Annotated in this window: 47 protein-coding genes (2 of these 47 running past the window's edge); 12 read left to right on the top strand and 35 right to left on the bottom strand. The window is 58.4% G+C overall.

The window, feature by feature from the left end:
• The 3 genes from fadA to ACX0MV_RS11115 all read right to left on the bottom strand — a co-directional run.
• Positions 1-923: the 5' portion of an acetyl-CoA C-acyltransferase FadA gene (gene fadA / locus ACX0MV_RS11105; protein ID WP_458982565.1), read on the bottom strand. The gene continues 253 nt to the left of window position 1, outside the view; only the first 923 of its 1,176 coding nucleotides appear in the window; the start codon lies at positions 921-923; its stop codon lies beyond the left edge, outside the window.
• A gap of 30 nt (positions 924-953) precedes the next feature.
• Positions 954-3,101, bottom strand: a complete 2,148-nt coding sequence (gene fadB / locus ACX0MV_RS11110) for a fatty acid oxidation complex subunit alpha FadB (protein ID WP_458982566.1) — start codon at positions 3,099-3,101, stop codon at positions 954-956.
• Positions 3,102-3,691: 590 nt separating this feature from the next.
• Complete coding sequence (locus ACX0MV_RS11115; RefSeq protein ID WP_458982567.1) at positions 3,692-4,129, bottom strand: hypothetical protein; 438 nt, start codon at positions 4,127-4,129, stop codon at positions 3,692-3,694.
• A gap of 86 nt (positions 4,130-4,215) precedes the next feature.
• Here ACX0MV_RS11115 and ACX0MV_RS11120 point away from each other — a divergent pair, with 86 nt between their 5' ends.
• Complete coding sequence (locus ACX0MV_RS11120; protein ID WP_458982568.1) at positions 4,216-4,653, top strand: universal stress protein; 438 nt, start codon at positions 4,216-4,218, stop codon at positions 4,651-4,653.
• Between the two features lie 35 nt (positions 4,654-4,688).
• Here ACX0MV_RS11120 and ACX0MV_RS11125 read toward each other — a convergent pair whose 3' ends face one another.
• A complete protein-coding gene (locus ACX0MV_RS11125) occupies positions 4,689-5,378 on the bottom strand; it encodes a DUF6901 family protein (RefSeq protein ID WP_458982569.1) in 690 nt (229 codons plus the stop codon).
• A 53-nt stretch (positions 5,379-5,431) separates the two neighbouring features.
• Positions 5,432-7,357 (bottom strand): ATP-binding cassette domain-containing protein, encoded by a 1,926-nt coding sequence (locus ACX0MV_RS11130; RefSeq protein ID WP_458982570.1) that lies wholly within the window; start codon positions 7,355-7,357, stop codon positions 5,432-5,434.
• A 291-nt stretch (positions 7,358-7,648) separates the two neighbouring features.
• Between ACX0MV_RS11130 and ACX0MV_RS11135 the strand changes: the two genes are divergently transcribed.
• Complete coding sequence (locus tag ACX0MV_RS11135) at positions 7,649-9,577, top strand: transglycosylase SLT domain-containing protein (RefSeq protein WP_458982571.1); 1,929 nt, start codon at positions 7,649-7,651, stop codon at positions 9,575-9,577.
• Positions 9,578-9,592: 15 nt separating this feature from the next.
• On the opposite strand, the gene ACX0MV_RS11140 is transcribed toward ACX0MV_RS11135, so the two are convergent.
• Positions 9,593-10,399 (bottom strand): MOSC domain-containing protein, encoded by an 807-nt coding sequence (locus ACX0MV_RS11140; protein WP_458982572.1) that lies wholly within the window; start codon positions 10,397-10,399, stop codon positions 9,593-9,595.
• Positions 10,400-10,481: 82 nt separating this feature from the next.
• Between ACX0MV_RS11140 and ACX0MV_RS11145 the strand changes: the two genes are divergently transcribed.
• Positions 10,482-10,880 carry a DUF1499 domain-containing protein gene (locus ACX0MV_RS11145; RefSeq protein WP_458982573.1) on the top strand — a complete coding sequence of 133 codons (399 nt, stop codon included), beginning with the start codon at positions 10,482-10,484 and terminating at the stop codon, positions 10,878-10,880.
• Between the two features lie 42 nt (positions 10,881-10,922).
• Here ACX0MV_RS11145 and ACX0MV_RS11150 read toward each other — a convergent pair whose 3' ends face one another.
• Together ACX0MV_RS11150 and yegS are read right to left on the bottom strand one after the other, a co-directional pair.
• Complete coding sequence (locus ACX0MV_RS11150) at positions 10,923-11,855, bottom strand: chemotaxis protein CheV (protein WP_458982574.1); 933 nt, start codon at positions 11,853-11,855, stop codon at positions 10,923-10,925.
• 111 nt (positions 11,856-11,966) lie between these two features.
• Positions 11,967-12,887, bottom strand: a complete 921-nt coding sequence (gene yegS / locus ACX0MV_RS11155) for a lipid kinase YegS (protein ID WP_458982575.1) — start codon at positions 12,885-12,887, stop codon at positions 11,967-11,969.
• A 239-nt stretch (positions 12,888-13,126) separates the two neighbouring features.
• On the opposite strand from yegS, the gene ACX0MV_RS11160 reads away from it, so the two are divergent.
• Positions 13,127-13,825, top strand: a complete 699-nt coding sequence (locus ACX0MV_RS11160) for a pirin family protein (protein ID WP_458982576.1) — start codon at positions 13,127-13,129, stop codon at positions 13,823-13,825.
• 43 nt (positions 13,826-13,868) lie between these two features.
• Here the strand turns inward: ACX0MV_RS11160 and ACX0MV_RS11165 are convergent, their stop codons facing one another.
• The 3 genes from ACX0MV_RS11165 to ACX0MV_RS11175 all read right to left on the bottom strand — a co-directional run bounded on the left by ACX0MV_RS11165 (position 13,869) and on the right by ACX0MV_RS11175 (position 18,726).
• On the bottom strand, positions 13,869-15,428 hold the full coding sequence (locus tag ACX0MV_RS11165; protein WP_458982577.1) for an FGGY-family carbohydrate kinase: 1,560 nt from the start codon (positions 15,426-15,428) through the stop codon (positions 13,869-13,871).
• Between the two features lie 125 nt (positions 15,429-15,553).
• Complete coding sequence (locus tag ACX0MV_RS11170) at positions 15,554-17,128, bottom strand: glycerol-3-phosphate dehydrogenase/oxidase (protein WP_458982578.1); 1,575 nt, start codon at positions 17,126-17,128, stop codon at positions 15,554-15,556.
• A gap of 2 nt (positions 17,129-17,130) precedes the next feature.
• Complete coding sequence (locus ACX0MV_RS11175; protein ID WP_458982579.1) at positions 17,131-18,726, bottom strand: FAD-binding oxidoreductase; 1,596 nt, start codon at positions 18,724-18,726, stop codon at positions 17,131-17,133.
• A gap of 121 nt (positions 18,727-18,847) precedes the next feature.
• Here ACX0MV_RS11175 and gliR point away from each other — a divergent pair, with 121 nt between their 5' ends.
• Positions 18,848-19,870: an AraC family transcriptional regulator GliR gene (gliR, locus tag ACX0MV_RS11180; RefSeq protein ID WP_458982580.1), complete on the top strand. Its 1,023-nt coding sequence runs from the start codon at positions 18,848-18,850 to the stop codon at positions 19,868-19,870.
• A 172-nt stretch (positions 19,871-20,042) separates the two neighbouring features.
• The gene (locus ACX0MV_RS11185) at positions 20,043-20,252 is read left to right on the top strand and encodes a DUF6316 family protein (RefSeq protein ID WP_458982581.1); all 210 of its coding nucleotides are present in this window, start codon (positions 20,043-20,045) and stop codon (positions 20,250-20,252) included.
• Between the two features lie 82 nt (positions 20,253-20,334).
• On the opposite strand, the gene ACX0MV_RS11190 is transcribed toward ACX0MV_RS11185, so the two are convergent.
• On the bottom strand, positions 20,335-21,519 hold the full coding sequence (locus ACX0MV_RS11190) for a thiolase family protein (RefSeq protein WP_458982582.1): 1,185 nt from the start codon (positions 21,517-21,519) through the stop codon (positions 20,335-20,337).
• Between the two features lie 157 nt (positions 21,520-21,676).
• Positions 21,677-23,164 carry a polyphosphate:AMP phosphotransferase gene (gene pap, locus ACX0MV_RS11195; RefSeq protein ID WP_458982583.1) on the bottom strand — a complete coding sequence of 496 codons (1,488 nt, stop codon included), beginning with the start codon at positions 23,162-23,164 and terminating at the stop codon, positions 21,677-21,679.
• A 132-nt stretch (positions 23,165-23,296) separates the two neighbouring features.
• On the opposite strand from pap, the gene mnmC reads away from it, so the two are divergent.
• On the top strand, positions 23,297-25,282 hold the full coding sequence (gene mnmC / locus ACX0MV_RS11200) for a bifunctional tRNA (5-methylaminomethyl-2-thiouridine)(34)-methyltransferase MnmC2/FAD-dependent 5-carboxymethylaminomethyl-2-thiouridine(34) oxidoreductase MnmC1 (RefSeq protein ID WP_458982584.1): 1,986 nt from the start codon (positions 23,297-23,299) through the stop codon (positions 25,280-25,282).
• A gap of 140 nt (positions 25,283-25,422) precedes the next feature.
• Here the strand turns inward: mnmC and ACX0MV_RS11205 are convergent, their stop codons facing one another.
• Positions 25,423-25,896, bottom strand: coding sequence for a MarR family winged helix-turn-helix transcriptional regulator (locus ACX0MV_RS11205; RefSeq protein ID WP_458982585.1), 474 nt, complete (start codon positions 25,894-25,896; stop codon positions 25,423-25,425).
• Between the two features lie 113 nt (positions 25,897-26,009).
• On the opposite strand from ACX0MV_RS11205, the gene ACX0MV_RS11210 reads away from it, so the two are divergent.
• The 5 genes from ACX0MV_RS11210 to ACX0MV_RS11230 all read left to right on the top strand — a co-directional run bounded on the left by ACX0MV_RS11210 (position 26,010) and on the right by ACX0MV_RS11230 (position 34,131).
• Complete coding sequence (locus ACX0MV_RS11210) at positions 26,010-27,779, top strand: N-acetylglutaminylglutamine amidotransferase (RefSeq protein ID WP_458982586.1); 1,770 nt, start codon at positions 26,010-26,012, stop codon at positions 27,777-27,779.
• Between the two features lie 122 nt (positions 27,780-27,901).
• On the top strand, positions 27,902-29,644 hold the full coding sequence (gene ngg / locus ACX0MV_RS11215) for an N-acetylglutaminylglutamine synthetase (protein WP_458982587.1): 1,743 nt from the start codon (positions 27,902-27,904) through the stop codon (positions 29,642-29,644).
• A gap of 89 nt (positions 29,645-29,733) precedes the next feature.
• On the top strand, positions 29,734-30,927 hold the full coding sequence (locus ACX0MV_RS11220) for an osmoprotectant NAGGN system M42 family peptidase (protein WP_458982588.1): 1,194 nt from the start codon (positions 29,734-29,736) through the stop codon (positions 30,925-30,927).
• A 137-nt stretch (positions 30,928-31,064) separates the two neighbouring features.
• A complete protein-coding gene (locus tag ACX0MV_RS11225) occupies positions 31,065-33,812 on the top strand; it encodes a hybrid sensor histidine kinase/response regulator (RefSeq protein WP_458982589.1) in 2,748 nt (915 codons plus the stop codon).
• Between the two features lie 79 nt (positions 33,813-33,891).
• A complete protein-coding gene (locus ACX0MV_RS11230; RefSeq protein ID WP_458982590.1) occupies positions 33,892-34,131 on the top strand; it encodes a YheU family protein in 240 nt (79 codons plus the stop codon).
• 15 nt (positions 34,132-34,146) lie between these two features.
• Here ACX0MV_RS11230 and ACX0MV_RS11235 read toward each other — a convergent pair whose 3' ends face one another.
• From ACX0MV_RS11235 to ACX0MV_RS11335, 21 genes are all read right to left on the bottom strand, one after another.
• On the bottom strand, positions 34,147-34,575 hold the full coding sequence (locus ACX0MV_RS11235; RefSeq protein WP_458982591.1) for a hypothetical protein: 429 nt from the start codon (positions 34,573-34,575) through the stop codon (positions 34,147-34,149).
• Positions 34,576-34,717: 142 nt separating this feature from the next.
• The gene (locus ACX0MV_RS11240; RefSeq protein ID WP_458982592.1) at positions 34,718-35,887 is read right to left on the bottom strand and encodes an MFS transporter; all 1,170 of its coding nucleotides are present in this window, start codon (positions 35,885-35,887) and stop codon (positions 34,718-34,720) included.
• A gap of 108 nt (positions 35,888-35,995) precedes the next feature.
• Positions 35,996-36,805 carry an SDR family oxidoreductase gene (locus ACX0MV_RS11245; RefSeq protein WP_458982593.1) on the bottom strand — a complete coding sequence of 270 codons (810 nt, stop codon included), beginning with the start codon at positions 36,803-36,805 and terminating at the stop codon, positions 35,996-35,998.
• Between the two features lie 130 nt (positions 36,806-36,935).
• Entirely contained in the window at positions 36,936-37,319 is a 384-nt protein-coding gene (locus ACX0MV_RS11250; protein WP_458982594.1) for a DUF2784 domain-containing protein, read from the bottom strand.
• Between the two features lie 110 nt (positions 37,320-37,429).
• Complete coding sequence (locus ACX0MV_RS11255) at positions 37,430-37,756, bottom strand: ComEA family DNA-binding protein (protein WP_458982595.1); 327 nt, start codon at positions 37,754-37,756, stop codon at positions 37,430-37,432.
• A 170-nt stretch (positions 37,757-37,926) separates the two neighbouring features.
• Complete coding sequence (locus ACX0MV_RS11260) at positions 37,927-39,930, bottom strand: polysaccharide biosynthesis protein (protein WP_458982596.1); 2,004 nt, start codon at positions 39,928-39,930, stop codon at positions 37,927-37,929.
• Between the two features lie 99 nt (positions 39,931-40,029).
• Positions 40,030-41,037, bottom strand: coding sequence for an MraY family glycosyltransferase (locus ACX0MV_RS11265; protein WP_458982597.1), 1,008 nt, complete (start codon positions 41,035-41,037; stop codon positions 40,030-40,032).
• Positions 41,031-42,002: an NAD-dependent epimerase/dehydratase family protein gene (locus ACX0MV_RS11270; protein WP_458982598.1), complete on the bottom strand. Its 972-nt coding sequence runs from the start codon at positions 42,000-42,002 to the stop codon at positions 41,031-41,033. The genes ACX0MV_RS11265 and ACX0MV_RS11270 overlap by 7 nt, the downstream gene beginning before the upstream one ends.
• Positions 42,003-42,164: 162 nt before the next feature.
• Positions 42,165-43,424, bottom strand: coding sequence for an O-antigen ligase family protein (locus ACX0MV_RS11275; protein ID WP_458982599.1), 1,260 nt, complete (start codon positions 43,422-43,424; stop codon positions 42,165-42,167).
• A 61-nt stretch (positions 43,425-43,485) separates the two neighbouring features.
• The gene (locus tag ACX0MV_RS11280; RefSeq protein ID WP_458982600.1) at positions 43,486-44,874 is read right to left on the bottom strand and encodes an undecaprenyl-phosphate glucose phosphotransferase; all 1,389 of its coding nucleotides are present in this window, start codon (positions 44,872-44,874) and stop codon (positions 43,486-43,488) included.
• A gap of 962 nt (positions 44,875-45,836) precedes the next feature.
• On the bottom strand, positions 45,837-46,943 hold the full coding sequence (locus ACX0MV_RS11285; protein WP_458982601.1) for a DUF1972 domain-containing protein: 1,107 nt from the start codon (positions 46,941-46,943) through the stop codon (positions 45,837-45,839).
• Positions 46,944-46,970: 27 nt separating this feature from the next.
• Positions 46,971-48,092, bottom strand: coding sequence for a glycosyltransferase family 4 protein (locus ACX0MV_RS11290; RefSeq protein WP_458982602.1), 1,122 nt, complete (start codon positions 48,090-48,092; stop codon positions 46,971-46,973).
• 9 nt (positions 48,093-48,101) lie between these two features.
• Positions 48,102-48,794 carry an acyltransferase gene (locus tag ACX0MV_RS11295; RefSeq protein ID WP_458982603.1) on the bottom strand — a complete coding sequence of 231 codons (693 nt, stop codon included), beginning with the start codon at positions 48,792-48,794 and terminating at the stop codon, positions 48,102-48,104.
• Between the two features lie 86 nt (positions 48,795-48,880).
• Positions 48,881-50,092: a hypothetical protein gene (locus ACX0MV_RS11300; protein WP_458982604.1), complete on the bottom strand. Its 1,212-nt coding sequence runs from the start codon at positions 50,090-50,092 to the stop codon at positions 48,881-48,883.
• Positions 50,092-51,492 (bottom strand): hypothetical protein, encoded by a 1,401-nt coding sequence (locus ACX0MV_RS11305; protein WP_458982605.1) that lies wholly within the window; start codon positions 51,490-51,492, stop codon positions 50,092-50,094. The genes ACX0MV_RS11300 and ACX0MV_RS11305 overlap by 1 nt, the downstream gene beginning before the upstream one ends.
• 85 nt (positions 51,493-51,577) lie before the next feature.
• On the bottom strand, positions 51,578-52,828 hold the full coding sequence (locus tag ACX0MV_RS11310) for an oligosaccharide flippase family protein (RefSeq protein ID WP_458982606.1): 1,251 nt from the start codon (positions 52,826-52,828) through the stop codon (positions 51,578-51,580).
• Positions 52,825-53,493, bottom strand: coding sequence for a CatB-related O-acetyltransferase (locus tag ACX0MV_RS11315; protein WP_458982607.1), 669 nt, complete (start codon positions 53,491-53,493; stop codon positions 52,825-52,827). Before ACX0MV_RS11315 ends, ACX0MV_RS11310 begins: the two co-directional genes overlap by 4 nt.
• Positions 53,490-54,638 (bottom strand): polysaccharide pyruvyl transferase family protein, encoded by a 1,149-nt coding sequence (locus tag ACX0MV_RS11320; RefSeq protein WP_458982608.1) that lies wholly within the window; start codon positions 54,636-54,638, stop codon positions 53,490-53,492. Before ACX0MV_RS11320 ends, ACX0MV_RS11315 begins: the two co-directional genes overlap by 4 nt.
• The gene (locus tag ACX0MV_RS11325; RefSeq protein ID WP_458982609.1) at positions 54,635-55,693 is read right to left on the bottom strand and encodes an N-acetylneuraminate synthase family protein; all 1,059 of its coding nucleotides are present in this window, start codon (positions 55,691-55,693) and stop codon (positions 54,635-54,637) included. Before ACX0MV_RS11325 ends, ACX0MV_RS11320 begins: the two co-directional genes overlap by 4 nt.
• Positions 55,690-57,324, bottom strand: coding sequence for a cytidylyltransferase domain-containing protein (locus tag ACX0MV_RS11330; protein WP_458982610.1), 1,635 nt, complete (start codon positions 57,322-57,324; stop codon positions 55,690-55,692). Before ACX0MV_RS11330 ends, ACX0MV_RS11325 begins: the two co-directional genes overlap by 4 nt.
• A 39-nt stretch (positions 57,325-57,363) precedes the next feature.
• Positions 57,364-57,671, bottom strand: partial view of a UDP-glucose dehydrogenase family protein gene (locus ACX0MV_RS11335; protein ID WP_458982611.1) — the end only. It continues 1,015 nt past the right edge of the window; only the last 308 of its 1,323 coding nucleotides appear in the window; its start codon lies beyond the right edge, outside the window — the gene reads right to left on this strand; it ends in the stop codon at positions 57,364-57,366.

Consider the following 57,671-nt stretch of genomic DNA (forward strand, 5'->3'; position numbering starts at 1 on the left):
AAATCGATGTCAGAAATGCTCAGACCAGCACGCTTGAGGGCTTTCTGGGTGGACGGTACTGGACCGTAACCCATGATCGCAGGGTCGACACCGGCCACTGCCATGGCGCGAACCACGGCCATCGGCTGAATGCCGAGGTCCTGAGCACGCTGGGCGCTCATGACGATCATGCAGGAAGCGCCGTCGGTGATCTGCGAAGAAGTACCCGCAGTCACGGTACCGCCTTTCGGGTTGAACGCAGGCTTCAGCGCGGCCAGGCTTTCCAGGGTGGTCTCCGGACGAATGGTTTCGTCGTAGTCGAAGACTTTCAGGAAGCCGTTCTCGTCGTAGCCTTGCATCGGGATGATCTCATCCTTGAACTTGCCTTCGACGGTGGCCTTGTGGGCCAGACGGTGCGAACGCTCACCGAACGCGTCCTGCTGCTCACGGCTGATGCCGTGCATCTTGCCAAGCATTTCAGCGGTCAGGCCCATCATGCCCGAGGCCTTTGCGGCGTACAGCGACAGGTGCGGGTTTGGATCGACGCCGTGCATCATGCCAACGTGGCCCATGTGCTCCACGCCGCCGACCACGAAAACATCGCCGTTACCGGTCTGGATTGCCTGCACGGCTGTATGCAGCGCGCTCATGGACGAGCCACACAGACGGCTGACGGTCTGGCCGGCGCTGCTGTGCGGAATCTGGGTCATCAGCGACGCCATGCGCGCGATGTTCCAGCCCTGCTCCAGGGTCTGGTTGACGCAGCCCCAGATCACGTCTTCCACTTCGGCCGGATCGACCTTGGCGTTGCGCTCCAGCAGCTTACTGATCAGGTGTGCCGACATGGTCTCGGCACGGGTATTGCGATGCATGCCGCCCTTGGAACGACCCATCGGGGTACGACCGAAGTCGACGATGACTGCATCTCTAGGATTCAGGCTCATAAATTCACTCTCGCTCTAGTCTGTCCGCGATTAACCGAAAAACTTCTGGCCGTTTGCGGCCATTTCGCGAAGCTTGGCAGTCGGGGTGTACAGCGCGCCCAGATCGGCGTACTTGTCGGCCAGGGCTACGAATTCCGCGACACCGATGCTATCGATGTAACGCAGCGCACCACCACGGAACGGCGGGAAGCCAATGCCGTAGATCAAGCCCATATCGGCTTCGGCAGCGGTTTCGACGATGCCGTCTTCCAGGCAACGCACGGTTTCCAGACACAGCGGAATCATCATGAAGTTGATGATGTCCTCGTCGGTCACTTCGCGCTGCTCGGTCACGATGGACTTGAGCAGTTCGTAAGCCTGAGGATCGATGACCTTCTTCGGCTTGCCGCGCTTGTCGGTTTCGTAAACGTAGAAACCCTTGCCGTTCTTCTGGCCCAGGCGATTGGCTTCGTACATCACATCGACCGCAGTACGGCCTTCGACCGCCATACGGTCCGGGAAGCCTTCAGCCATCACGTCACGGCCATGGTGACCGGTGTCGATACCGACCACGTCGGACAGGTAAGCCGGGCCCATCGGCCAGCCGAACTTCTCCATGACCTTGTCAATGCGCACGAAGTCGACGCCGAAGCCCAGCAGCTTGGAGAAGCCGCCGAAGTACGGGAACAGCACGCGGTTGACCAGGAAGCCTGGGCAGTCGTTGACCACGACCGGGGTCTTGCCCATCTTCTTGGCGTAGGCAACGGTGGTGGCCACGGCTACTTCGCTGGACTTCTCGCCACGAATCACTTCGACCAGCGGCATCATGTGCACCGGGTTGAAGAAGTGCATGCCGACGAAATTTTCTGGCCGCTTGAGGGCTTTGGCCAACAGGCTGATGGAAATGGTCGAGGTGTTGGACGCGAGAATCGCATCGTCCTTGACCTGCGCTTCCACTTCGGACAGCACGGCTTGCTTGACCTTGGGGTTCTCGACCACGGCCTCAACGACAATGTCGACGTTGGCGAAATCGCCGTAGGACATGGTTGGGCGAATGGCGTTAAGCGCTTCGGCCATCTTCGCCGCACTCAGACGACCTTTGGCAACGCGGTTACCCAGCAACTTCGAGGCTTCATTGAGCCCCATCTGGATACCTTCTTCGCGGATATCCTTCATCAGGATCGGCGTGCCTTTGACGGCCGACTGGTAAGCAATACCGCCGCCCATGATGCCGGCGCCGAGTACGGCTGCCAGTTTCACGTCTTTGGCGATTTCGTCGTAAGCCTTGGATTTCTTCTTCAGCTCCTGATCATTCAGGAACAGACCGATCAGGCTCTCGGCAACCGACGTCTTGGCCAGCTTGACGAAGCCGTTGGCCTCGACTTCCAGTGCCTTGTCGCGGCCCAGGTTAGCTGCTTTCTGGATGGTCTTGATCGCTTCAACCGGCGCCGGGTAGTTAGGGCCCGCTTGACCGGCAACGAAACCTTTGGCGGTTTCGAAGCACATCATCTGCTCGATGGCGTTGAGCTTGAGCTTCTCCAGCTTAGGCTGGCGCTTGGCCTTGTAGTCCAGCTCGCCGGAGATGGCGCGCTTGATCAGGTCCAGCGCAGCGGCCTGAAGCTTGTCGGCGCTGACCACTGCATCGACCGCACCCATTTTCAGAGCATCGTCGGCACGGTTTTCTTTACCCGCAGCAATCCACTCGACGGCGTTATCAACACCGATAACGCGTGGCAGACGAACAGTACCGCCGAAGCCCGGGTAGATGCCCAGTTTGACTTCTGGCAGGCCGACCTTGGCGCTGTCGGCCATGACGCGGTAATCCGCAGCCAGACACATTTCAAAGCCACCGCCGAGGGCGATGCCGTTGATCGCGACGACAGTCGGAACAGCGAGGTCTTCAAAGTCGCTGAAGATCTTGTTGGCTTCGAGGTTGCCAGCCACCAGTTGCTCGTCTGGCAACTTGAAGTTGTCGACGAACTCGGTGATATCGGCGCCGACGATAAATACGTCTTTGCCACTGGTGACAATCACGCCTTTGATCGAACCATCGGCCTTGATTGCGTCAACCGACTGACGCAGTTCGTTCAGGGTAAGACGGTTGAATTTGTTGACGGATTCACCCTTGAGGTCGAATTTCAATTCGACGATGCCGCTCTCAAGAGCCTTAACCGTGATGGCTTTACCTTCGTAAATCATCAACTGATCTCCACGGTATGGAAGCTGAACAGTACACATCGGAGCCAACCAGCACGCTACTCCGCGACACAGCGGTCGAGAATAGCCCTAATCAGCCTGGCACACCCACCGACGCGATAATCGGGTTTCAGAACGCTGCTTTTTCAGGCAAACGCTCAATTCATACGCCCGTTTGATTTGGGTGCGCACACCTTCTCGGAAAAGCTCGGGAATGTCAATTGGCCCGATTGAGCGATAAGGCCCGGCCAGTTGTGAAAGGCAAAGGAATGCGTCAAGCGGGGCAATTTGTGGCAAACGGATACCACGGTGCGGCGCCCTGTCGGCAAGTTTGAGCGGCACACCAAGCACAATCGGGATGAAAACGATTATCCGGCGCGGCTGCAACCGTTCTGCGGTTTAACAAGAATGTAAAAATTTAACGATGATTCGTCGCCAAATCGGCGTACTCTTCACGCAGATTATTTTCTCCAGGCGTAAAACGAGGCCATTGCCGTCCCTTTCACGTCATGATTTAAGAGAAAAACACGCGATTTCCGGCCTGCCTGGCCAACGTTCAGCCCAGTGCAATCACTGGGCTTTTCTTTTTCCGCTCAAGCCTGCTCCTGCAAGAAGTCGGCGATGCGCTGCAAGGCGTCGTCCTGACCGTTCTCCCCCCAGTACAGGGCGACCATCTGGGTGTTGACCTCGACCTTGAACACGTCAGCCGGTAACGCCGCCAGGGCTTTGGCCAGCGCCTCGTCCGCGCAAGGCTCACGCCACTGGTTTAGCCAGCGGCCCGGCTCGGCTTGCCAATAAACCCAGCAATCCTGGCTGCCGCGCCGTCTGACGCGGTGATACTGCGGACAGCTGGCCGGCGGTTGCCGGGACAGCCAGTGCGGCCAATCCTGGCTGGAGAGCTGCATGCCCAGGCCCATGCGCCGCGCCCGCAAGCGTACATCCATCTGTCCGCGCTGGCGCCGCGACGGGATCAACCAGGACAACGGACTCAGCACAAATGCCAAAAGTAACAAGACGATCCAGGGGCTCATAACTTAATCTCGTAGGCAGAAGCCTGCCGTAACCGTGCAAGGCGGCCATAATCACTTACATCGGTCACCCTTAGAAGGAGTCACCCATGCCCTATCAACACATATTGGTCGCCGTGGACCTTACCGAGGAATGCGACCCGGTCATGCACCGTGCGCAGAAGCTGGCGCAAAGCAGCCAGGCCAAGCTTTCGGTTGTGCATATAGTCGAGCCCATGGCGATGGCCTTTGGCGGTGATGTCCCCATGGACCTTTCCATGTTGCAGCAGCAGCAATTCGATCAGGCCCGCGAGCGGCTGGACAGCTTCTCCGGGAAGTACCCAGGTGTCGCCGCGGAACACCGTCACCTCGCCTACGGCCAGCCGCGCCAGGAGATTCATCGGCTGGCCGAAGAGCAGGCATGCGATCTGATCGTGGTCGGCAGCCATGGCCGCCATGGACTTGCGCTGTTGCTGGGCTCAACCGCAAACGACGTGCTCCATGGTGCTCCATGTGACGTGCTGGCGGTTCGCTTGAAAAAGATCTGAATTAAGACGCTGCATGTGCGCATGCAGCGTATCGGTTAGGTATCCGGGCCTTCGCCTGCGCTCATGACCAGCGGGCGAATCTTCTGCAGTTGCGTTTCCAGCGAATAAGTCATGCTCGACGACATCGAGAAGAAGGTCAAAAACGCCTTCAGGTTGGAGTCCCCCTCGCAGGTGTCGTGAATACGCTGCCAGAACGCCTGGTTGACCAGCTGCAACTGCTGAAACATTCGCACCAGCCCTTTCAGGTCCCAGTCGGCATGGCGGCCTTCGCGGTAATTGAAGTATTGCCGCGCCAGGTACAGCGACACCGCGCGCAGGATGAATTCCTGGTTATTGGCGAACGGCAGATGATTGTGCGCCATCGGTTTCAGCGCGCTGAGCACCGGACAAGCGCTGGTCGCCATGATGACCCCGAGAAGCGCCCGCAAGCCCTCTTCCAGACCGACGGTTTTGGTGTACTCACGCTCCGGAGTGCGCACCCATACCAGGGCCTTGGTGAATGCCGGCAGGCCCTGGAAATCTTCGATCACCCGGTGCAAGTCGACCGCCGCAGGGCAGTGGCTGAAGTCGTCCTTGCTCAAGGGACAGTTGCTGCATTTCTGGTATTCCAGCCGCGTCCAGCTGGGCGCAGTCTTGGCGGCCTCTGGCTCATAGACCCGGTTCAGCTCGATTCGATAGCTGAACTCATGCTCGGCATCCAGGCTAATACGGTACTCAATCGGCATGTTTTCTCCGCCAGACTCTAAAGGCCTGTTAGTCGATGGGCGCTGTCGCCGGCTCAGCCTTCAAGCTCGGCCCAGCGCTCTACCAGGTGCTCCAATTCCTGCTGTAGCTGTTGCAAACGGGCCAGCACCTCGGCTGTTTTGTCCGCCGCTTGCTGGTAGAAAGCGGGGTCGCCCATTTCGCCCTGCAATGCACTGATCTGGGTCTCCAGTGCGTCTATCTGGCCTGGAATGGCCTCCAGCTCGCGCTGCAGCTTATAGCTGAGTTTCTTTTTCGCCACCGCCGCTACTGGCGTCGCGACTGGCGCGGCCGGGGTTGCGGTCGGCGCTACCACAGCTGAGGCTAGCTCGGCTTTGCCGGCTTTGCTTTCGCCAACCCCGAGCAAGCGCGGCGAACCGCCCTGGCGCAGCCAATCCTGATAGCCGCCCACGTACTCGCGCACCAAGCCTTCACCTTCGAACACCAGGGTGCTAGTCACCACGTTGTCGAGGAATGCCCGGTCGTGGCTGACCATCAGTACCGTGCCGGGGAAGGTCAGCAGCACTTCTTCCAGCAGCTCCAGGGTTTCAACGTCGAGGTCGTTGGTCGGTTCGTCGAGCACCAGCAGGTTGGCGGGCTTGCTGAACAGCTTGGCCAACAACAAACGCGCCCGCTCACCGCCAGACAACGCCTTGACCGGGGTTCGCGCACGCTGTGGGCTGAACAGGAAATCACCGAGGTAGCTCAGGACGTGGCGGTTCTGCCCGTCGATCTCGATGAAGTCGCGCCCTTCGGCAACGTTGTCGATCACGGTTTTTTCCAGGTCGAGCTGATGGCGCAGCTGGTCGAAGTACGCTACGTCGATGCGCGTGCCCTCTTCCACCTTGCCACTGGTCGGCTGCAGGCCACCCAGCATCAGTTTCAGCAAGGTGGTCTTGCCGGTCCCGTTGGCGCCAAGCAGGCCGATACGGTCACCGCGCTGCAGCACCATGGAAAAGTCCTTAATCAGGAACGGGCCGTCCGGATGGGCGAAGCTGACGTTCTCCAGCACCATCACCTGCTTGCCCGATTTCTCCGCCGTTTCCAGCTGGATATTGGCCTTGCCGGTGCGCTCGCGCCGCTCGCTGCGCTCGACGCGCAGGGCCTTCAGCGCACGCACCCGACCTTCGTTACGGGTCCGGCGGGCCTTGATGCCCTGGCGAATCCAGACTTCTTCCTGGGCCAGTTTCTTGTCAAACAGCGCGTTGGCGGTTTCCTCAGCGGCCAGCGCGGCCTCTTTATGCACCAGGAAGCTGGCGTAATCGCCGTTCCAGTCGATCAGGCCGCCGCGATCAAGCTCGAGAATCCGCGTGGCCAGGTTCTGCAGAAAGGACCGGTCGTGAGTAATGAACAGCACGGCGCCCTGAAAATCCTTCAAGGCCTCTTCCAGCCAGGCGATAGCGCCAATATCCAGGTGGTTGGTCGGCTCATCGAGCAGTAGCAGATCCGGCTCGCTGACCAGCGCCTGCGCCAGCAGCACCCGCCGGCGCCAACCGCCGGAGAGCTCAGCAAGCGTCTTGTCGGCGGGCAACTGCAAGCGGCTGAGCGTGCTGTCGACCAGTTGCTGCAAGCGCCAGCCGTCACGGGCCTCGAGGTCCTGCTGGACGTGCATCAGTTTGTCCAGATCGGCGTCGGTCACGATGTTCTGGCTGAGGTGGTGATAGGCGGCGAGGAGCTCGCCGACGCCGTCGAGACCTTGCGCTACCACATCGAAGACGGTCCGCTCGTCAGCCAGCGGAAGCTCTTGCGGCAATTCGCCGATTTTCAGGCCAGGCGCGCGCCAGACGGAGCCGTCATCGGGCTTCTGGTCACCCTTGACCAGCTTCATCATGCTCGACTTGCCAGTGCCGTTGCGCCCGATGATGCACACCCGCTCCCCGCGCGCGATCTGCCAGGACACCTTGTCCAGCAGTGGCATGGCTCCGTAGGCCAGGGAAACATCGGTGAACTTGAGCAGGGTCATGGCGGGCCTCGACGGTTACGGCAGGTGACGAACGAACTGCAATGCCGGCTGCCCACAAGGGCGCCAGAGGCGTTCCAGCTGTCTTCATCACCAAAGCTGGTTTGCGCGGCAGCGAGCCGTCGCAAAAACTGGGCGCGCATTCTAACCGAGATGAGGTGCCTCTTCGCGGCGATTTTTAATGGACCGCCGGTCGGTCACGGCGGGTTTCATCGCGCCCCGACAAAAGGCTAAGCTAGGGCCTCCAGCGTCGGCGTCGACGGCGCTCACCTCAGGTTCTAATCCGGAAGTGTCATGCGCGTTCGTTCGTACAGCTTGTTTCCCTGCCTTCTGTTTTGCGTTGCAACCCTGTCGCCTGTTCAAGCTGCCAGCCTGACTCAGCAACGTCTCTATTACGATCAAGCCAAGGCCGCGCTGGCCAAGGGCGACAGTGGCCCCTACCAGCGTTACGCCGAGGCCCTGCGTGACTATCCGCTTGAGCCCTACCTCGCCTATGAAGAGCTGACCGCCCGTTTGAAATGGGCGAGCAATGACGAGATCGAGAAATTTCTTGCCGAGCACGGCGACCTGCCCCAGGCGAGCTGGATGAAGTTGCGCTGGCTGCGCTGGCTGGCCGAACGCGGCGAATGGCAGACCTTCGTCAAGCACTACGATCCAAGCCTCAACTTCACCGAACTGGATTGCCTCTATGGTCAGTATCAACTGAACAATGGCCTTGAGGCTGAGGGCTTCGTCACCGCTGAAAAGCTCTGGCTGGTGGGCAAATCCCAGCCCAACGCCTGTGATCGCCTGTTCGATAACTGGGCGGCACGCGGCCAGCTCACCGAAGAACGGCGCTGGCAGCGCAGCAAGCTGGCCGTCGAGGCCCGTAATTACGGTCTGGCGAGCTATCTGCTGAAAGGCATGCCAACCCTGGCCAACCACGCCAAGCTGATGATCGAGGTGGCGCAGAAGCCGGAGCTGCTCAGCCAGAGCGCCCGCTTCAGCCCTGCCGATCAGGCCATGGCGGACGTCGTCGGTCTCGGGCTACGTCGCCTGGCCCGCAAGGACCCGGAAAAAGCCCTGAGCCTGCTGGACAGCTACGCCCAGCGGATGAAATTTTCCAGCGACGAGAAAGTCGCGATCGCCCGTGAAATCGGGCTGACCCTGGCCAAGCGCTTCGACCCGCGCGCGCTCAAGGTCATGGCGCATTACGACCCGCAGTTGCGCGACAGTACCGTCAGCGAATGGCGCGCACGTCTGCTGTTGCGCGGCGGTCAGTGGAACGACGTCCACCAGTTGACCCAGCAGATGCCCAAGGAACTGGCAGAAACCAATCGCTGGCGTTACTGGAAAGCCCGTAGCCTGCAACTGGCACAACCCAACAGCGCCGAGCCGCAGGTGCTGTATCAGAGCCTGGCGAAGGAGCGCGACTTCTATGGCTTCATGGCCGCCGATCAGGTCAAGGCACCCTATCAGTTGAACAACCAGCCGCTCGCCCTCTCTGCGGCCACTGTGAAAAAGGTGCGTAATGCCCCGGGCATCAGACGCGCCCTGGAATTTCATGCCCGCGGCCAGATCGCCGACGGTCGCCGCGAGTGGTACCACGTCAGCCGCCTGTTCAGCCGCGACGAAATGGTTGCCCAGGCGCGCCTGGCCTATGAGATGGAATGGTATTTCCCGGCGATTCGCACCATCAGCCAGGCCAAATACTGGGACGATCTGGACGTGCGTTTCCCCATGGCGCATCGCGATCCGCTATCCCGCGAGGCGAAAAAGCGCGGGCTGCATTCCAGTTGGGTATTCGCCATCACCCGCCAGGAAAGCGCGTTTATGGCAGATGCCAAGTCGCCGGTCGGCGCAATGGGCTTGATGCAGCTGATGCCCGCCACCGCCAAGGAAACCGCCAAGCGCTTCGACATACCGCTGTCCTCGCCGCAACTGGCGTACCGGCCGGAGGTAAATATCCAGCTCGGCGCGGCCTATCTGAGCCAGATCTACGGCCAATTCAATGGCAATCGAGTGCTTGCCTCGGCCGCTTACAATGCCGGGCCGGGCCGGGTGCGCCAGTGGTTACGCGGCGCCGACCATCTGGCCTACGACGTCTGGATCGAAAACATTCCGTTCGACGAGACGCGCCAGTACGTGCAGAACGTGCTGTCGTACTCGGTGATTTACGGGCAGAAACTCAATTCACCGCAGCCGCTGATTGGCTGGCACGAACGCTACTTCGACGATCAATAAACCGCGTCGAGGCTGCTATTCCAGCACCTCGACCGGCATCCCCAGCGCCAGCTCACCCTCGCCGCTGGCAATCAGGTTCTGTCCGAAATAGACCTGCCCCTCACGCTCGCGGTAACCGCGCAGCGTGGCCAGGGGCTCGCGGTCTGCACTGCGCTCGCCGGTTTGCGGGTCCAGCGTGGTGATGATGCAGCGGGAGCAGCCCTTGACCACGCGGAACTCCACCGCGCCGATGCGGATTCGCTTCCAGTCGTCCTCTGCATAAGGCGTAGCACCAGCGACCACCAGATTCGGGCGAAACCGCAGCATCTCCAACGGCCGGCCTACCCGGCTGGATAAATCCTCAAGCGACGCCTGACCGATCAGCAGCAAGGGAAAACCATCGCTGAAGGCAACCTGGTCGCCAACCTGGGCATAGCCGGTATCCACCTGGCGGGCACGCTCAGTGGGCTGATACACCAGGCGGCACGGGCGGCCTAACAGATCACTCAACCAGTTGGCTGCGTCATCGCCGGCATCGGGTACGCGTAAGCTGTCGCTCCAGATGATGACGCCGCGCAGCGCCGCATCCGCGGCAGGCACCTCAATCGTCAGCGCCGGCATGCCGGGTGCGCTCAGCAGTACCTGGTCGGGCGTCTGCCACTGCAGCGTGATCTGGGTCATCGGCGCAAGCAGGCGTTGAGTCAGGAAGCGTCCGCTCTGGGCATCGACTACCATCCAGCGGCGATCCCCGCTCAAGCCCAGCTGATCCAGTCGAGCCGTGGGCATGGGCTCGGCGCGTCCCGACTTCAGCGGATACCGGTACAACCCAGAGAGACTTAACATGAGTCAGCTTTTCCTTCAGCAAAACGCCCTTATACGAGCATGCCGCCAGGCTCACAAGCCTGTCGTCGGTCTGGCGCTGCTTATGAGCCTGACGGCCTGCAGCGGCAGCCCGGATGAAAACCTGGGCGTGCACGACGGCCAGCTCGCGCCCTGCCCGTCGTCACCCAACTGCGTGAACAGCCAGGCGAGCGGCGAACAGGCCATCGAGCCGTTGCCGCTGACAGGCAGCCGCGCGGAGACGCAGGCACAACTGGTCAAGCTGCTGAGCAGCGAAACCGGTGTGAAGATAGTCGAGCAGGACGACCATTACCTGCGGGCAGAATTCACCAGCGCGCTGCTGCGTTTCGTCGATGACGTGGAGTTCTTGATCGGCGAGCGGCATGTCGATGTGCGGTCGGCGTCGCGCCTGGGCTATTCGGACATGGGCGTCAACCGCGAGCGCATCGAGCGTTTGCGTGAGCGCCTCAAGCAGCAACCCTGAAATGCAAACGCCCGCCAGATCAGGCGGGCTTTTAGCGGGTGGTCAGGGCGCCTGATCGAGCAACAGGCGCTCGTGCACCACATCCACCAGTTTGTCCGGCTGGAATTTGGAGAGGAAGTCGTTGCAACCGACCTTCTTCACCATCGCCTCGTTGAAACTGCCGGATAGCGAGGTGTGCAGCACCACATACAGATCCTTTAGCCGAGGGTCATTGCGAATCTCGGTGGTCAGGCGGTAACCGTCCATTTCCGGCATCTCCGCATCGGTGATGACCATCAGCAGCTTTTCGTGCACGTCGATCCCGGCATCCGCCCAGCCCTTGAGCAGGTTCAGCGCCCGCAGGCCGTCGCTGGCGGCGTGGCAGCGAATATCCAGTTGCGCCATGGTGCCCTTGAGCTGGCTCATGGCGACGTTGGAATCATCCACCAGCAGCACTTCGCGCCCCTTGGCAAATTCGAGCAGCGGATCGGCGAGCTTTTCCGGCGACACCTTGGTACTCATCGGGGTGATTTCCGCCAACACCTTTTCCACGTCGATCACCTCGACGATCTGATCCTCGACCTTGGTGATCGCCGTCAGGTAATGCTGCCGCCCCGCACCGCCCGGAGGCGGCAGAATGGATTCCCAGTTGAGGTTGAGGATGCGCTCTACCCCGCCGACCAGGAACGCCTGTACCGAGCGGTTGTACTCGGTGACGATGATGGTGCTGCGTTCATCCGGCACGATGGGCCGCATGCCGATCGCCTGGGACAGATCGATCACCGGCAGCGTCTGCCCACGCAGGTTGACCACACCACAGACGAAGCGATGACGCTGCGGCATCAGGGTCAGCTTGGGCATCTGCAGGACTTCCTGCACCTTGAATACGTTGATCGCGAACAGCTGGCGCCCAGCCAGGCGGAACATGAGAATTTCCAGGCGGTTCTCACCCACCAATTGGGTACGCTGATTTACTGAGTCGAGAATACCGGCCATCACACGCTCCTGTTCACCTGTCGAAGTAGCCTAGCTCAAGTGGCTACACCTTGGTGTATCGGCCGACTGCCGCCCGGCTGAAGCCAGGCGACGCGGTTTACCGCGATACGTTCAAAGCGCGATGGCGTTTTCCAGCGAGTCGCTGAGCAATGGCGAGCCCGGCGGCAAGTGTACCCGCAGGGCAGCCGGCCTGGCGGAGAAGCGCAAGCGATGGCTTTCGAAGGGTTCGCCATCAAGGTTGAAGTCTAGCCCGTCCGCCGCGTCCACCTCGACCCAGGGCAAGCGCGCGCTCGTGGAGATGCTGTCCAGACCGTTGATGCTGCCGGACAGCATGGTACCCAGGGTACCGACCACATCCTGGGCCGCAGGCACGATGCACACCTCGAGCAAGCCATCGTCGACCACGGCATGGGGGCACAGCTGGTGCCCGCCGCCGGCCTGCCGACCATTGCCGATGCCCATCGCGAGAAACTCACCTTCCCAGAGAAAATCCGGGCCGGTGAAACGACCGAACGCAGAACGCACCTCGGCGAATCGGGTTAGCCCGGTCAGCAGGTAAGCCGCACCGCCGAGCACCCGCTTGAGGTCTTCCGAGGTATTGGCGGTGACGTTGGAGCCGAAGCCGCCGGTGGCCATGTTGAGAAAGATATGGCCATCGACCTCGCCCAGATCGATTGGCTGCGCTGGCTGATCGAGCAGCGCCAGCGCCTCGAGCGGGTTGGGCGAAATGGCTGCAGCGGTGGCAAAATCGTTCGCCGTACCCAGCGGCAGCAACGCCAGGCTGGCATCGGTATCGGCCAGCGCCATTGCCTCGGCGACGTCGCGCAGGGTGCCGTCGCCCCCGCCCGCGATCAGCGTCGGGTAACCGGCCTGCAACGCCTCGGCGACGATGCGCTGGGCGTCTCCGGCCTCCCAGGTCACACGCACGGCAATGTCCCAGCCATCCTCGCGGCGCGCTTCAACGGCGGCGCGCACATCGGCGTTCAATGCCTGTTTGCCGTGCAGAATCAGTAATGCTTTTCGTTGCTGCATGCTCATCCCCTGCTGCCAATGCCGCAAAAGTCACTCAACCGAATTAAGCAGACAACGAACCGGCAAATTTGTCGCCGGGCGAAAAGAGTCTGCTTCCATTGCACATCGATAAACATCTATAAAACAGATTGTTTTAACGCAAAAAATGCCGTTTTTTAATAATCAATCCTGATCGATCATAACGGCCAGCCCATCGTACCTCGGACACTGACCGAGGACGCTATTCGAGGACCCGCAAAATGATCGAAGTACGCCCCTTCGCCGACCTAGGCGGTGCTCACCACGGCTGGCTCAATGCCCGCCACCATTTTTCCTTTGCCAGTTACCACGACCCCAGGCGGATGAACTGGGGGCAGTTACGGGTCTGGAACGATGACGAAATCGCCCCGGCTACCGGTTTTCCTACCCATGGGCACCGCGATATGGAAATCATCACTTATGTGCGTCAGGGCGCAATCACCCATAAGGACAACCTGGGCAACCAGGGCCGGACCGAGGCCGGTGATGTGCAGGTCATGAGCGCCGGCAGCGGTATCGCCCACAGCGAGTACAACCTGGAGGACACCACTACCCAGATCTTCCAGATATGGATCCAGCCGGACCAGCTTGGCTTGCCGCCATCCTGGGGGGCCAAGCCGTTTCCCAAAGGCGAGCGCGCCGGTGCATTCGTCACGCTGGCCAGCGGCTTCGCGCAGGACGTCGATGCGCTGCCAATCCGAGCCAAGGCGCGCATGGCCGCCGCTACCCTGCGCGCCGGGCAAAGCGGCGAGTATCGCCTGGATAAAACCCGCAAGGCCTACTTGGTCGGCGCCAGCGGTTCCTTCGAGGTGAACGGCATACCGGCCAATGCGCGTGATGGCGTGGCGATCAGCGAGGTCGAGGCGATCCGGGTGACGGCCATCGAAGACAGCGAGATCGTGCTGGTGGATGTGGCCTGATACGGCGTGCACCGCTATTCGTTCGCGGATGGCCGTCTATCGGCTACGCAGGGTAGCCGGTAATCTGGCGGATCTTCTGATACAGCGGCTTGAGCTGTTTGTACATGCGCAGGTAAACCTCGCGGTACAGCTGCTCATAGGTGCGCTGGGCAGCGGGGTTGGGCTCGAAGACCCGGCCGACCCGGGTCATGGCGGCGATGGCCGTAGGGAAATCGGGGTGCAGGCCAAGCCCGACGGCACAATCGATGGCTGCGCCAAGGCCCGAGGTTTCATACACGTGCGGACGCTCCGCTGGCAGGCCGAAAATGTCGGCAGTCAGCTGCATTGCTGCATCGCTCTGCGAACCGCCGCCGGATACGCGCAACCGGCTGATGCGCGTACCCGAACGCTTTTCGATCTTCTCCTTGCCCTGGCGCAGGGCGTAGGCCAAGCCTTCAAGAATCGCTCGGTAGATGTGCGCGCGGGTGTGCACATCGCCAAAGCCGATGATCGAGCCCTTGGCCTCCAGGCCCGGCTCGCGAATGCCCGGTGACCAGTAAGGTTGCAGGGTCAGGCCCATGGACCCGGGCGGCACGCTGTCGACCAGTTCGTCGAACAGCGCTTCGGGCTCGACGCCCAGTTCCTTGGCCCGCTGCATCTCGCGCAGGCCGAACTCCTGCTTGAACCAGCTGACCATCCAGAACCCTCGGTAGATCATTACCTCGGTATTGAAATGATCGGGAATTGCCGCCGGGTAAGGCGGAATCAGCGGAATGGTTTCCAGGTAGCGCCGCCGCGTGGTGTTTATGGTTGCGGTAGTGCCGTAGGACAGGCAGGCGGTCTGCGCCTCGACCACACCGGAGCCAAGCACTTCGCAGGCTTTGTCGGCGCCCGCGGCAATCAGCGGCACGCCCTCGGGGATGCCGGTGTGCACGCTGGCAGCTGCGGTGATGGTGCCGAGTTGCTCGCCCGGCTTGTACAGCTCGGGCAACTGATCGCGGCGCACTGGCATCGCCTGCCACTTCCAGTCGCCTGGCGCAGCCCAGCGCAGGCGCTTGTAGTCGAACGGCAGGTAGGCGACGCAGCAGCCCACCGAGTCGACGAAGCGGCCACACAGGCGGTGGCTGAGAAAGCCGGACAGCAGCAGCAGCTTGTCCGTCTTTGCCCAGATGTCCGGTTGGTGCTGCGCCAGCCAGTTGACCTCGGCCTGGGCACGGAAGTGGTCGACGGTTTCTTCCGCGCCCACCAGCTTGAACAGCCAGCCCCACGGACCCTTGATCCGGCCGGCAACCGCAGCCCGGCGCTGGTCCAGCCAGAGAATAGCCGGCCGCAGCGGCGTGCCGGTCGCATCGACATTGATCAGCGTGCCGCGCTGGGTGGTCAGCGACACGCCCTTGATCAGGCTGCGGTCGATATCCACCTGCGCCCATAGCCGCTTGCAGGCTTCGCCCAGGCTGGCCCAGTAATAATCCGGGTCCTGCTCGGCCCAGCCGGGTTGCCTGGAATAATAGGCTTCAAGCTCCACCTTGCCCTTGCCCAGCAGATTGCCCTGAAGGTCGAACAGCAGCGCGCGGACGCTCTGGGTGCCATTGTCGATGGCCAGCAAGTAACTTTTCTCGCTCAAGACATCATCCTCAGAGCTGTGCAATTTCCGTAGGGTGCGCCCTGCGCACCGTCCTTTTGTCTTGATAACCATGTTGTCTTGATAACCATGGCGCACCGTCCGTGTCCCGGTTCACATAGCGCACCCTACGGCAGGCTGTAATAGCGTCGCCACAACGCCAGGTAATCCTGTTGTTCCTGCTGCCAACGGGCATCACCCCAACCCAGCCGGGCCTGGCACAGCATGCGGATACGCGGCAGTTCGGCCTCTGCGCCGTTGGCCAGCAGCAGGCCCAGGCGCGTGCGCCGCAGCAGCAGGTCATCGAGGTGCAGCACCAGCTCATGCCCCGCAGCCCAGCCGAGTTCGGCCCAGAGCGTGCCTGTGCCGGCCACCTGCCCGACGCCCAGTTCTTCGATCAGCGTCAATAATGGCGGCAACGCCCGCCCATAACGACCGATCAAGCGTTTCTGCTGGGCGGGGCTTAGAACGGCCATCGGCTGGCTGGGTAGCGCTGCAAAGGTCGCAGCGCCGTGATCATCCACGGAGCGTCCAACCATGGGCGCGCAGGCGCGCAGCACCTCCAACGCCAGCAAACGAAAGGTGGTCAACTTGCCGCCCGCCAGGGTGACGCAGCCGGGCTCGACCCACAGCGCATGCTCGCGCTTCTCGTCGGAGGGCTTGCGTTCCATCACGCCGTCGCTGACCACCGGGCGTACGCCGGCCCAGGTCGAGAGCACATCGCGTGCGGTAATGCCGGCAGCGGGAAACTGCTGAGCGCAGGCGGCCAGCAGGTAATCCAGTTCGGCAGTGCTGATGCGGGCTTCCTGCGCCAGTGGCTGCGGATGGTCGAGATCGGTAGTACCGACGACGGTCGCGCCTTCCCAGGGGAAAATGAACACCGGGCGCTTATCGGCGCCGTGCATGAAGCTCAAGGCATGGACCACCGGCAACCGCCAGGCCGGCAACAGCAGGTGGCTGCCGCGCAGCGGGCGGATATGCTCCAGGCCGGTTTTCTGCCGCAGCTCGTCAGCCCAGGCGCCCGTGGCCTGTGCCACCGCCCGACTGCGCAGGGTCAGACACTCGCCGGTTTCGCGGTCCTCGGCCACAATGCCGACGACCCGCCCGCCGTCGCGCAACAGCTCCACGACCTTGATGCCGTTCACCGCTTCGCCGCCGTCCGCGCGCGCTTCGTCGAGCACACGCATGACTAGGCGCGCGTCATCGGTGACGGCATCGTAAAAGCGCGTGCCACCCAGCAGGCCGTCATCGTTGAGGCCCGGCGTCAGGTAGCGCAACTTCTGCAACGGGTAATACAAGTGGTTGCGCTTGCCGGCCAGGGCGTCGTACAGCGCGAGCAGACCGCCAAACACCTTGGGTCCGGGAAAGCCGCCCTGGTAATGGGCCATCACGAAGCTCAGCGGATCGACCAGACCAGGTGCTTCCTGCAGCAGACGCTGGCGCTCGCGCACCGAATCGCGGCTCAGGGCGAACTGGCCCTTGGCGATATAGCGCAGCCCGCCATGGACCATTTTCGACGAGCGACTGGAGGTGCCCCAAGCGAAATCGCGCTGCTCCAGCAGCAAGCATTTCCAGCCGCGCCGCGCCGCCTCGCGCAAGATGCCGGCGCCGGTAATGCCGCCGCCGACCACGATCAGGTCCCAATCGCGCGTTGCCAGTTCAGGCAGTGCCTGTTCGCGCCAGGCGGCGTTCCACGCAGTCATCATCAGTCCTGAATCAGCACGCCGGGTGCCAGGCGTTGCTCCGGGTCGAAGTGGACGGACAAGGCTTTCAACGCCGCCACGCCGAGCTCGCCCTTCTCCACTGCCAGGTAGGGCGCGTGGTCGCGACCGACGCCATGTTGATGACTGATGGTTCCGCCATGGCCGACGATGGTCTGGCTGGCGGCGTGCTTGAGCTTCTGCCAGCGCGCCATGGCCGTGGCGTAATCACTGCCGGGGCGGAATACGTAGGTGGTGTAAATACTCGAGCCTTCGTTGTAGACGTGGGACAGGTGAGTAAACACATGCACCTGCTCGCCCTCCTCACTCAGGCCATTGCGCAGGCTGGTCTCGACCTTGTTCAGCAGGCTGTCGACATTGTTCCAGTCGGTGGCGGTTTCCAGGGTATCCACCGCATAACCAGCGGCCCACAAACCGTGGCGCAGGTAGGGAAAACGAAAGCGGTTCTCTGCCCATTTTTTGCCCAGCAAGGTGCCGCTGAACACGCCGCCAAAGCTTTTCAGCAGCTGCTTCGCCTGCTTCAGCGAAGCGGCGTTCTGGGTGCGGCTGCCGGTGACGCCGAAGGTCAGCATGCACTTGCCATCGCGAGCACCGCGCAACGCCAGGTACCTCTCCAGCCAGGCGATCTGCTGCGGATGGCCGGCCAGGGCCAGCTGGGTTGTGGTCTCAATGGCGTTGGACAGCCGCAGCATCGACAGCGGCACCCGCGCCTGGGCCAGGCTACGGATCGCGGCAAGCGCCTGCTGCCAGTCAGGCAGGAATACTGCGTAGAAATTTTCCTGCTCGGGCAGGCGACTGATGCGCACCTTGACCTCGGAAATGATGCCGAAGCGCCCTTCCGAGCCCATGATGATTTCACGCAGGTCGGGACCGGCGGCCGATGCCGGAAAGCTCGGAATATCCAGCGTGCCGGCAAAGGTCTCGACCTTGCCGCCGGCGAACAGCTGCTCGATACGCCCATAGCGCAACGACTGCTGACCGCTGGAACGGCTGGCGACCCAGCCACCCAGCGTCGACAGTTCCCAGGACTGGGGGAAGTGGCCAAGGGTATAGCCCTGTGCGCGCAACTGGCTTTCCACCTGCGGCCCGCTCGCCCCCGGACCGAAGGTGGCGATCAGGCTGTCGTGGTCAATATCGATCAGCTTGCCCATGCGTTCCAGCGACAGCGTCAGTACCGCGCGGCTGCCAGCCTGAGGGTTGATATGCCCGGCCACCGAGGTGCCGCCGCCATAGGCAATCAGCGTTACGTCCTGCTGCCTGGCCCAGGCCAGCAAGGTGCGGATCTGTTCGGCGCTCTCCGGGTAGGCAACGCCATCGGGAAACACGCCGAAATCGCCGGAGCGCATCGCCAGCCAGTCTGGAAGGCTCTGGCCGCGGGCGTGGCGCACGCGGTCCTCGGCGTTCAGACAGATCAGCGGATGGGCCTGCAGCCGCGAGACCGGCACCTTGGCCACCACCTCGGCCAGACTGGCGTCGGCCAGCGTCTGCCCAGGGCCGACCAGCCCGGCAAGAAACGCCTCGCCATGGGCGGGCAATTCCACCACGGTTGCTTCGTCGCCCCAGCCATTCCACCGTCGCATCTGTTTCTCCCGATTTCAGTCGTGCTTATAGGCTGCCTATACTAGCTGGCCGCCCCTGGGCGTCACTGTCGAATCGGGACAGGCGCTGTCGCCAATCAAGCCACTCACGTCAAGAAGCGCTATGCACAACCTCGGCTATACCTCGGTCCCCGCCCTGCTCAAATACCTGCGCCATGCCGAACGCCTGGGCCTGGAGGTCGACCAGGCATTGCGCGCCGCCGGTCTTGACGCGGCCGATCTGGCCGACAACAGCCGGCGCATCCCCGGCGAAACCCACGAACGCCTGCTCGCGCATCTGCTCGAGGTGTCCGCCGATCCGCTGTTCGGCCTGCATTGCGCGCGCTTCGTGCAGCCGGGTTCATGGAGTGTGCTGGGCTACATCACCATGAACTGCGCGACTCTGGGCGAGGCCATGAGCCGCATCGTTCCCTACGAGAAGCTGGTCGGCGACATGGGCGTGAGCCGCATCGACGTGGCGGCCGAGCATGTCAAGCTGAGCTGGAGCTGCCGCCATGAAAGCGCCGACATTCGCCGGCACATGGTGGAAAACGTGCTGGCCTCCTGGCTGCTGTACGCCCGCTGGATCGCCGACATGGACCGCTCGCCGCAGGAAGTTTGGTTCGAGCATGCCCTGCCGGCAGGCGTGGACGTGGAGGAATACACCGAGGTGTTCGGCTGCCCGGTCCGTTTCGAGCAGGCCTGCAATGCCTTGATCGTGCCGCTTGAATACCTCGCCGTGCCGCTGCGGCAGGCCGACGCCAACCTGCTGCGCACCCTGGAAGACCATGCGCTGACGCTGATGGCCGGGCTGGATGGCGACGAATCGCTGCCGCTGCGGGTCAAGAATGCGCTGCGTCTGCTGCTCAAGGACGGACTGCCACGCAAGGAACGGGTGGCGGAGAAATTCAACATGACCGTACGCACCCTGCAGCGTCATCTGCAACAGGCCGGCACCAGCTACCAGCAGATCCTCGACGAATTGCGCCAGGAGCTGGCCGAGCACTGCCTGTTGCGCAGCGAACTGGCGATTCAGGATATCGCCAGCTACCTCGGCTTTACCGAACCGCGCTCCTTTCACCGCAGCTTCAAGGCCTGGACCGGACAAACGCCGGGTGAATACCGTGAAGCCAGACGCAGCACTTGAAGCGTCGGGCGCTGACGCCCGTCGAAACGGCTGACAGCTGAAGCCGAAACAACCAAACTCGCCGAACCAGGCGGATTTCTAACGGCCAGAAACGACCATCGGTCGTTAAGCAATGCGTTTTGGCGATGGCGGATTAGACTCAGATCATTGGCCCGAAGCAGGAGGACTCGCCATGTTCGGAAAACGCACCGTCGATCCCGGCCCTGGCACGTACTACCGCAGCGAGCGCGTCAGTGCAGTCAACGGCCAGTATTTTTTCTCCACCCGCGAAGGGACGCTCGAAGGCCCCTATTTCACCCGCGTCGATGCCGAGCGGGAAATCGCCTTCTACATCCGCCGGATGATTCAGGCCAGCGAGATCATCGAAAGCCGAGCCTTCTAAGCACCGAAAACCAGCCAAGAAAAAACCGCGCCTGATTCGCTCAGGCGCGGTTTGTTATTGGCGCAATTCGCTTGAGACGGACCTAGCGCACCGCCTCGAACAGGCCGGTGGCGCCCATACCGCCGCCCACGCACATGGTGACGATGCCGTAGCGCAGGTTGCGGCGCTGCAGCTCACGCACCAGATGGCCGACCTGGCGCGAACCGGTCATGCCGAACGGATGGCCGATGGAAATCGAGCCGCCGTTGACGTTGTACTTGGCATTGTCGATTTCCAGACGGTCGCGGGCATACAGGCACTGGGACGCGAACGCCTCGTTGAGCTCCCACAGGTCGATATCGGACACTTTCAGGCCCTTGGCCTTCAGCAGCTTGGGCACCGAGAAAACCGGGCCGATCCCCATCTCGTCAGGCTCGCAGCCAGCAGCCACGAAACCGCGGAAGAACGCCAGGGGCTTCAGGCCGAGTTCGATGGCTTTTTCCAGGCTCATGACCAGAGTCATGGATGCACCGTCGGACAGCTGCGAGGCGTTGCCAGCCGTTACCGAGCCATCCTCTGCAAATGCCGGCTTGAGCGCGGCCAGGCTTTCAAGCGTGGTGTCCGGCCGGTTGCAATCGTCCGCCTCGACCACGCCGTCGAGAATTTTCTTTTCGCCGGTGGCCTTGTCCTCGACCTGGTAACGCACCTGCATCGGCACGATCTCATCGTCGAACAGCCCTGCCGCCTGCGCCTGCGCGGTGCGCTGCTGGCTTTGCAGGGCGTAGGCATCCTGGGCTTCACGGCTGACGTTGTAGCGCCGCGCGACTACTTCGGCGGTCTGCCCCATGGGGTAATAGATGCCCGGAACGTCACGCTGCAGCAGCGGGTTGAACAGATTGTCGGTGTTCATGCTCTTGAGCGTCATGGTGATCGACTCGACGCCGCCTGCGACTATGACATCGCTGCAACCGGACGCAACCTGATTGGCGGCGATGGCGATCGCCTGCAAACCGGACGAGCAGAAACGGTTGAGCGTCATGCCCGCGACCTGGGTCCCCAGGCCGGACAACACCGCGACGTTGCGGCCGATGTTCATGCCCTGCGCGCCTTCGTTGGAGCCGGCGCCAACGATGCAGTCGTCAACCAGCGCCGGATCGATACCGCTGCGCGCCAGCAGCGCATTGACGCAATGGGCCGCCATGTCGTCCGGGCGGGTCAGATTGAACTTGCCGCGAAAGGACTTCGCCAGGCCAGTCCGCACGCTGTCAACGATCACCACTTCACGCATGCTGCACCTCATAATTGGGTGTAATAGTTAGTTGGGCGTAATAACTGAGCCGAGAATAAATCCGAACAATCTCTGACCGCGACGACCATTCACCAGTTAAATGCGCGGCCATGTTTACCTCGACTAGTTCGAAAGAATGAGCCTCGCCAGCCAGGCCTCAATCCTTGGCAAAAGCCGCTTCCAAGGCATCGTTGAGGGTGCGCAGCACCTTGACTCGGGCAAAGCGCTTGTCGTTGGCCTCGACCAACGTCCAGGGCGCGATCTCGGTGCTGGTGCGGTCGACCATGTCGCCAACCGCGTCGCGGTACAGCGGCCACTTCTCGCGGTTGCGCCAATCGTCCTCGGTGATCTTGAAGCGCTTGAACGGCACTTCCTTGCGCTCCTCGAAGCGTTTCAGCTGTTCCTCCTGATCGATTGCCAGCCAGAACTTCACCAGCACCACGCCGGCGTGGGTCAGTTGCTGCTCGAAATCGTTGATTTCGCCATAGGCGCGCAGCCAGTCGGCCGTGCTGCAAAACCCTTCGACCCGCTCGACCAGCACGCGCCCGTACCAGGAACGGTCGAACACGGTAAACCTGCCACGCGCCGGAATGTGCCGCCAGAACCGCCAGAGATAAGGTTGCGCGCGCTCCTCCTCGGTGGGCGCCGCAACCGGCACGATGCGGTACTGGCGCGGGTCGAGCGCCGCCGCCACCCGGCGGATGGCGCCACCTTTGCCCGCGGCATCGTTGCCCTCAAACACAGCGACCAGTGCGTGCTTGCGCATGCGCTTGTCACGCATCAGGCCGGAAAGGCGTGCCTGCTCGGTCGACAGCTGTTTGTTGTAGTCGTCCTTCGCCAGCGCCTGGGTCATGTCCAGGCTGTCGAGCAGGCTACGGTTGTCCAGGCTGGAGATCAGCGGCGCGGCATGCGGGTGGGTGCTGGGGGCGGCTCTGCTTTTCAGCGCCGCCTGCAGGCCATCCAGCAGAATCCGTCCGACCGTGAGGCTGCGGTAGTGTTCGTCCAGCCCTTCCACCACATACCAGGGCGCGTAATCGCGACTGGTGCGACGCAGCACCCGCTCGCCGACCCGCACGAACTTGTCGTAGGTTTTCGACTGCTGCCAGTCCAGCGGGCTGATGCGCCAGCTGTGCAAGGGATCGTCCTGCAGGCTTTTCAGGCGGGCCTTCATCTGCTTCTTGGACAGGTGGAACCAGAACTTGAAGATCAACGCGCCTTCGTCATACAGCATCCGTTCGAGGCCCAGCGCGGCATCGATGGCCTGGTCGAGTACGGCATCCTTGAACTCGTTGTGCACCCGGCCCTGGAGCATCTGGCTGTACCAGTTGCCGAAGAAAATCCCGATGTACCCCTTGGCCGGCAATTGTCGCCAATAGCGCCAGGCGGGCGGACGTGCCAGTTCCTCGTCGGTCTGCTGATCGAAGGTGCTGACCTGGATCAACCGCGGGTCCATCCATTCGTTGAGCAGCTTGACAGTTTCGCCCTTGCCCGCGCCCTCGATGCCGTTGAGCAGAATGATCACCGGAAAGCTGCCGAGCTGCTTCAGCTCGTACTGCGCCTCCAGCAGCGCCTCGCGCAGCGCTGGCAGGCTGGCATCGTATATGGCCTTGTCGATGGTGTGGCCAATCTCGGCGGATTCGAACATAAGCGGCTCCCTGAATGATGATTTCAGCCTAGCGGATCAGCTGACTCCCGGTACGGGTGCGATGTTCAATCGCTGCCCGATACGGCAAGCACGATGGGCTAGAATGCGCGCCTGCCTGATCTGGTGCCGCCAATGCCCGCCTCGCCTTCTTCCACATCCAACGCCTCCACCGCAGCGCTCGACTGGGACGCCCAGGGGCAGCCGATTTCACGGCGGTTCGGTGACGTGTACTTCTCCAACGAGGACGGCCTGGAGGAAACCCGTTACGTGTTTCTCGCCAACAACGACCTACCCTCGCGTTTCGCCCAACTCGGCGCTGGCGAGCACCTGGTGATCGGCGAGACCGGCTTTGGCAGCGGGCTGAATTTTCTCTGCGCCTGGCAGCTGTTTGATCAGCAGGCGCCACAGGGTGCACGGCTGCATTTCGTCAGCGTCGAGAAATACCCTCTCAGCCATGCCGACCTGCAGCGTGCGCTGGCACTCTGGCCTGAGCTGGCGCCCTATGCGCAGGCGTTGTTGCAGCAGTATGTCGCCGTGCACCCAGGCTTCCAGCGCCTGCTGTTCGACAATGGCCGCATCGTGCTGACGCTGCTGATCGGAGACGTGCTGGAGTTGCTGCCGCAGCTCGACGCCCGCATCGACGCCTGGTTTCTCGACGGCTTCGCTCCGGCGAAAAACCCCGAGATGTGGACGCCCGAACTATTCGCCGAACTGGCGCGGCTGAGCGGCCCGGGCACCAGCCTCGGGACCTTCACCAGCGCCGGCGAGGTACGTCGCGCGCTCAAGCAAGCGGGCTTCAAGGTCAAGCGGGTACCGGGCCTGGGGAAAAAATGGCACGTGCTCAAGGGCCAGTTTCTCGGCACCGCCAGCTCGCCGGCAAAACCCTGGTTTGCCCGCCCGCTGCAGCCGCCTGGCGAGCGCCACGCGCTGGTGATCGGCGCCGGCCTTGCTGGCTGCGCCACCGCCGCCAGCCTGGCGGCTCGCGGCTGGCGGGTGACCGTGCTGGAACGCCATCACGGGGTTGCCCAGGAGGCCTCCGGCAATCCCCAGGGCGTGCTCTATCTCAAGCTCTCTGCCCACGGCACCGCCCTGTCACGCTTGATTGTCGGTGGCTTTGGTCACACCCGCCGCCTGCTTGAACACTTGCAACGCGGTCAGGACTGGGATGCTTGCGGCGTGCTGCAACTGGCCTTCGATGACAAGGAAGCCCAGCGTCAGGCGCAGCTGGCCGAAGCATTTCCCGATGATTTGCTAGCGCGCGTCGATGAGCAGGCCGCCGAAGCGCTGGCCGGCGTCAGCCTGCCGGCCGGCGGACTGTTCTATCCCCAGGCCGGCTGGGTCCATCCGCCGGCGCTGTGCCAGTGGCTGAGCCAGCACCCCAACATCGAGGTGCGCGTGCATCAGGACGCCTTGCAGTTGCGGCGCGGCGAACACGGCTGGCAGGCCTACAACGGCGAGCTGCTATTGGCCAGCGCGCCCGTGGTGATACTCGCGGGGGCAGCCGATATCAAGCAGTTCCCCCATAGCAGCGAGTTGCCGCTCAAGCGCATCCGCGGGCAGATCACCCGCCTGGCGGCGACCCCGGCTAGCGCTGGTCTACGCACGGTGGTGTGCGCGGAGGGCTATGTCGCACCGGCGCGCTTGGGCGAGCACACGCTTGGGGCCAGTTTCGATTTCAACAGCGACGACCTGACGCCATCTGCGGCCGATCATGCGGACAACCTCGGGCTGCTCAGTGCAATTTCCAGCGATCTGGCCGAGCGGCTTGGCGGCGCGGCACTTGACCCCAGCCAGCTTGCAGGCCGCGCGGCCTTTCGCTGCACCAGCCCGGATTACCTGCCGATCGTTGGCCCGCTGGCCGACCGGCAGGCCTTTCTCGACGCCTACGCGGTGCTCGGCAAGGACGCCCGCCAGGTGCCCTCCACCGACTGCCCCTGGCTTGAAGGGCTGTATATCAACAGCGGCCACGGCTCGCGCGGGCTGATTACCGCGCCCTTGTCCGGTGAACTGATCGCCGCCTGGTTGAACGACGAGCCACTGCCGCTGCCGCGCGAGGTGGCCGACGCCTGCCACCCCAACCGCTTTGCGTTGCGCCAGCTGATTCGCGGCAGCCGCTGACGGCACCGTCTGTAGTCCGGATGAAATCCGCGCTACGAATCGCTTTCGTAGGGTGGACATGCCGAAGGCTTGTCCACCATTGGATGCCCAAATGGCGGACAAGCCTTCGACACATCCGCCTTACCTGCAAGGCTATAAGCTCAATCCATTTCCCCACAAAGCTCCGCCGCACGCAGCAAGGCGGCGGTCAGGCCGTGACGCTCCCAATCGCTGAGGGCAGCGAAGCGCTGACGAAATTCCGGTGGCAGCAAGGTCGGCGCCTGCTTCATCAGGTCGCGCCCGGCATCACTGAGCAGCAGCCACTGACGGCGCCGATCCTGATCGTCACGCTGACGTTGCATCAGCCCCAGCTCCTCGAGCCGGTCGAGCATGCCCGACAGCGTCGCGGCGGTAAGGCTGACTCGCCCGCTCAGGGCGCTGGCCGTGATGCGCGCCTCGCCGGCCAGCACCTGCAGAATCATCAGCTGCATCGGCGTCAGGCCGCCGAAGCGGCTGAGGCGCTTGGCGTGCACCTCGCCCGCTTGCTGCAAGCGCCGCAAAGCCTGGAACAGCGGCATCTCGAAGGCGTTTGTCGAGGCCAAATCAATTTCAGCTGGAACTATTTTATCGCCCATAACGTCAACCAATGACAGAACAAAACTTTGACATGAAAGCATTATTTTGTTTTGGTGTAAAAGGTTCAGCGCAGCTGAGCCCACTTCCCCAACGGCAACACCGGTAAGGACTTATGTGCGGAATAGCTGGAGAACTACGCTTTGATCAACGACCGGCCGACCTGGCCGCAGTCGAACGAATTACTCACCATCTCGCGGCGCGCGGACCCGACGCCCATGGCTTCCACAGCCAGGGACCGGTTGCCCTGGGCCACCGCCGCCTGAAGATCATGGACCTGGCTGAAGCGTCGGGTCAGCCGATGATCGACAGCGATCTGGGCCTGTCGATGGTGTTTAACGGCGCCATCTATAACTATCCGGAGCTGCGTGCGGAATTGCAGGCCTTGGGTTATCGCTTTTTCTCCGAAGGCGACACCGAAGTGCTGCTCAAGGGCTACCACGCGTGGGGCAAGGACATGCTGCCTAAGCTCAACGGCATGTTTGCCTTTGCCGTGTGGGAGCGCGACAGCCAGGAGCTGTTCATCGCCCGCGACCGTCTCGGTATCAAGCCGTTGTACCTGTCGCGCACGCCGGAGCGCCTGCGCTTCGCCTCGAGCCTGCCGGCGCTGTTGAAAGGCGGCGACATCGGCAAGACCCTCGACCCGATCGCCCTCAATCACTACCTGAATTTCCATGCCGTGGTGCCAGCACCGCGCACTATTCTGGCGGGCGTTGAAAAGTTGCCACCGGCGAGCTGGATGCGCATCGACGCCAAGGGTCGTTGCGAACAGCAAACCTGGTGGACACTGCCCTTCGGCCCCCAGGGCGATGAAGCCCACTACAGCTTCGACGACTGGCGCGACCGGGTACTCGACAGCATGCGCGAGGCCGTGGCGATCCGTCAGCGCGCCGCGGTTGACGTCGGCGTGCTGCTCTCAGGCGGCGTCGATTCGAGCATGCTGGTCGGTCTGTTGCGTGAAGCCGGGGTGGAAAACCTGTCGACCTTTTCCATCGGCTTTCAGGATGCGGGCGGGGAACGCGGCGACGAATTCCAGTACTCGGACCTGATCGCCGAGCGTTTCAACACCCAGCACCACCAACTGCGCATCGGCGAACACGAAATTCTCGACCAGTTGCCAGCGGCCTTTCGCGCCATGAGCGAGCCGATGGTCAGCCACGACTGCATCGCCTTCTACCTGCTGTCGCGGGAAGTGGCCAAGCACTGCAAGGTGGTACAGAGCGGCCAGGGCGCCGACGAGCTGTTTGCCGGCTACCACTGGTACCCGCTGGTCGATGGCGCAGAGGACGCCTTTGCCGCGTACCGCCAGGCCTTCTTTGATCGCGACTACGACGAGTACGCCGCCTGCGTGCAGCCGCAGTGGCTGACAGGCGACGCGGCAGGCGACTTTGTGCGCGAGCATTTTGCCCAGCCTGGCGCCAACGCGGCGGTGGACAAGGCATTGCGCCTGGACAGCACGGTGATGCTGGTCGACGACCCGGTCAAACGCGTCGACAACATGACCATGGCCTGGGGCCTGGAAGCCCGCACGCCGTTCCTCGACTACCGCTTGGCCGAACTGTCGGCGCGCATTCCCGGCCAGTTCAAATTGCCCGAAGGCGGCAAGTACGTGCTCAAGGAAGCGGCGCGCAAGGTCATCCCGAGCGAGGTCATCGACCGCAAGAAAGGCTATTTCCCGGTGCCCGGCCTCAAGCACCTGGAAGGCGCGACCCTGGGCTGGGTCCGTGATCTACTGATCGACCCCAGTCAGGACCGTGGCCTGTTCAACCCGCAGATGCTCGAACGTCTGCTGGCCAATCCCCATGGTCAGCTGACGCCTCTACGCGGGTCGAAACTGTGGCAGCTGGCTGCCCTCAATCTGTGGCTGAGCGAGCAGGGCCTGTAATGGATGGACGGTGCCCCTCAACCACGAAAAAAGCTGTAACTCCGATGCGCCCCGAAGGTCATCTAGATAATCCACGACCTGGTTACAGCCGGGCGCCTCGAGCTGCAAAGGGAACTCTTAACATGCGATCCACTGCCTTGAATCAACGCCTGCTCCGCGGTCAGGCGCCCTCTTACGAGCGCTTGCAGGCGCGCCTGGCGGGAGAAGGCGGCGCGGAGCTGGGCGCGCCCCAAGCGGTGCACTGCGGATGGGGGCGTTTGCTGCTTGGGCATACCTTCCCCGACGCGAGCGAGCTGGCGCTGGAACTGCTGGCCGAACAGCCGGGCGAGCGCGACATCGCGCTCTATGTCGCCGCGCCACAGCTGGTCTTGGCTCAGGCACCGCAGCAACTGTTTCTCGATCCATCCGATACCTTGCGCCTGTGGTTCAGCGATTACCGACCGGCGCAGTGCGTGTTTCGCGGCTACCGCATCCGCCGTGCGCAGAACGCCGAGGACTGGCAGGCGATCAATTGCCTATACCAGATGCGCGGCATGCTGCCGATCGACCCGGACAAGCTCACCCCGCTGCAACAGGGCGGCCCGGTCTACTGGCTGGCGGAAGATGAAGACAGCGGCATGGTGATCGGCAGCGTCATGGGCCTGAATCATCGGAAGGCCTTTCAGGACCCGGAGAACGGCAGCAGCCTCTGGTGCCTGGCGGTCGATCCGCGCTGCACGCGGCCGGGGGTTGGCGAGGTGCTGGTGCGCCATCTAGTCGAGCACTTCATGAGCCGCGGCCTGAGCTACCTCGACCTGTCGGTGCTGCACGATAACCGTCAGGCCAAAGGCCTCTACGCCAAACTGGGTTTTCGCGAGCTGCAGGCTTTTATCGTCAAGCGCAAGAACGGCATCAACGAAACCCTGTTTCTTGGGCCTGGCCCGGAAGCAGACCTCAACCCCTACGCCCGGATCATCGTCGATGAAGCGCGCCGCCGCGGCATCGAGGTTCAGGTGGACGACGCCGAAGCTGGGCTGTTTACCCTGAGCCATGGCGGCCGGCGGATTCGCTGCCGCGAATCGCTGTCCGACCTGACCAGCGCCGTCAGCATGACCCTGTGCCAGGACAAGCGCTTGACCAACCGCACCCTGGCCCGCGCTGGCCTGAGTTTGCCTGCGCAGCGCCTGGCCGGCAGTGCCGAGGAAAACGCTGCGTTTCTCGCGGAGCATGGCAGTGTCGTGGTCAAGCCGGTGGACGGCGAACAGGGCCAAGGCGTGTCCGTGGATCTACGCAGCCCGGCGGAAATCCAGGCCGCCATCGAACGCGCACAACCGTTCGACAACCGGGTATTGCTCGAGAGCTTCCACCAGGGCCTGGACCTGCGCATTCTGGTGATCGGCTTCGAGGTGGTCGCAGCGGCGATTCGTCGCCCCGCCGAGGTCGTCGGCGATGGCCGGCATAGCATCGGCGAACTGATCGACGCGCAAAGCCGTCGTCGCCAGGCCGCCACTGGTGGCGAAAGCCGCATCCCAAAAGACGCGGAAACCCTGCGCACGCTGCACGCGGCTGGTGTCGATTACGAAAGCATCCTGCCGGCCGGACAACGCCTGGCGGTGCGCAAGACTGCCAACCTGCACACCGGCGGCTGCCTTGAAGACGTGACCGAAATCCTCCACCCGACGCTGGCCGAAGCGGCTGTAAAAGCAGCCCGTGCGCTGGACATTCCGGTGGTTGGTCTCGACTTGCTGGTGCCGGCTGCGGACCAACCCGACTACGTATTCATCGAAGCCAACGAACGCGCCGGCCTGGCCAATCACGAACCCCAGCCGACCGCCGAGCGCTTTATCGATCTGTTGTTTCCGTTGAGCCAGATGGTCAACAGCTAATCGCTCCCGACGATGGCGAGGCGGCCAGGTTAAGGCACTCAAGCGCCCCTGGCTGGCCATGCCACCCCTAACGGCAAGTAGGAGATTCCATGTCGCAACTTCCTGAACCCGATCTCGCATACCTGCAGAAAGTGCTGCTGGAAATGCTCGCCATCCCCAGCCCCACCGGTTTTACCGACACCATCGTGCGCTATGTCGCCGAACGGCTTGAGGAAATTGGCATCCCCTTCGAGATGACACGTCGCGGCACCATTCGCGCCACCTTGAAGGGCAAGCAAAGCAGCCCGGACCGCGCGGTCTCGGCGCACCTGGATACCATTGGCGCGATCGTCCGCGTAGTGCAGGACAACGGCCGCCTAGGCCTTTCGCCAGTTGGCTGCTGGTCGAGCCGGTTTGCCGAAGGCAGTCGCGTCAGCGTGTTCACCGACACCGGGGTGATACGCGGCAGCGTATTGCCACTGATGGCCTCCGGGCATGCGTTCAATACGGCTGTCGATCAGATGCCGATCAGCTGGGACCATGTCGAGCTGCGCCTTGATGCCTACAGCGCCACCCGCGCCGATTGCGAATCCCTCGGTGTTTCGGTCGGCGATTTCGTCGCCTTCGATCCGCTGCCGGAATTCACCGAGAGCGGCCATATCAGTGCCCGCCATCTGGATGACAAGGCAGGCGTCGCAGCGTTGCTGGCGTCGCTCAAGGCCATCGTGGAAAGCGGTATCGAACCGGAAATCGACTGCCACCCGCTGTTCACCATCACCGAGGAAACCGGCTCGGGCGCCGCGGCTGCCCTGCCCTGGGATGTTAGCGAGTTCGTCGGCATCGATATCGCTCCTGTCGCACCTGGCCAGCAATCCAGCGAACACGCGGTCAGCGTGGCGATGCAGGATTCCGGCGGCCCTTACGACTACCACCTGTCCCGCCAATTGCTACGCCTGGCCGGCGAGCACGACATACCAGTGCGCCGCGACCTGTTTCGCTATTACCACAGCGACGCACAGTCGGCGATTACCGCCGGCCACGACATCCGCATCGCCCTGCTCGCGTTCGGCTGCGACGCGACTCACGGTTATGAGCGCACGCACATCGATAGCCTTGCGGCGTTGAGCCGATTGCTCGGCGCCTACCTGCTTAGCCCGCCGGTGTTTGCCAGCGACGCACAACCCGCCGCGCATGGCTCGCTGGAGCGCTTCAGCCATCAGCTGGAACACGACGCGCAGATGGAAAGCGATACCCGCGTGCCAACCGTGGAAAGCCTGGTCGGCAATCGCGATCAGGAGTCTTGAAGGGGCAAGCGCATCCGGGCAAAGTGGCTAAGCTGAATGCACGGGGGCGTGGCGCCATTTGCCATGCCCCTGCTTGCATCTAAGGGGTCGCGCCACCGCGCGATTTAGCCGCCTGATACCGAAGATGGAGTTCGCGGATGCCGCGTTTGTGTCTGGCGGTGCTACTGCTCTGGCTGTGCAGCCCGGCCTGGGCGCTGACACCTGCAACCCTGGATCGCGATGATCTGCGCATTAGCCTCGGCGCATCGATGGGTTATCTGCAGGACGCCGACGGCAGCATGACGCTGGAGCAGGTCGCAGCGTTACCGGACAACCGGTTTTTCCCGGTACACGGCGACCACGCCAACCTCGGCAAGAACGAATCGGTGTGGTGGTTCAAGGTGCGCCTGCGCAACAGCCTCGACCATGATCTTGCCGGTTACCTTGAGGTCAACTATCCACTGCTCGATCAGGTGACCCTCTACTTAGAGTCGGCACCCGGCGTATGGCGCGAGCAGGAAAGCGGTGACCGCTACGCGTTCTCCCAGCGTCCGGTCCAGGTGCGCAACTTCTGGTTCCCGGTCAGCTTGCGCGAAGGCGAAAGTACGCTGCTGATTCGGGTCGAAAGCACCAGCACGATTTTCCTGCCGCTGTTCTTCAGCACCCACCACGCCAGCGCAGCCGCCCAGGAAAATCTCATGGGCGTGAATGGTGCTTTCTACGGCGTGCTGTTCGCGATGTTCTGCTACAACCTGTTCCTGTTCTGTTCGCTGCGCGAATCAGCCTACTTCTGGTACCTGGTCTACAACCTCAATATCGGCCTGTTTGCCGCCAGCTTCGACGGCATGCTGTTCAAACTGCTGCCAGAGCACACCGGCCTGCAGTCGGTGAGCATCTACATCCTGATGTTCATCCACTGCGTCACGGCTACCCAGTTCAGCCGGCACTTCCTGCACACCCGTCATTACTTCCCGCGCCTCGATCAACTGCTGCGCCTGCAGATGCTATTGGTGGTCGCCTGCCTGATTTCGGTACCGCTGATCGGCCTGCAAGCCTGGAACATTCTCGCCAGCTTGACCGTTCTCGCGGTGTCGTTCGCCCTGCTGCTGAGCGGCGCCTACGTATGGCGCAAGGGCTTGCGCTATGGCTCGTACTACATCCTGGCCTGGGGCATTTTGCTGGCCTCGTTCATCATCGCGACCTCGGGTTCCCTGGGGATCGAGCTGTTCGGCCTGTACGGCGCCGCGGTGGTCAAGGTGGGCGTAACCATCGAGCTGATCACCCTGTCCATCGGCCTTGCGGACCGCATCAACCTGCTCAAGGAAGAAGGCTTCCAGTCGCGCCGCGCCGCCGAACAGGCAGAGATCGAAAATCAGGCGAAAAGCCGCTTCCTGGCGAAGATGAGCCACGAAATCCGCACGCCCTTGAATGGTGTGCTGGGCATGCTGCAATTACTCAAAGAAACCCCACTGGACAGGAGCCAGCGCTTTTATGTCGATACCATTTCCAGCTCGGGCAGCTCACTGATGGCTGTGATCAACGACATCCTCGACTACGCCCGCATCGAGTCCGGCAAGCTCAACCTGGAACATATCGAGTTCGATCTGGAAGAGCTGATTTCCGACACCCTCAGCCTGTTCACCGGCCAGGCCCTGGATAAGCGCCTGCGCCTCTATGTGGCTCTGGACGCCGGTGTGCCGAGGCGCATCAGCGGCGACCCGACCCGCCTCAAGCAGGTGCTGATGAACCTGCTGAGCAACGCGCTCAAGTTCACCGCCGAAGGCCATGTGGCGGTCAATGTAAGCCGGCGCGAGGATGTGCAAGGTAACTGGCGCCTGGTATTTGCGGTCAGCGACAGCGGTATCGGCATCAACGATCAGGGCCAGACTCAACTGTTCGAATCCTTTGCCCAGGTCGACTCCAGCACTACCCGGCGCTACGGCGGCAGTGGCCTGGGCCTGGCCATTAGCAAGGAACTGGTGGAAATGATGGGCGGACGTATCGAGGTGCACAGCACGCCGGGCCAGGGCGCACGCTTCGCCTTCGACATCGCGCTGCCCGCCGAGGCGAGCGAGCCTGATCCGCTGGGCCAGTTGCTCCATGGCCGCACCGCGCTGCTGAGTTCGCTGGACGGCTTCGGCCTGGATGCCTTGAGCCGCCTGCTCGGCCGCTGGGGCATGCGCACCGAGCGCTGCCTGAGCCCGGAGCACCTGCACGAACACCTCGCCGATTTCGCCACCCCACCGCTGCTGGTTTTGATGGCGCCATGGCCTGGCAGCATCCAGCACTGGCTCGATACCCTTCGACCGCAGCTGCTGCCAGGCCAGCGGGTATTGTTGCTGTGCTCGCCCGAGCAATGCCGCCAACTGCCTTCGAGTGGCGGCCTGCGCCTAATCAGTCTCGCCCAGCCATTGGCGGTCACCGCGCTGCGCGCGGCGCTGAACGAGCTTTATCAGGAGCCGCAGAACGTGCCGCACCCACCGGCAAGCGAGCCGCCGCGCAGCAGCGCCGATGCGCCATGCATTCTGGTGGCAGAAGACAACCCGGTGAACCAGCTGGTCGTGCAGGGCTTCCTGAAACGCCGGGGCTACGTCGTAAAGGTGGTAACCAACGGCCTGGCGGCGGTCAATGAGTACCAGCGTGATCCGGCCGCCATTCAGCTGATTCTGATGGATTGCGAAATGCCAGAGATGGATGGCTTCGAAGCCACTCGGCAGATTCGCCGGATCGAACGGCAGCGCAACCTTGCGGCGGTGCCCATCGTCGCGTTGACTGCGCACATCCTCGATGAACACCGGCAACAGGGCATTGCTGCGGGAATGGACGGCTTTCTCGGCAAACCGCTGGACAGCGCGAAGCTCTACGGCACCCTGGACAGCTATCTGCCCAGACTACCCGCCAGTTGATTACGCAGCCGGCTGCAGGGCATGGCCAGGTCAACCGCCGCGCGTTAGCATCGCGCGCTGCGCTCTGGAGTATGAAACCGTGTTGATCCCCGCAAGCCTGTTGCAAGCAGACACCCTCACCGGCCTGATCGAAGACTTCGTCACCCGCGAAGGCACCGACAACGGCGACGAAACGCCCCTTGAAACCCGCGTGCAGCGGGTACGTCGTGCGCTGGAAAAAGGCGAGGCGGTGATCGTGTTCGACCCGGAAAGCCAGCAGTGCCAACTGGCCCTCAAGCGCGACGTGCCCAAGGAATGGCTGCAAGACCTCAGCGACTGAAGCGCGAGGTGCGCTTCAGCCGCGCACACCGCCTTCACGCTCCCAGGCGCAGCGGACGCGCAGCTCGCCTTCCTGGGGGCTGTGCAAGCCGTTGTCGGACTCCCAGCGAAAGGTGTGGGTGCCATTCAGTTCGGTTTCCAGATGCACCACTGCACTGGTCCAGTACAGGCGCTTGAGCAGCGCTTCGAACTGCGCGACCCACAAGCTCCACTCGTATTCCACCGACTGGTAGCTCGCGCCGAAGTGAATGACCTGGGTCTGGTAAAGGCCATCGCTTGGCGGCTGGCAGAAGGCAAACATTTCTCGACCGAGAAATGCCCAGGCGTCACCGCTTGGCAGGGTGGCCAGTACCTGTTCATTGATTTCGCGGCGCAAACGACTTTCCGCCGAGCTCTCCGACGGCCAGTCGCGGATGCAGCCATAAACGATGGATTCGGACTCCACGCGGGCACTCCAGAAATTCAAGGCTGCCTTCTATCACAGCGTCGGCATGCAAGAAAGGAACTGCTGCGAAACTTTGCCGATTGCCGGTTGATTCAGCGAGACGCCCGGTTTTGACGGGCGGCTGTCGGGTTTGGATGGTGAGCTAGCCGGGCGCCACACGCGGGCCGCGGCGCATCAGCCAGGCAAGTACCGTCATCAACAGCGCCAGGCCGGTCAACACCATGAACGGCAGCTGGTAATCACCCGACAGATCCCGCGCAAGCCCCGTCAGGATGGGCGTGAAGCATGCCAGGCAATAGCCGAAGCACAGCATCATCGCGGTCCAGCGGCTGACTGCCAGGGGCGAGCCCGCTTCATACAAGGGCAAGACCATCGACAAGGCAAATGAGCCGCTGAGGGCGAAACCAATGCTGAGCGCCCAGAACTCCGGCAGGAGCGTGGGTGCGAAGGTAATCATTGCCAGACTGATGGTTGAAAGCAGGCCGCAGCCCATCAGCAGCAGGTAGCGATTGCGAAACCGCTGGGCCAACCAGGGCATCAGAAAGGCGCTGGGCAGCCCCATCAACATCGACAGGCTGAACAGCGTATTGCTATGCATCAGGCTCAGCCCGGCTTCGTGATAGCGCGCTACCGTCCAGGTCGCCAAGGCGTAAAACAGCCCCGCCTGGAGAGCGAAAAAACAGCTGATCAACCACGCCCTCGGCTGCCGCCAGGGCAAACCACTGCTGGTGCGCTGCTCATCATCAGGTTCAGCGCGGTTGGGCAACAACAGCCAGAGCAGCATTCCAAGCATCGCCGGCAACGCCCAGAACGCCAGCCCGCGCGACCAGTCGTTACTCAGCGTCTGGGTAATCGGCAACACCAGAACCACCCCACCTGCACCGCCGACCGCCATGCCGAGCGAATACCAGCCCACCACGTGCCCCATCTGGCCCGCGAAGTAGCGTTTGATGAAACCGGACAACAGCGGCCCTGCAACGGCTATGGCCGCACCCAGCAACACCGAGCTAGCGATCAGCACCGCGCTCAGCTGGCTTGCCAGGCGCATTAGCAAGGCCAGAGCGATTAGCCCCAGGCAGATCGTGATGGTTCGCTCCAAGCCGATACGCAGCGCCAACCGCGGCGCCAGTGGCGCCAGAAGGCCCATGCACAGCACTGGCAGGGCGGTGGTCAGGCTGATCAGCGAGCGACTTAACGCCAGTTCTTCGGCGATTCGCTCGATCAAGGGCGCGAGGGAAGTGATTCCCGGCCGCAAATTGACTGCGGCCAGCAGTAGAGCCAGCAGAAGCATGGCCCGAGAGACAGGTTTCACAGCATTACCACGACAAGGCGGCCACGCAGACCGGGGCAGCAACCCTAACGCCGGCGTCCTTGATGAACAAGAGCCGCCGCCGAAAAAGTTGACCTTTAAGACAGATAACTAATCCTGCTTACCCTTGTTGCGCATCCGCTCGGCCATCTTGGCCATTTCATCGTAAAGCAGCTGCGGGTTCTTCTGCTTCAACTCCCAGGCCATTCGGCCCTGCTCGTGGGGCAGGATCATGAATGCGTCCTTGGCGATTTCGTCGTAGATGTACTCGGCGATATCCGCAGCGCTGATGGGCGAGCCTTCGAGCAGCTTGCCAACCTGGGCCTTCATTGCGGGTGTTGGGCCACGAAAGGAATCCAGCAGATTGGTCTGGAAGAACGATGGGCACACCACATGCACCCCAATCTCCTGCGCCTTCAGCTCGATCAGCAAGCTCTCCGACAGCGCCACCACACCGGCTTTGGCCACGTTGTAGTTGCTCATGGCCGGGCCCTGCATCAACGCCGCCATGGACGCGATATTGACGACCTTGCCTTTGCTGCGCTCGAGCAACGGCAGGAACGCCTTGCAGCCCTTAACCACGCCCATCAGGTTGATCGCGATCTGCCAATCCCAGTCTTCCAGCGACAGCTCGCTGAAGAATCCACCCGAGGCCACACCGGCGTTGTTGACGATCACATCAATGCCGCCAAGCTTCTCCTCGCAGGCCTGCGCCAGCGCGGTCAGCTGGCTGTAATCGCGCACGTCGCAGCGCTGGGTAAAACCGCTGCCGCCCGCCGCTTTTACCATTTGCAGGGTCTCGGCCAAGCCAGGTTCATTGACGTCCGAGAGAGCCAGTTGCCAGCCCTCACGGGCCCAACGCAGGGCGATTTCACGACCCAAACCCGAACCTGCTCCGGTAATCATCATGCGTTTTTGCATATCAAGGTCGCCTACTAATGCTGTGGTAGATGGGCGCAGTGTAGCCAACGAAATTATCAACCCCACGTACCATTTGCGCGCTGAATGATTGCTCAGCATTTACGCTGGATTGGGAGCAACAATCGTTGGTTCAGTGGGATCGGGGACGGTTGTTGCGCTTGAGCCGCACCACCAGCAAGCCGTACAGCAGCAGATTGAGGACCAGCACGAATGTCCCTAACCACAGCTGCGTCTGCTCAGTCAGGCCAGAAGGGTAAATAACAGGCATGAGGTAATGTTCGATAAATCCGCCCTCATATCCGGCCTCCCCTGCGGCGTGGCGCAAGCTGTTTTCAAGGGGCGTAAGCGGGCATTGCAAGTGCATCAGCTCGACAGTTACACCCCATACCGCAGCAGGTAGATGCAAGAGCGCTATGCCACGCCAGCGTATTACCAGCAAACCGCCCAGTAGAACAAAGATGATGAATAACAGATGAACGAGCAGTACGCCGTCCGCCGCCAAGCTCAGGATCATCGGTATGCCTTTAATAAGTGATGCGCGAAAGTAGCGTGTGATCAATCAATACCGTTATTCAGAAACAGAAAGGCCGGTTTAGAACCGGCCTTTTGATCACGCACTGCGCGTCAGTTGATACTCAACCTGTCGCGATTCTTTTCCAGAGTAGCAGCACCAATACCTTTAACTTCAAGCAACTCATCCACCGAAGCAAAGGCACCGTGTTCGTCGCGATACGCCACTATCGCCTGCGCCTTGACCTGGCCAATCCCCAACAGCTCACGCTGCAGTGTCTCGGCATCGGCGGTATTGAGATTGATCTTGGAAACAGCCGCGACCTGAGTAACTTCATCTGGACTGGCTTGTTTGGTATTGGCAACTTCGGCTGCTGAGGCAATCAGCGACATCGAAGCAAGCAGAGCGAACAACAGAGACGACAGCAGGGATTTACGCATGGTGTGCATCCTTTCGTTAGTTTTGATCCAGGGTTCGTGGGACATCCCAGCTCCACGAATTCAAAACTAGCTGTTGTTGCCTATCTGTCAAATACGTTGGACATATTCGTCAGAGCTGTGCCGTTATTAATAACGGTGCGCACCACAGACAGTTCATACCCGGCCCTTGCTTAGGGCTCAAGACGGCGCTGTTGATGAATCCAGTCAACAATTTCACCTTCCGGCTTGTAACCGGCAACCGTCTCGCGCAGCAACTTGCGTACACGGTCATAGTCATCCTGCTCAACCGCCGCCAACAGCTCGGTCAACACGACCTTGAAATCCTCCCAGGGCACGTGATCTTCATTGGCGCGCATGATCATCGGATGGTCAGTTGGGCTGACGTTATTACCGATCAGCAACTCTTCGTACAACTTTTCACCCGGACGAAGCCCGGTGAACTCGATGGCGATATCGCCTTGGGGATTCTTATCCGAACGAACGCTGAGGCCGCTGAGATGAATCATCTTTTCAGCCAAGGCTGCGATCTTCACAGGCTGGCCCATATCCAGAACAAACACATCTCCACCCTGCCCCATGGCACCGGCCTGAATGACCAGTTGAGCAGCTTCTGGAATCGTCATGAAATACCGGGTGATATTGGGATGAGTAACGGTAACCGGCCCACCTTTACGAATTTGTTGGTGGAATAACGGAATAACCGAGCCGGATGAACCCAGAACGTTTCCGAAGCGGACCATGGTGAAGCGAGTCTTGTTGACCTGATTCAACCCAAACTCGTCACGGAACAATACGGGTGCTGGCTCCCGGCTAAGTGCCTGCAACACCATTTCTGCCAGGCGCTTGGTGCTACCCATCACATTGGTCGGACGCACGGCCTTGTCGGTGGAAATCAGCACAAAATGCTCGACGCCAGCCTTCATCGCTGCTTGAGCGGTATAGATAGAGCCCAGCACATTATTCAACACGCCTTCAGCAATATTGTGCTCAACGATGGGAACATGCTTGTACGCCGCAGCGTGATAGACCGTGTCGACGTGCCACGTTCGCATGACGTCAAGCAAGCGAGCCGCATTACGAATTGAACCTACAACGGGCACCAAACGTACGGACAAAGATTCACGGCAAACACGCTGTTCCAGCTCACTATGGACGCAGTAAAGATTGAACTCGCTATTCTCGAACAGCAGCAAGGTAGTTGGCTCAGTCGCGATAATCTGCCTACACAACTCAGAACCGATAGAGCCACCAGCTCCGGTTACCATAACTACACGCCCGCGAATACAACGTTCCAGCAGCGCTAAATTAGGTGGCACCGTGTCACGTCCGAGCAAGTCGGCGATCGCTACTTCCTGCAGGTCATCGACTTTTACCCGGCCACTGGCCAACTCCATGAAATCCGGCACGCTGCGCACATGCAACGGAAAACCTTCGAGCAATCCAAGTATTTCACGCCGCCGAGAACGGGAAAGCGAGGGAACCGCCAGAAGAATTTCTTGAGCTCCAGTGTCGTCTATCATCCGCTGAATATACATAGGCCTATATACCTGCAAGCCAGCAATAATCTGCGTGGAAATGCTTTTATCATCGTCGACAAACGCCACAGGCTGCACCGACCGCCCCGCGCGCAAGGCCGCTACTAATTGATTGCCTGCTGCGCCCGCTCCATAGATCGCGACCTTGGGTAATGAATCACGTCGCCCGGAACTTCCAAAGGACAAATGGCGCGCCGCTACATACCAATCACCCATAAAATATTGCCGCATTAACAGACGCAGACCGCCCACCAGCAACAGGCTAAACCACCAATAATTGAATACTATGGAACGGGGAACGAGGGCCGGCGCACCTCGATACCAGTAAACCGCCAGGGATAGAAGCAGAGCGGCAAGCGTCACTGCCTTAAAGATCGCCACCAAGGCATCATTGCCGAAGTAACGCATCACGGCGCGGTACATGCCTAGGCGAATAAACAATGGGATGGCTATTACCGGCGCAGCGATAAACAGCCAAGCATGATCGCCAAACGGATCGATCCGCTTGTCGAACCCCATCCGCACGATAAATGAGAGTCGCAGCGCCGACCAGACCAGCACAACGTCCACCACCACTTGCAGCAAACGCTTGTAACGCCGCGGCAGACGCAACAACGCAGTGCGTAGCTTATCCGTCATCCTTTTCCACCATTATTCACCCGGAGCAGTCGCAACCCATTCGAACAATGGCCACTGGCAGCTTAGCGCAACGCAGATTGGCATAGCTAAGGCAATCATTTAGTCGGCGACTCCGGCATTCAAATTCCAAGCCAGCACGAGCAGTGGGGCATAAGCGATCGTCAAGCCTGCAAGACCATCCAGCCCACCCAACACTACTCCCAGTGCAATAGGCAATAGCCAGCATAGACTCAACAGCGCCACGCTTAGGGTAACCGGCAAGTGCCCCCCATAGTGCCGCGCCGCGTGCTGGTAGGCATGGCTGCGATGCGCCTCATGCAACCGCTCACCGTCGAGCATACGCCGTACCAGTGTCAGCGTGCCGTCGACTATAAAAACCCCTAGGAGAATCAACCAGGCCCAAAATAGATCGGCCGAGACCCAGGTGGCCTGCAACATCATCACGCCCAGTACCATGCCAAGAAAACCACTCCCCGCATCGCCCATAAAAATCTGCGCAGGCGGGACGTTCCAGTAAAAGAACCCAAGCACAGCACAAGCCAGCGCCAACGGTGCCCACAGCAGTTCGACATACCCGGTCGCGGCATAAAGCACCGCGCCCCCTAGGCAGACAACAAGCGCTTCTACGCTAGCAATGCCGTCGATGCCGTCCATAAAGTTATAGAGGTTCAACAGCCAGACCATGCCTAAAGCGGCCAGCCCGTGCCCCAACAAGCCCATATCCAGAGGAGCCCCCACCACTTCCAGAGGCGGCATCCCGCCGAGCCAGTACAGCGCCCAACCAGCCGCGGCGAGATGCCCCAAAAGACGCCAGCGGGCCGGGATATGGCCATGATCGTCCAGTAAACCCAGCACCGCGACCCCGCCACCCGAGCCTAACATTGCCCACATTACCGGGTCGTCTAGGCCTCCGCGATAAGCCAGCCAGGGCAAGGCCAGGAGAAAAGTCACTACCAACGCCACACCACCACCGCGCGGGGTAGGCACTGAATGAGAGCTGCGCTCATTAGGGATATCTAGCAGGCCGCGCGACAAGGCATAGTGCCGCATCAGTCCTGTGAGGAACCAAGATACCAGCACGCTTAGGAGCAATAGGCCAATCAACATCTGCCAGACCGCATCAAAAAATCTTCAGCGGTTACGCTCAAGGCGTTAGCTACTGCATGCGCAGGCTGCCAACCTAGCAGCGTTTTGGTCTTTTCAATATCAACACATAGCTCGCCGCATAGACGCTGGGCCACCGAGCCACAGCCCGACAGTTGCAGGCCACTGCGCAACCAGCTACGCGGGACTGGCAGTAACCGGGCAGGACTCTGCAGCGCGCGGGCCAGATACCTTGCTAGTTCAGCGACGGACCAGTCGTCGCCATCGCTAACCATAAATATTTGGTTCACAGCCGCCGGATGTACCAGACAGATCAGCAAAAGGTCCAGCAAATTATCCAGCGCCACCAGGCTGCGCCGGTTATTGAGCGCCCCCAGGGGCAGCGGCAAACCGTGGGCTAGGCCGCCCATCAGACGATGGAAGTTGGCTCGAACCCCAGGACCATAGACCAGCGTTGGCCTGATGATCACCCACCGCATATCCGTAGCCTCACATAAAGCCTGCAAGGCCTGCTCGGCCTCCCACTTGGAGCGCCCATAAGCATCGCTCGGACAAGGTTGATCGGCTGCGGTGAATACATGCCCTGGGGGCGTTTCCTCGCCATTGACCTTTACAGAACTGATCAACACAAACCGTTTTACCCCAGCCTCGGCAGCGGCTGTTGCTAAGCGCAGCATACCCTCAACATTGACCGCGCGAAAAACAGCCAGCGGATCCGTAGCAGCGTCATCCATCACGTGAACGCGCGCAGCTGTATGCACCAGCACATCGACGCCCTGCAACGCGTCAGAATTCACCGCAGCCACCGCTAGATCACCCAGTACGCGGCGCTCGCAGGGCAACTCGTACTCGATCAACGCACCCGTCTTACGCAACCCCGCAACTGCGTCAATCCAGTCTAGAGCCAATAAGCGCTGCAGCAGCGCCCTTCCGACAAAGCCACTTGCACCAGTAACCAGCACCCGCATCAAACGCCACCGGATGGGTCGGCGACAACTGGGGTTATCGCTTGCATGTTCACTCCCGCAGATAGGTTTCGATAAACAGTAACCCCATTGCCGGTCATAGGCGATAAACATTGGGCGGACGAGACTCCGTTGAAGCGTAAACGACAAAGCCCAACAAGCAGGTTACCGCCTGTTGGCTCCTCCCCGTGGCACGCTCCTCATACTGTCTGACTGCACTCCCAGCAAAATGCCTACTGGAAACCAGAACAGCACCCAGTACGGGCTTGGCCGATGGAAGATGGCGTAGACATCCGACACCATGGCTACCATGGCATACACCAGCAGCGCTATGCCCAGGCGCGCTAAAGGCTGAGCCCGACATTGCCAGCCTTTCTGTAGCAGACTCAATAGTAGAAGAACAAATAAGACGATGCCAACAACACCGTATTCGTACCAGAGCTGCAGGTACAGACTATGAGCATGTATCACACTGAAATAGTGAGGTCGTGGAAAGGCGAACTGAAAGTCGGCCCCAGCCCCTGCCCCGGCCAACCAGAAAGTGGGAAAGCGTTCGGCCCAATTGGCCCAGATTAGGTCCCGGTTGGATACTCCACGCTTCAGCTCATACTGGACCTCTGGCCAGAACAGGTAGGCAGCGACCAGTATCAATAGGCAGCCCGTCCCGATCAGGCTGCGTGATCGAGTACTGGGAAACAGCAGTAACAACACAAGAGCGCCTACTGCTGTAGAAAACCAGGCTCCTCGAGAAAAGGTTAGCAGCACATAGGCCAGCAACCCAAGCATACCCAGCGCCAGCAAAGCGGTCTGCCATACTTCCACCTTCAACCCGACGAATAGGTAGGTTAAGAGAACTACGAACACGCCATAGTACAACCCTGCTATAACTGGATGCTTGAGGTCCGCCATCCCACGCCAGCCCAACTCGCTCAAGCGACCGCTAATGCGAACTATGTTGTATTCCAGCGGTTTGTCGAGCACCCCAAACTGATAATAAAGCGTTAGCCAGGCAAAGAGAGCAGCCAGTGCTACCGAAGCTAGCAACAAACCGTTGAAGGCGCTCTTATGGCGTACAAAGCTGGCCACTGCAAACACGTAGAAAACAATCAGCCCAACAATTTTCAGCCAATAGGTTAGATTTTTACCGGAGCCGGTATTGAATCCGCTGCTTAAGACAACCCAGGCTAGCAGGCATAACAGGATACAACCCGGGGGCTGACACCAAGTACTCAGTGAGAACCGCCGCCACAGTAACAGTAAAAATGTTGGCATAAACAACAGGAGATACGTCTGAGTCGCATAGCGGCTACCGTCGTTGTTAAACAACGGCCCGGTTAGCTGCACAAATAAGCCCAGTGCTAGAATCCATAACCAAGCAGTGGGGAGCGTTGCGATGGGGGCCGTCAAATGCTGGGTGAAACGCACAAATCCTCCTTCCAATGTCCTGATGCCGAATAACCTGAGACCAGTAAGCAGGTGCGCATCTTCAATAAGCGTTCTTGTTGATAAAACCTTTAAAGACTGTCAAAGATACAATCTTCAAATCCAGCCACAACGACCAATTATCGATATACCATAGGTCATATTCAACGCGCTTTTGCATTTTTTCCAGGGTATCGGTCTCGCCACGATAACCGCTTACCTGCGCCCAGCCGGTAATGCCTGGCTTAACCTTATGACGCTGCATGTAGGACTCAACTAGATCCTTATAATACTCGTTATGAGCAAGGGCATGAGGACGCGGGCCAACGATGGACATGCGCCCCTGCAACACATTGAAGAACTGCGGAAGTTCATCCAGGCTGCTACGACGCAAGAAAGCCCCGAAGGGGGTGATACGAGCATCGCAGCGGGTTGCCTGGGTCACCTCCCCGACGGGCTCTTGATGCAGCACCATCGAACGGAATTTATAAACTTTGAAACGTTTGCCATTAATACCCGTGCGGTACTGCTTAAATAGAACCGGCCCTGGAGAGGTGAGTTTGATTGCAATACCGATGACCAAACAGAGTGGTATTATCATTAGGCTGATCAGCGCGCCCAACAATATATCTTCCAGACGTTTGATCGCCCGCGCCGGACCATCCATCGGGCTGCAGCTCAGATCCAGGGAATAAAACCCGGCGATGTGGCTGACTTTGTGATTGAGCAAGGGAATGTCGCCCCACTCAGGAATAAAGCGCACTTCAACCGTGTGGTGACGCAGGGAATAGAGGATCGAGCGTAACGCCCCACCTTCGCCCAACGGCAAGCACAGCCAAACTTCATGCACGGCATGCTCATTTACAGCCTGAACCAGCTCATCAAGCCATCTTGGGCCACCTTGGATAAAGGCTAACTGGTGGGCAATAGTAAAACCGGACTCGCCAAGCGAACGGCCACTACTCAAACGTTGCGCTGTCTCGCCGCCAGCGCCCACTAACAATACCGATTTAAGGTTACGGCCACCAGCGCGCAGCTGGCGCAGCAAGAGGAAAAACCCTAGGCGCATCAGTAGGCTAAATATGCATCCGATGAGCAATAGAGTGAAAAACCAGAGCCGCGAGTAATCCCCCGAAACCTTGAGAAAAAAGGACAGCGATAGGAGTATACCCGCCGCAGCCATCCAACCGATCAATAAACGGCTGACCTGACGCAGAAACGGCTTGCCGCGCTGCGAACCATAAGCCCCGCTCATGCCCAGACAGAAAACCAGAACGATAGCAGTTAACAAGGTTGCCGTATCGTAGCGCCCGGCCATGGAAAAACCACCAAAACGCCAGTAATGTGCCAGAAATCCGGCAGCAATGACTAAGGCCATTTCCAGAAGCGCCACAAATAGCGGGACGGGGTAGCGCTCGGCAAATGTAGGCTGGTAACTCGGAATGGATTGCATACCCTTTACAAAACCCCAAACAGCTAGCTGATAAGCGACGAATACTAATGCCCTACGGCACAAAAACCCATGAAAAACACCGACTGACACCAACTTTATGGCTTACCCCAGGACTAGCGGAGGGACTTTAGCCGCGCCATGCTTCTACTGCGTCACCGTTGCCAAGTGCCCAATAGCGCAGGAGGGCAAACAGTCGCAAAGACTGCAAACCTATGTAATGAGGATAGCGTATAGGCTCAACCTCTCTGAGATGTGGAACGACCCGAGCTGTTCGATCACTGGTCTACAGCGCCAACGAGCCATATACATGGACACGTATTAAATGGTCAGAGCTAGCTTGGGAGGAGAATAATGCGAGTTCGGAGCATAAGACGTGGTTTCGGTAAACGGACCAACCGTTCTGTCAAGATAGCCATAAACTTCATCGGTGGAATTTAGCGAAAAAGCTGGACGCCATTTTTTGCTCACTCCCAAGTAACTCCAGTAGTGAAGTACGGCTCCAGCTGTAGGTATATAAAGAATATTAGTTTCGAAAAATCGCTAGGCAGCGGATGAAATGATCTACATAACTTGGCAGACCAAACACACCACTGCAGCCGACTTGAATACAACAAACACCGCACCTAAGGTCGTACCTTCACAGATTATTTACCTGATATAGACCATAACTAGCTAATCAGGCAGCCAATCACCTACTCTGATGCCGGCATAGTCAATTTGCCATGGACAACCTCAATAGCCAGCATCCTTCTTACAGACCTACATATCTAATACCAGCAGAGCATACTACAGCTACTCTCCTAAGCGAATAATGACGGAGCTCTTCAAGCCTGCTCAACATAACTTGACCAGGCCAAGACACAGACCTCCTACAATCCTGTCAAAAACAAACCAGATGGGCATGATATTATATAAGTAGTCCGTCAGAGATGAAAATTAAAGAAATCATTAGCTGCTCTTGATTATTTTGAGAGATACCAAAAGGTCAACAGTTCCTCATACTCCTTCAAAATCTGTGGCCAGGTAAAGCGCTCGTGAAAACGTGCAGTACTGCCGGCCTTCATGCTATTCACGACAACATCCTCCTTCAGCAACCGATCAAACAAGGCCGCGCAGGATGCTTCATCCTGGAAATAAGCGGCCTTATCACCAACAACCCAACGATTGAAGTGATTGTCATGAGCAATCACAGCGCAACCTGCTCCTAATGCCTCCACCAAGGAGGGATTGGTTCCGCCAACTCTATGACCGTGCAAATAGAAGCGACTGAAAAACCGAAGTGCCTGAACCACCCGCACATCGTAAATGGCTCCAGGGAAAATAACCTCTGCGCTAGCGGCCTCCATAACCTGTCGATGGAAGGCATTCTGCTCAGGCTGAAAGTTACCGAGCACAACCAGCTGATGATCACGAGGCGTTTTGCTGAAAGCACGGACCATTTCCAGAAAAGAATTCTCGGGCTCGGGACGCGCAATGATCACCGAAAAATGACCAGGCTTAAGCCCGTAGGCAGCCAAAGCAGTCTCGTCAGCATCGAGTACTTCATCGCCACCATAGGGAATCATGGTGATCTTACTATCCCGCACCCGCGTCGCCAGATGACTCTTGATCTGCGGGTGATCGGCCACCAAGTGATTACCTACCCAGCATCCCATACGCTCGTTGAGCCAGAACCAGGTTTTGGCGATCACGCCCCACTTGTCTCGACGCCACTCGATACCATCCATGTTGATAACGTTGGTTTGTCCTTTGGCCCGCTGCAGCAGATTGAAGACAGCCGTGTTATAGCCAAGCGTGAGGAATAGCCCCTGCTGAGAAAGAGCATGGCAGGTGGCTTTCCAGTCGAAGATGACTGTGCCTGCGGCACCCGCCCTGCTTACAGGTATATGCACCCGGCGAACGCCACACCATTCACTCTCAAAGGTTTCGGTACCCGAATCTTCCTGGCAATAGACGGTGACGGCCCACCCTTTTGCAACCAAGTACAGAGACAATTTTTCGGCAAAGGTTTCGAAACCGCCATGCTGCGCGGGAACACCACGAGTACCCAAGATAAAAAGAGACTTCATTCCGCTATATCTCGTTGAACGCGACATTCAGATGGAAAACAGAGCCCGTAGGCTTGCCCGATATCCGTCTATGGAGAAATGCTGCAAGAATCGCTCATGTGCACCGCGGCACAGCGAGGCATATTCAGCATCCGTAAATCCAACCAGTGCACACATCTGCTGCACAAGGGCCGCTTGATCGGCAGCCGCAAACAAGAACCCGCTACGTCCCTGCTCGACAATTTCGGTCAGGCCACCATGACCGGCAGCGATTACCGGCCTGGCGAATGAAAACGCCTCAATCGCGACCCGCCCAAAAGGCTCAGGCAGTGTGGATGGCACGACCACATAGTCGGACCAGGCGTAATGCTCGGTCGGATCCTGGCAGAACGAAAGTAAAGACACGATACCGACTAGGCCTGCCTGCTCAACCTTATCCTGCAGGTCGTCAGCCAGGTACTCATAGCCTTCAAAAGGACTGCCAACGATGCGTACTTGCAAGCGGCTAAGCACTTCGGCCGGCAGAAGGCCCAGGGCCTCGACCAGAAAGAACTGCCCCTTCCACTCGTTGATACGCCCGATCATCAATAGGCGGATCGGCCTTCCCGACAGCGATCGGGGTTGAACTTCAACAGGCTGTATGACCTTCTCTACACCGTTATAGATGACCTGACCTGGCAATCGAAAGGCCGCCTGAGTCGCCTTTGAGTTGAAAACCAGTTCAACACCGGAAAGCAGGAACAACGTACGGAACACAGCCAGTTGCCAGCCAGAAGGAATTTCTCGTACATGACAAATAATGCGCCTGGATGAAAACCGGTAAAAACACGCAGCACACAAGGCTGAAAACATCACCACAGTATTAATGTAGACAATCGGATGCCTGGCAAAACGCTGCAAATAAAACAACCATCCGGCCAGCATATTGAAGACAAATACCAATGGCTGCTTGAGCTCTCGTTTACGCAATATACCCTTCGAATAGAAGGCAAGGTTGACGCCCTCGATCTTCCGAACCTCTGTGGCGAGTTCGCCTTCAGCCGGTAGTATCACATCCAGTGTGGCGCCGGCACCGGCGAGGGCCTCGATGGCGGCCAGAAAACTGCGGTCGGAGCCGTAAAGCTCAGCACCTTGATGCAGACACAAAATTGAAGAATCGCTATCCCGCATAATTTACCCTTACCGACTTCTGATGACGCGCGCAGGATTGCCTACTGCAATCGAATTATTCGGGATGTCCTTGGTCACCAGACTGCCAGCACCAATCACACAGTTATTACCAATAGTGACACCTGCCACCACGGTCACCTTGGCACCAAACCAGCAGTTCTCGCCGATATGGATAGGCTTACGGATGGTGCCCTGCTTACGGATAAGTTGCTCGGAATCATCAAAACAATGGTTCTCGGGGTGGACACTGAAATACTGACCCGTAATGGTATTGGCACCGATATCAAGTCCACCCGAGCCACCTAAAGAGGAGTAATCGCCAATGGCCACATGATCGCCCAGAGTGATATGAGAACCGAGATTGTTGAACGTCGTCGAGACCACCACCCGGCTGAACGAGCCAATTCTGCAACCATTGCCGATGGTCAGCTTGCCACGCCCCAAACCACTGAGCGTGACGAAATCCCCCACTACAACCCAGCGACCAATATCAATCTTATGCAAATAGCTGAAGGACACACCACGCCCTAGAAAAAGGAAGCGTGGAGCCCGCAAGAACAGAAAGAGGCGCCATCCACGCAGCCACTCCCGCAGCATTTTCCAGGCAAAAGCCAGAATGATCCGGCTGGTCACCCCAGCATCAAAACAGAACTCTGGATTTTTGTAAGACCGGATGACACGTTCGAAAATAGCCTTCAGCATTATGCTTACTCAATAAACCGGTAAAACCAGCAAAACCTGCTGCCCCAAACAACGCGATGGTATCGTACGCCCCAACCTCGATTTAATCAGAGAGTACTATCAGGATGCACTCTAAACTTGTCACGCGGCAAACCAATCAACACATACAGTAATACCAGCAGGTAAGCCGGATTTTGCACCCCAAGGATTGTTGCATTGGTATAAGCGACTATCGATATAAAGAAAACAACCGGAAATGTGCTCTTGCGACTGCGTCGTGCCACCGCCACCAAAAAAAGCAAATAGAACAAAGCAAATATGATCGTCGAGCGAAACAGCATAGCCAGGTAAGTGCTATGGGGATTGTAACTCTCGCTGTGTACACGCCCATCGCCATCGACAAACTCAACGGTCATCCGCTCATCCAAGGGGCCTAGCAAAAAGTCTGATAGGTTGAACGCTGTCAGGTAGTAATAAATCTGGCCGATCCAAATCGAACTACGTGCGTGCGTTGCCTTCCACATCAAGGTGTACCAGTCCATGCTGGGAGTAATAAAAGGCACAGTGGCACTCGGCTCAAAGTGCAGCAGCAAAAGCACCGCTGCAAAAACCAGCGCAGGCACCAGTACTGCCAGCAACGCCAAAAACCGGTTAAAAACGACCAGATAAGAGAGAAACGCTACCAGCAGAGCCACCAAGGGCGTCATGCGAAACGTCATAAGCATGGCAAATGCACTGACAGCGATCATCAGGAAACGATAGCGACTATTTTTATTGACAAAAAAGTTCCAGATCAATATCAGTCCGCTGTAGGAGTCAATATCAGCAGTGCTACCACCAACGCCAAACAGGGTTTCTACCGTCATCCCCCCGAGTTTGATAAGGAAACTGTTCTCGGAACCATGTGGCACCAACGGGACAATATCCAGCCAGTTGATGACCGAAAGAGCAAAATACACCAGATAGGCAACATTGATGCACTTCGAAAAGGTTGCCACGGATAATTTAAATTCTGAAAATAAATAAATCAGCACTAGCAACTGGAGCGTAAAAAGCCGTATATAAATATTATGTTTTTCAACTGGCATCAGGATAAGCGGCGCAGCGAGCACACAACATAGCAGCAGGTAGCGAATATTAATCGTGCCGCCAGAGCCAACACGGTAGATCAATATAAAAAAACCGATAAGTAGGAAAGATGCCCCACCTGCATAAAAAGCCGTATTACCGTCAATACCCGTCAGCGATGCAACTATAAATGCGAACTGTAGATAACAGAGCATGAACGCCATCATGGCGTCGTCTTTGACCTTGATCATCACTGGTTCGGATCCCGTCCAAAAACAGTATCGGGGTCAAATGCCATATTCTCCGTGAACTCTCCACTCAGCACCCGTTGCAAATCGGCCGGGTCATGGATCAACTGAGCGAGACCGTTATCGATCAAATCAGCCATATACTCGACCCCAGGCAGATCAAGCAGCAAGGTCGTGCAACCAAACCCGATACCCTCGTAAACCGCCGTCGAGAACACCCCGATCTGATAACGCGCGCTGGCAAACAACTCATAGAGATTCGCTTGCTTGGCAATCACCACATTGGGCATCTCGGCAAAAAGAACCAGGTGCTCATACTCCTGCCACCGGGAAAACTCGCCGGGGTGTAATTTGTAAACAATTTCAAAATCCTTAAGCACTTCTCTAAGCGAATAGATGAATTCGGCGATACGCGCTCCCAATGCCCCCTGCGAAAGCACGATAATTTTTTTATCCTGCTTGCGCACCTTAGACTGCTGATTTCTTAGGTGATGGAAATAAGCGAAACCTGCAAGCTGAATACGCTCCTGCGCTAGCGGCAAGACCCCCATATCAGCCCAGAAAGGCCCCCACGCCATAAACGTATCGGGAAAATAATCCAGTGGCCGCTCAACGCTCGGGTAGCTGTAGCCCAAATGGTAACGGCTGAAGGTGCCATGCTGGATTTCCACCGTCTCTATTCCCAGATCCTTGGCCGCACGAATAGCATCGCCATAGGCATACCCCACCACCACCACCAGGCGCTTCGGTTGCAGGCGCTTGAACAATGCTTTGTACAGACGGTAATTCACCTGAAACTTGAGAACCGCTGGAGCGAGTAACGGCTCCAAGTTGATTGCCGCGCCAATTTCCGTAGAAAGTCGCTCGCTTGCCGAACGAACGAGGGCTTTATGTTCAGCGGATAAACGATGCTTGCCCAGCAAGCCACACAGTTTGACAAGCACGGGAAAGATATCAATGTACTTACGGGCCGGGTCATACGCCTTGCGGTGCTCCGAACCGAGATCGGCACGATCCAGACTCAGATAGGAAATTCCGCCTGCTTGCAAAGCCTTGATATAGAAATGGCTATAAATATCCACATCCTGGCCAGAAAAATTCACGCTGCGCGGATGCTCGATCACAACCTGTTCAACAGAACGGCGCTTGCCAAAAAACGGATTATGAAGAATGGCACCGATCAGGTAATTGAACACCTTAGTGACCTTGGCAAACCTGCCGCCCCTCGGCACATGAGGTGCAAGAAAAACGCCTGCACGCTCAGCCACATGGTAATAGATAGGCATTCGCAGATACTGCCAGACTTTGACTCCATCGACTTCAAGGTCCAACAAATCAAATTCGCGCTCTACTCTCCAGATAATCTGACAGAGTGCTTCCACATTCAATATATTTTCGCTCATGAAAGAGAGTCACTTTTAACAAAAACTCTAAACTTCAGAGAAATTTTAAAATTCATATACTAGCCTTAGTAAAAATAGCGCCCGTTCAATTGCGGCTAGACCGCCATAAGGCCCAAGGCATAGGATAGTGGCGACTTTGATAGTAGAACACTAGGACAGCACTTAACGCATACGAAAGCACGGTTGAATAGGCGGCACCTATAGCACCGAAATTTAAAATTAAGAAATAATTCAAAACCAAATTAACCAAGGCAGCGATAACAGTGCTAACCGCCAAAAACGACGTTCTACTGATGTGCACGAGATAAGGAAAGAAAATCTTGTACACACCCTGCATAGCACATCCAATTGAAACCCAGAAAATATAACCTGCAGCTCCAACAAAAGACTCATGAACAACATAGGGAAGAATATAAATTGCTACCAGTGCGATCAAAACCGCAAGCAAAAACACTCCTAAAAAATATGCATACGTATATCGAACTATTCTTCGTTTAACTTTTCCCGTCGGAACCTGTAACACCTCAAAAAACCAAGGAGTCCAAGCTTTGACAAAAGAGTCTGTAAACAAACCAACAATCATGCCAAAACTATAACCAATAGAATAAAGAGCTACAGCTTCCAAACCAACCATGCGCTCAATAAAAATACGATCACTTATAGCAATAACAACCCCAGCCAGAACATGAGGAATAAGCGGCAAAGAAAGTCTAAGCACTGACTTAACAACAGCCAGATTTAATGTCAAATCCAAATATCTTTTCTTCCAAATATAAAAAATTGCAACAATAAAAAAAACCGTATTCGCTGCAAGAAGACCTGCAACCTGGGAATACCAACCAAAGTCCAGAAAAATCAGCAAGTAAACAGTAACCGCAATACTTAAAAAGGTATTGAAAACCTCAAAAAATGCATAAACGTAAGGCCTCCCCTCATTGCGCAAGAGCGTCAGATTTATGGTATTTACCATCATCATGAAACTCAAAAATGGAAAAACCAGCCACAACTTAGTCGGCATGGAAAATAGATCGTCAGTCAAGAGCACAGCACCGGAGCAGAGCAGCAAAATTAGAAAGGAGCCCCCCCCCAAAACAAACAACATATTCCCAATAAGAAGCGCTAGCTCTTCACGTGTTGAAGAAAAGAACCCCTTCGAAATATTGGTATGAATACCCATACCAATCACAGCAAAAAAAAGACCGTTGATTACAAGAAAAATTGATAACGCACCAAACTCCGCAGGCGTCAGAAAACGAGTAATCAGAGGCAATAAAAGAAAGGGAGCTGCTTTATTGACAATACTGGAGCCGAGATAAATTACAGCATTGCGGATCACCTCGACACGCTCACCAGCTCAGCGAGCTTCTTCTCATCCAGCGCCCCTTGAAACAAATGAATGTGTTTCTTGATAACGGCCCTATCAAGATCCCACCACTTAATCTCAAGTAGATGCTTAATGTAATCTTCAGAAAAGCGATACTTGGCTATTTTTGCCGGAACTCCTACAACAATCGCATAGGCTGGCACGTTCTTAGTAACAACAGCTCCCGCACCGATTACGGCACCGTCGCCAATAGTCACCCCCGGCATAATTACTGAATTAGCCCCAATCCAAACATCATTACCAATCACTACTTTCTTATACGTCTGATTGCGATCCACAACAAAGTCCCCCACATAAGGGACATAAGGGAACGCACTAACAGTCAAATTCTCATGAGAGTGACTAATCGCATTGATTGTGCAGTCCCATGAGATCGCACAAAATCGCCCTATCTCTGCTTTCGCAACTTTTGTATAACGCCCAATAGCAGAGTACTCCCCAATAATACTATCTTGAACACTGGCACCTAGAGCTACGCGGGAATACTCTTTCAATACAGCTCCACTTAAGACGGCGCTTGAAGCCACACTGACATGCGATGCTAGCGTATTATTTTTCCGATATTTTCTATATTGAATATATCGCTTAAACTGCCTCAATTTATCGAGCACGATCATGGCAACATCTCTAAATACTTCCTCATAATAACGATATTCGAATCTATCATTGCTCGAGACACTGCCATTCTGTGACCACTAGAGCGCGCTCCATATTTAATTTGAGTAATAATCTCCGCTGAAACAGCAGGGTTAGCTAAATACCGATCAAAGCCAGAAAAAAGCTTATTAATAACCTTACTAACTAAATCATTCTTATAACGACAAAAACCCTCAACAAGCATACCACCTATTACTTTATCAGTAGCTTTACCGCGCCCATCCTCGGCGATGAGCACGGACATACGAGAAATTGAATTCATAAAAATATGTGCATGTACGCGATAGCCTATATGCAAATCAATTTCCGAGTAATACTCAACCAGATTTTCAGCACTGCCGGAAATATCCACATAAGCAACTCCCGCTGTATTTAGCCACTGGGCAAATTCATTATGTTTTTGATTATGTACCTGCTTGGCACCATGGCTCTTGAGGAACGTATCTGGATCGAGGCCATGATGAAAAACCACCTCAAACTCCGCATCTTTGAAGTAGTCCTTGAGCCGTAAAATCTGCGCCTTCATCTCCCGCTCCATGGAGGGGCTCTCAATAAAAGACACGCCGAGAGAAAAGGCCACTTTGTGTAATTTTTCCGGCAGCTGAACTGGTTTACCGATGTAGTCCAGATCGTAATAGGCCGGGCAACCCGTCATGAGTACGTTGTCGATTCTCTTGAAAGCCAGTGCATTGAGGGTGTGAAAATCACGCACACTCATCGGCAATCCGGAGCTTTCGACTTTTCTCAGTAGCTGCATCGCGCTGGCAGACAACGGATAGTCATAGGTGTCCTCCCAGTTGCCGCTGATGGACTTCCAGCCGATCCCCATCGTAGTGACAGGCACCTTGATGTCATCAAGGTTGGCGGTAAGCGCATAGATTCCCGGATACATATGGGCCTGCAGAGCAGGCCCACCCAACAGAATCAAAGCCTTTGAGTTATTGACTAGGTCCAGGGAGGCCTGATCGAACGGCTTCCAGGCGTCAAGATCAACAATATCGCGGTCAGGCCTCAGGGCGGCAAACAGCTTTTTGGCACGGTACTTGATGAGGAAGTCACCGGCGTTGTTCTTACTGCCCGTCAGGATGACGTAGTAATCCTTCACTCAAACATTCCCCACTGCAGCACAGCATCCTCTGCGATGGTCTGCTTGGCAGTTTTGCCCAGCAGTTCGTCAATCGAGCGAGGGCTAATACCATGAGCGGGGCGTTTGAACGTCAGGTCTGCCATTTCAATCACTTTTCCGGGGGCAATATCCCGGGTCGCCACCAGACTTCTGCGAGCGTTGCGCCGTGCAGGCTCCTCTTCAGCCAGAGCCTCGATCTTGAAGCTACCCAGTACAGAAAAGGTGCGTTCGAGGTTCTTGCGGAAAACTTTCAGGTCTTCCTTGTCCATGGCGTGATAGTGGTCGTTGCCCGGCAAGGTCTTGTCATGGGAGAAGTGCTTCTCGATGATCACGCTGCCCAGCAGGGTGGCCATTTCGCAGACTTTCATATCGTTCGGTAGGGTATGGTCCGAATAGCCTATGAGCTTGTCCGGGAAGGCGCGCTTGAGCCCTAGAAGCATGCCGAGGTTGGCGTTTTCGTCCGCAGTCGGGTAATTCAGAACGCAATGCAGCAAGGCCAATGGATTACCGAACTGCTCGATCCAGCCTACAGCTTCATGGATTTCCCAAAGATGACTGGCACCGGTAGACAGGATGATCGGTTTGTTGAAGCCGCACATGAACTGGATGAACGGCTTATTGGTGATGTCCGAGGAGGAAATCTTGTAGACATTCATAAGGTCGTTGAGGAAAGTCGCCGACTCTATATCGAAAGGCGTGCTCATGAACTCTATGCCGACAGTGTCGCAGTAGTCTTTAAGTGCGACCATTTCAGTTTTCCAGAACTTGTCATGCTTGGAAAACAGCTCGTGTTGCGACAGAGTCGGTTCTTTACTGGTGTCCCAATAAGCCGGTGAATGGCGCGAAGCCAGGGTGTCGGCCTTGTAGGTCTGGAACTTGATGGCATCTGCCCCGCCTTCTTTGGCCTCGTCCACCAAACGCTTGGCAATTTCCATGGAGCCTTCGTGGTTAACGCCGGCCTCGGCTATCACGTAAGGGCGGTAAAGTTTGGCTTCATGGGGGGTGATCGAATTAAACAGCTCGAGAATGCTCATGCCTGCTCCACAATATCGTTGATCAGTTTCAGGGCGCGCTTGCGCCCGCTGGCCAGGTCGGCCTTGGCCATCAGGCCACTCATGTACTGGCGCGCGGCGTGATTTTCGACCAGCCCCGCGAATGCGTTAAGAATGTCCTCTGCCGACAAGGTCGTCCCCAACCCAAGATTGAGAAAACCGTATTCAGCTGAAGCGAAGAAGTGGGTCAATTCTCGCTCGTTCTGTGCCATCACGATAGCCGGGACCTGGAGCGAGGCAACTTCGTAGGTGGTTCGACCCGCCGAGGTGAACACGATATCGGCGCTGTTCATGTGCTCGGCAATGGTCATGCTGTTGCGATAGATCTTGACCTGCGGATAAGGCTCAAGCGTTTCGTAGCGGCAGTAGCCAAACCCGGCAACCACTGCAATTTCGATGCTGTTCGTAGCGCAGTAAGCATGTATAGCTTCGATGACCTTGCAGGTGTAGTTGTTGGGATCAACGCCGCCGAATGTCAGCAACACACGGCTGACATGTGCAGATACGGGCCTGGTAGGTGTAAGCACGAACTCATCGCGCAGGATGAAGTACTCGTGCCCAAAGTAGTGTCTGGGCAACACCTGCTTTTCAGGGTAGATGGCATTGACCACCAAATCAGCCAAACGGGCACCGGGACCCAAATCTTCGAAGTTGATGACTTTATAGCCCTCATCACAGAGGGCTTTGACATACCCAAGCGAGCTGTCTAGACGATCATTGATGACGACATGTGGATTGATTCTACGAATGTCATCGAGAATATCGATTTCAGCTTGTAGATGAACGCAGTAGTTCTTCGAGGCAATCTTGTCGAAAGCCAATTGGCTCTTGTCATCGACCAGAAACTCGATCTGGTGATTGAGGATGTCATTGGCAATCAGCAGAGTGTTGTAGACGTGTCCCAAGCCGATTTCCGCGTAGCCTGAAACGACAAAGAGTATTTTCTTACGCTTCAGATAAAACTCACAAAGGCTCCAGTCCTCGTAGGTATCGATATCGATATCTTCACCACCGCGCAGAAGATGCAACTCGACATTTGCCCCAATGCGGTTGTTCTCCGTAATGATCCGCGCACGAGTAATCAGAAAACCGCCGGTTTCCTTGAAGATCGGGTCCAGATACTGGCGATTTACCCGTTTTTGATAATTAGGGATAAAGCGCTCGCCATCTCTTGTCCAAGTCAGATGAGTGTCATCCTTAGCCGAAATAATCGTATCGATTCCTTCTTCGCTGATCATCTTGTCCAGCGCAGCGTCCAGAGAGGTACTTTGCAGAAGCGGCGAAGTGGGCTGCAGAGTCACGATCAGGTCGTAAGACTTGTCTTCGTTGATCAAGGCCTGCTGATAGCCGTCAAAAATAACCGGATCAAGTGTGGTGTGGTCCTGGGCTTTAGCTGGGTCACGCTGAATAATCCGGGCACCTAGCTTCTCCGAAATAGTGGCGATCTCGCTGTCGTCGGTAGAGACATAGACGTCCGGCGCATATTTGCAATTGAGCGCAGTCTGGATGCTGTAATGGATTAGCGGTTTACCAGCCAGCGAACGCAGATTTTTCCGCGGAATGCCCTTGGAGCCACCACGTGCGGGAATGATGATCAGGATGTTCTTTTTCATTGCAAACCTTGTTCGGGCCATCAGCACACGGACGCGAGATCAGCGGCCGACCGAGTAGTAACAAATACCTTTTTTACTCAAGCGCGCAGGATCGAATAAGTTTCGTCCATCGAAGATGACCGGGCTGCTCAGCGTCTGCTTGATGAGCTCGAAGTCCGGGGCCTTGAATGCCTGCCATTCTGTCACAACGATCAGCGCATCGGCACCTTGCAGGGCCGCTTCCTTGGTGCCGCAAAGCCCAAGATCCGGTCGATTGCCATAGATGCGCTGAGTTTCGTTCATTGCTTCAGGGTCATAGGCCTGCACACGTGCACCGGACTCCCAAAGCGCCTCCATCAGCACTCGGC

Source organism: Pseudomonas cistanchae, assembly GCF_054483635.1.

Excerpts from the sequence above, each read along its gene's own strand:
- fadB (WP_458982566.1), bottom strand. The coding sequence starts at position 3,101 with ATGATTTACGAAGGTAAAGCCATCACGGTTAAGGCTCTTGAGAGCGGC.
- ACX0MV_RS11115 (WP_458982567.1), bottom strand. The coding sequence starts at position 4,129 with ATGAGCCCCTGGATCGTCTTGTTACTTTTGGCATTTGTGCTGAGTCCG.
- ACX0MV_RS11120 (WP_458982568.1), top strand. The coding sequence starts at position 4,216 with ATGCCCTATCAACACATATTGGTCGCCGTGGACCTTACCGAGGAATGC.
- ACX0MV_RS11125 (WP_458982569.1), bottom strand. The coding sequence starts at position 5,378 with ATGCCGATTGAGTACCGTATTAGCCTGGATGCCGAGCATGAGTTCAGC.
- ACX0MV_RS11130 (WP_458982570.1), bottom strand. The coding sequence starts at position 7,357 with ATGACCCTGCTCAAGTTCACCGATGTTTCCCTGGCCTACGGAGCCATG.
- ACX0MV_RS11135 (WP_458982571.1), top strand. The coding sequence starts at position 7,649 with ATGCGCGTTCGTTCGTACAGCTTGTTTCCCTGCCTTCTGTTTTGCGTT.
- ACX0MV_RS11140 (WP_458982572.1), bottom strand. The coding sequence starts at position 10,399 with ATGTTAAGTCTCTCTGGGTTGTACCGGTATCCGCTGAAGTCGGGACGC.
- ACX0MV_RS11145 (WP_458982573.1), top strand. The coding sequence starts at position 10,482 with ATGAGCCTGACGGCCTGCAGCGGCAGCCCGGATGAAAACCTGGGCGTG.
- ACX0MV_RS11150 (WP_458982574.1), bottom strand. The coding sequence starts at position 11,855 with ATGGCCGGTATTCTCGACTCAGTAAATCAGCGTACCCAATTGGTGGGT.
- yegS (WP_458982575.1), bottom strand. The coding sequence starts at position 12,887 with ATGCAGCAACGAAAAGCATTACTGATTCTGCACGGCAAACAGGCATTG.
- ACX0MV_RS11160 (WP_458982576.1), top strand. The coding sequence starts at position 13,127 with ATGATCGAAGTACGCCCCTTCGCCGACCTAGGCGGTGCTCACCACGGC.
- ACX0MV_RS11170 (WP_458982578.1), bottom strand. The coding sequence starts at position 17,128 with ATGACTGCGTGGAACGCCGCCTGGCGCGAACAGGCACTGCCTGAACTG.
- ACX0MV_RS11175 (WP_458982579.1), bottom strand. The coding sequence starts at position 18,726 with ATGCGACGGTGGAATGGCTGGGGCGACGAAGCAACCGTGGTGGAATTG.
- gliR (WP_458982580.1), top strand. The coding sequence starts at position 18,848 with ATGCACAACCTCGGCTATACCTCGGTCCCCGCCCTGCTCAAATACCTG.
- ACX0MV_RS11185 (WP_458982581.1), top strand. The coding sequence starts at position 20,043 with ATGTTCGGAAAACGCACCGTCGATCCCGGCCCTGGCACGTACTACCGC.
- ACX0MV_RS11190 (WP_458982582.1), bottom strand. The coding sequence starts at position 21,519 with ATGCGTGAAGTGGTGATCGTTGACAGCGTGCGGACTGGCCTGGCGAAG.
- pap (WP_458982583.1), bottom strand. The coding sequence starts at position 23,164 with ATGTTCGAATCCGCCGAGATTGGCCACACCATCGACAAGGCCATATAC.
- mnmC (WP_458982584.1), top strand. The coding sequence starts at position 23,297 with ATGCCCGCCTCGCCTTCTTCCACATCCAACGCCTCCACCGCAGCGCTC.
- ACX0MV_RS11205 (WP_458982585.1), bottom strand. The coding sequence starts at position 25,896 with ATGGGCGATAAAATAGTTCCAGCTGAAATTGATTTGGCCTCGACAAAC.
- ACX0MV_RS11210 (WP_458982586.1), top strand. The coding sequence starts at position 26,010 with ATGTGCGGAATAGCTGGAGAACTACGCTTTGATCAACGACCGGCCGAC.
- ngg (WP_458982587.1), top strand. The coding sequence starts at position 27,902 with ATGCGATCCACTGCCTTGAATCAACGCCTGCTCCGCGGTCAGGCGCCC.
- ACX0MV_RS11220 (WP_458982588.1), top strand. The coding sequence starts at position 29,734 with ATGTCGCAACTTCCTGAACCCGATCTCGCATACCTGCAGAAAGTGCTG.
- ACX0MV_RS11225 (WP_458982589.1), top strand. The coding sequence starts at position 31,065 with ATGCCGCGTTTGTGTCTGGCGGTGCTACTGCTCTGGCTGTGCAGCCCG.
- ACX0MV_RS11245 (WP_458982593.1), bottom strand. The coding sequence starts at position 36,805 with ATGCAAAAACGCATGATGATTACCGGAGCAGGTTCGGGTTTGGGTCGT.
- ACX0MV_RS11250 (WP_458982594.1), bottom strand. The coding sequence starts at position 37,319 with ATGATCCTGAGCTTGGCGGCGGACGGCGTACTGCTCGTTCATCTGTTA.
- ACX0MV_RS11255 (WP_458982595.1), bottom strand. The coding sequence starts at position 37,756 with ATGCGTAAATCCCTGCTGTCGTCTCTGTTGTTCGCTCTGCTTGCTTCG.
- ACX0MV_RS11260 (WP_458982596.1), bottom strand. The coding sequence starts at position 39,930 with ATGACGGATAAGCTACGCACTGCGTTGTTGCGTCTGCCGCGGCGTTAC.
- ACX0MV_RS11265 (WP_458982597.1), bottom strand. The coding sequence starts at position 41,037 with ATGTTGATTGGCCTATTGCTCCTAAGCGTGCTGGTATCTTGGTTCCTC.
- ACX0MV_RS11270 (WP_458982598.1), bottom strand. The coding sequence starts at position 42,002 with ATGCGGGTGCTGGTTACTGGTGCAAGTGGCTTTGTCGGAAGGGCGCTG.
- ACX0MV_RS11280 (WP_458982600.1), bottom strand. The coding sequence starts at position 44,874 with ATGCAATCCATTCCGAGTTACCAGCCTACATTTGCCGAGCGCTACCCC.
- ACX0MV_RS11285 (WP_458982601.1), bottom strand. The coding sequence starts at position 46,943 with ATGAAGTCTCTTTTTATCTTGGGTACTCGTGGTGTTCCCGCGCAGCAT.
- ACX0MV_RS11290 (WP_458982602.1), bottom strand. The coding sequence starts at position 48,092 with ATGCGGGATAGCGATTCTTCAATTTTGTGTCTGCATCAAGGTGCTGAG.
- ACX0MV_RS11295 (WP_458982603.1), bottom strand. The coding sequence starts at position 48,794 with ATGCTGAAGGCTATTTTCGAACGTGTCATCCGGTCTTACAAAAATCCA.
- ACX0MV_RS11300 (WP_458982604.1), bottom strand. The coding sequence starts at position 50,092 with ATGATCAAGGTCAAAGACGACGCCATGATGGCGTTCATGCTCTGTTAT.
- ACX0MV_RS11305 (WP_458982605.1), bottom strand. The coding sequence starts at position 51,492 with ATGAGCGAAAATATATTGAATGTGGAAGCACTCTGTCAGATTATCTGG.
- ACX0MV_RS11315 (WP_458982607.1), bottom strand. The coding sequence starts at position 53,493 with ATGATCGTGCTCGATAAATTGAGGCAGTTTAAGCGATATATTCAATAT.
- ACX0MV_RS11325 (WP_458982609.1), bottom strand. The coding sequence starts at position 55,693 with ATGAGCATTCTCGAGCTGTTTAATTCGATCACCCCCCATGAAGCCAAA.
- ACX0MV_RS11330 (WP_458982610.1), bottom strand. The coding sequence starts at position 57,324 with ATGAAAAAGAACATCCTGATCATCATTCCCGCACGTGGTGGCTCCAAG.